Below are 57,671 nucleotides of genomic sequence, written 5' to 3'. Positions count from 1 at the left end.
TTCCAGGTGAAGGAGGCGCTGGACGCCTTCTCGGACCTGGGGCTGGCGACCGCGTTCACCGAGGTCGACGTGCGCAGCCAGATGACGGCGGGCGTGCAGGCGGGCGACTCCAACGAGATCAACCCGCGCCTGCAGGCGTCGGCCGGCAACTACAGCGTGCTGATGCAGGCGTGCCTGGCCAACCGGCACTGCCTGTCGTACACGGTGTGGGGATTCACGGACAAGCACTCGTGGGTGCCGACCTGGTTCACCAACCCGCCGGAGGGGCTGGCCACCCTCTATGACGAGAGCTACCAGCCCAAGCGGGCGTACAACTCGATCAAGGCTGATCTGATCTTCTCGGGGCCGCCGTACGTGCAGCCGCGGATTCAGCAGAATCCGAGGAGATAGGTCCTACTGACGCGGGGCCGCGGCACCGATCCACCCGGTGTCGCGGCTTCGTTCCGTTCGGGGTGGATTTTCCTGGGCAGTAATCCGCTTATGAAGAGGATATTTCAGCTTTTCGTGACGCGATGGCTGTCCAAGACGCCGTTCGGGCTGGTCATACTCGGCGTGGCCTGGTGGGTCATGCGGAAACGGCGCGGCGATCAGACTCCCGACCAGGCTCCCGGGCGGCGGCCGAAGGAGGTACGGCGGCGGCCTGTGTCCCGGCGTTAAAGCTCTGTCAGGGCCTCGATGAGGGTGTCGTGGACGGGGATGTAGTCGGTCAGGCCGACCAGTTCCATCACCTTCCTGGGGGACGGGCGGGGGGAGCAGACGGCGACGGTGCCCTGGTTCGCGCGGGCGTGGTTGTAGGCGTCCAGCAGGACCCGGATGCCCGCGCTGTCCATGAAGGTCATGCCGGCCAGGTCGAACAGCAGGTGCGCGGAGACCCGCTGGGCGTGTTTCACCTGCTCCTGGAGGTGGTCGATCGTGGTGGTGTCCACGTCGCCGAGCACGGTGATCACCACGTACGGGTCGTGCCGGTCGGTGCGGACCTGCAGGCTTGGCATCAGCGCCCCTTCGCCGTCGTAGGACAACAATCCCCGCTGGAAGCACTCAGACGGAACCCGCCGTGTCCCGAAATGTCTGGCGGTAGCTGAGCGGGGCGACGCCGACGGCCGCGTGCAGGTGCTGGCGGAGCGAGACGGCGGTGCCGAAGCCGGCGTGCCTGGCCACCTCGTCGACCGGGAGGTCGGTCGTCTCCAGCAGGTGGCGGGCGTGCTCGACCCGCTGCCGGGTGAGCCAGCGGGCGGGGCTGAGGCCGGTCTCCTCGCGGAACCTGCGGGTGAAGGTCCGCACGCTCATCTGGGCGTGACCGGCCAGCGCGGCCAGGTCGAGCGGTTCGTGCAGGCGGGCGAGCGTCCAGGCCCGGGTGGCGGCGGTGGACAGGCCGCTGGTGTCGGGCAGCGGGTGTTCGATGAACTGGGCCTGGCCGCCCTCCCGGAAGGGCGGGGTCACGCAGCTCCTGGCCGTCTGGTTGGCGATCCTGCTGCCGTGGTCCTGGCGGATCACGTGCAGGCACAGGTCGATGCCGGAGGCGCTGCCCGCCGAGGTGAGGATGTCGCCCTCGTCGATGAACAGGACGTCGGCGTCGAGCCGTACCTGCGGGAAGAAGGCCCGGAAGCGGTCGGTGTGGCGCCAGTGGGTGGTGGCGGAGCGGCCGTCGAGCAGGCCGGCGGCGGCCAGCACGAACGCTCCGGTGCAGATCGACATGACCCGGGCGTAGCGGGCCGCGCGCCGGAGCGCCGTGGCCACCTCGGCGGTGATGACGCCCTGCTCCCAGGCGGAGCCGCCGTGGATGCCGGGGACGACGACCGTGTCCGCGGTGTCCATGACCGACAAATCGTAATCCGGGAGGATCTGGTAGCCGGCCCGGCAGGAGACGGGCAGGCCGTCGGGGGTGCAGGTCACCACCTCGTAGAGGCGCTGCCCGCCGGAGACGGCCGACCAGAACACCTGCCCCGGAATCCCCAGGTCCAGCGGGGCGACGTCGTCCATCGCCAGCACGACCACCCGATGCGGCTTGAACCCCATGGCCGGATTCTTTCACATATTGGCTATCAGGCCACTCGTCAGGCGATATTTCATGACGACATCATGGGCGCCATGACGATTACCGGCAAAGATGATGAAACGGTCGCTGGGCCGACAAAGCGTGCGTTGCGCGTGCATCGGGCCTGGATCGTGGCCGCGGTCGCCCTGGTGGCGATCATCGGCGCGGCCGGCTTCCGCGCCACGCCGGGCGTCTTCATCACCCCGCTGGAACGCGAGTTCGGCTGGTCCCGCGCCACGATCGGCTTCGCCGTCTCGATCAACCTGATGTTCTTCGGCTTGACCGCCCCCTTCGCCGCCGCCCTGATGGACCGGTTCGGCATGCGCCGGGTGGTCACCGTGGCGCTCGCTCTGGTCGCCCTCGGCAGCGGCGTCACCGTCTTCATGACGCAGAGCTGGCAGCTGGTGCTCTGCTGGGGCGTCCTGGTCGGCCTCGGCACCGGCTCGATGGCGCTGGTCTTCGCGGCCACCCTGGCCGACCGCTGGTTCGTCCGCCACCGCGGCCTGGTCATCGGCGTGCTCACCGCCGGCGGCGCGACCGGCCAGCTCATCTTCCTGCCGGTGCTGGCCCTGCTGGTGGAGTCCTCCGGCTGGCGGGCCGCCGCGCTGACCGTCACCGCCTCCGCGCTCGCCGTGGTGCCGCTCATCTGGTTCCTGCTCCGCGACCGCCCCCAGGACCTCGGGCTCCGGCCGTACGGCGCGACCGAGGACGTTCCGGTGGCGGTCCAGTCCGGCGGCGCGGCCGCCCGCGCGGTCCGGGTGCTCAGGGACGCGGCGAAGACGCGCCCGTTCTGGTATCTGGCGGGTGGTTTCGCGATCTGCGGCGCCAGCACGAACGGCCTGGTCGGCACCCACTTCATCCCGGCCGCCCACGATCACGGCATGGCCGAGACGACCGCCGCCGGGCTGCTGGCCGTGGTCGGGATCTTCGACATCGTCGGGACGATCCTGTCCGGCTGGCTCAGCGACCGGATGGATCCGCGCGTCCTGCTCGGCGTCTACTACGCGCTGCGCGGCGCGTCCCTGCTGGTCCTGCCGCAGCTGTTCGCGGCCACCACCGAGCCGAGCATGCTGATCTTCATCATCTTCTACGGCCTGGACTGGGTGGCCACCGTGCCGCCGACGGCCGCGCTCTGCCGCCGCATCTACGGCGCGGACGGCGGCGTGGTCTTCGGCTGGGTCTTCGCCTCCCACCAGATCGGCGCCGCCTTCGCGGCCACCCTGGCCGGCCTGACCCGCGACCACCTCGGCCACTACGACCTGGCCTGGTACGGCGCGGGCGCCCTCTGCGCGGTCGCCGCGATCATGTCCTTGCTGATCACCCGGACCCGTACGGCATCCTTGACCACGTGACCCAACGAGTGCTGCCCCTGGTGGTACGGATCGAGCGTGCCACCCCGCCGGAACGTGCCGACGCGCTGGAAGCCGCCGCCCGCGCCGTCCTGACCCTCCTCGACGACCAGGGCGAATGGGCCGAAGCGATCGCCGAGTGGGAGCAGATCGGCATCCGCAAGGTGGTCCGCCGGGCCAGGGGCGCGGAGTGGCAGCGGGTGCTGGAGCTGCCGGGCCTGACGGCGACGGCGGGGACGGCCGAGGTGCGGGTGCACCCGCCGATCCCGCTGGACGCCTGGCCGAAGGAACTGTCCCGGTTGCAGGTGTCCGGAACCGATCTGGCGGACCACCACCCGCCCGAACCCGCCGGGGATCTGGTGCTGTGGGTGAATCCCGGCCTGGAGATGTCAGCGGGCAAGGCGATGGCGCAGGTCGGGCACGCCGCCCAGCTCGCCTGGTGGGGGACGGGTCCGGAGGAACGGGCGATCTGGCGTGCCGCGAATTTCGCGGTGGACGTGCGGACGGCGTCGCCGGGGATCTGGCGGGCGCTCCTGGAGAGCGGGCTGCCCGCCGTCAGGGACGCGGGGTTCACCGAGATCGAGCCGGGCTCGGTCACCGCGATCGCGGACACGCCGTGGCTCCGGCAGGGCGGCTTCCGGCCGGACGGCTGGGGACCGTTGCGGCACCCCTAGACGATGTCCGCTAGACGATGTCCGCGTATACGCCGTCGAGGGTCAGTCTGCTCGGCGAAGGGCTGTCGTAGACGACCAGCAGGCGGCCGTCGGGGAGCAGCGCGAGCCCTTCCGGGCGGTCCGCGCCGGGGACCACGGGCAGTTCCTTGACCAGTGACGGCGGGTTCTCGAAGTCGCCGTTGGGACGCCAGCGCAGCACCCGGAAAGCGCCGTCCAGGGTCATCGTCGGCCCGGCCAGGATGAGCAGTTCGGCGCCGACCGGGCAGAGATCCCGGATGCCGAGCCCGTCCAGGTCGACGAAATGGGTTCGGTAGCCGTCCTTCAGGCGGAGCCGCTCCGGGTCGTGGGGGTGCGTCTCCGGTTCGATCTCCAGGACGACCGCCCAGCCGCGCAGGACGGGGCCGCGCAGGCCGACCAGGACGCGGGAGCCGATGACCGCGATGCCTTCGATGTCGAATCCGTTGTCCTTGCCCGGGAGGTGGAGGAACGGGCTGAGATGCGGATCGCCGGCGAGCATGTCGGCGAGATTCCGGCCGGGGCCGGAGAAGATTGCGGCGGTTCTGCGGCCGTCTTTGCGGACCGGGACCGGGAGGCCGTCGCGTTCGACGAGCGGCAGCCGTACCAGGATGAAGCGGTTCTCCTCGCGGAGCACCGACGCCAGCCGCCTGCGGGCCTTTTCGCCGGTCTGGCCAGGTTTGACGCGTTTGCGTTTGAGGCTGTGCGAGCCGACCGCCCACAGCCAGCCGTTGGCGCGGCCCAGGCCCTCGATGTCGGCTTCGTCGTCCGGGCCTGCCGGTAAGTCAACGAATTCGGACAGCCGAAAAGAATGGTGATCCTGGTAGGAGCCGTCCCGCCAGGTGAGGCGTTCGATGGTCGCGGTCTCGTCTCCGGCCACCCAGAGGCAGCGGCCGTCCTGGCGAACGGCGGACAGATCGTGATGGACACCAGTACCGGGGGTGAACCGGAGTTCGACGTGCACGCCACCATTATCCGACCAATTATCGGGTACGGACCTGTTCCCGAAGTGTGATGGTGATCGCACCCGAAAATACCCGGAGTTCGCGTACGCTCCCGTTCGTGTCACCTGGGGACTATGGGACTAAGGCGGTTCCGACGTACGTCGCGGCTGAGGCCGAGACCACTCCGTTACCGAAGATAACGATCCCGGAGCTTCCACCGCCGCCAGCATCGGGCAAGGGCCTTGGTGACCTGCCGATGCGGCTGGTGTACCGGACCGTCGCGGGCGTCGTGGTGGTCGGGCTCGTGGGCATGCTCGTCGCGGCCGTGGTGGCCACCAGGCAGGAGCCTGGCACCCGCCCGGCCCTCGCGGACGCCACGCCGACGCCGACGTTGGCGCCGCCGTCGCCCACCCACTCCTCCAGCGGCGCGGTGGTGGCCTCGGCGCCGCCGTCCCCGACCGCGACCACCGCGCTGACGACGGCCCAGGACGACCCCCGGCTCCCCGAGTTACCGGGCGGCGACCTTGAGCTGGCCGCCCTCGCCGGTCGGTCCGCACCCGTCCGCGGCGCCATCAAGGACACCCGCTCCGGTGTCGCGGTGCCCCGGTTCAGCAAGGAATGGGCCCTCGCCAAGGCGTCCCCATTCGCCTCCCGGCAGATGCTCGGCCGGATCAAGGGCTCGGCCTACCGGGGCATGCTGGTCTCCTGCCCGGTGCCGATCGAGGTCCAGGACACGCTGCGCGACACCGCCTTCCTGGCGGCCCGCTGGACCCTCAACCACCACCCCGCCGGCGCCACCCTGAACTGGACCGCGTCCCAGCCGATCACCGTGGACGACCGGAGCGGCTGGCTGCTCGGCTACCAGGTCAACTACACCATCAAGGGTGAGAAGCGCCGCTCGATGGCCGCGCTCGCGCTGCTGGACGTGCCGGAGAGCAAGCCCGCGCTGGTGTTCATCACCGTGCCGGACGCGCAGAAGAAGCGCTGGCGCGACATAAACACGGTGATGTCCAGGATCAAGGTGCTTTAGACCGCTCTCAGCTGGGGAGATATAGCGCCATCTGGATATCGGGGGGTCTCCAATGGCGAATCTGATCGCTATCGCGTACGACGACGTCTCCACGGCGATGGAAGTCCGGGACAAGGTGAACCAGCTGCAGAAGGAGCGGCTGATCATGGTCCAGGACATGGCCGTGGTGGAACGCACCATGAACGGCAAGATCAAAATGAAGCAGATGGTGGGCACCACCGGCGCGGAGATGGCCGGGGGCGCCCTCTGGGGCGGCCTGATCGGGCTCATCTTCTTCATGCCGTTCCTCGGCATGGCCGTCGGCGCGGCCACCGGTGCCGCGGTCGGCGCGATGAGCGACGTGGGCGTCGACGACAAGTTCATGCGGGATCTGGCCGAAGGCCTCAAGCCGGGCGCGGCCGCACTGTTCCTGCTGATCGACAAGAGCACGCCCGACAAGGTCATCCCGCAGCTCGCGCCATACGGCGGGCGGATCATGCACACCTCGCTCAACCAGGAGCAGGAGGACCAGCTCAAGCACGCCGTGGCCGCGGCTCGCGGCTGAGCCCGGGGACGGGCGGGGGGAGACCCGGTGGCCGACCAGCCGCAGGAGCGCAGGGAACCGGACAAGCCCGCGGGCGAGGACGAGCCCAAGCCCTGGCGCGCCGAGGGTCTCCCCCCGGACAAACCACGCGGACCGCGAATCAACTGGTTCCGGTTCGCGCTGACGTTGCTGATCACGTACGCGCTGTTCTTCGTGGTCTCCTCGCTCTTCGACACAGAACAGGCGGAGACGATCTCCTACACCCAGTTCACCAAGCAGGTCGAGGCGGGCAACGTCAAGGACATCTACGCGACCGGCTACTCGATCCAGGGGACTCTGAAGGCGGCGGCCAAGGACCCCGACGACCATGGCAGGGCGTTCACGAAGTTCGCCACGGAGATGCCGGTCTTCGCGAACAAGGAGCAGATCTTCCAGCAGCTGACCAGCCAGAACGTGACCGTGAAGGCGGAGCCGCTCGCCGACGGGCGCGGGACGTTCTGGAACCTGGTGCTGTCCCTGCTGCCGGTGCTGCTGCTGGCCGGCGTGTGGGTCTGGCTGCTGCGCCGGGGCACCTCCATGATGGGCGGCGGCGGCCTCGGCGCGCTGGGGAGATCCCGGGCCGCCCGGCCGATCGAGAGCGACAAGGTCAGGGTCACCTTCGCGGACGTGGCCGGGATCGACGAGGTCGAGAACGAACTCGTCGAGATCGTCGACTACCTCAAGGAGCCCTCCAAGTACCGCAGACTCGGCGCGAAGCTTCCCAAAGGGGTGCTGCTGACCGGGCTGCCGGGGACCGGCAAGACGCTGCTGGCGCGGGCCGTCGCGGGCGAGGCGAGCGTGCCGTTCTTCTCGGCCAGCGCCTCCGAGTTCATCGAGATGATCGTCGGCGTCGGCGCGTCCCGGGTCCGCGAGCTGTTCGAGGAGGCCCGCAAGGTCGCGCCGTCCATCGTGTTCATCGACGAGATCGACGCCATCGGGCGGACCAGGGGCGCGGGCACGCTCGGCGGCCACGACGAGCGAGAGCAGACTCTCAACCAGATCCTGACCGAGATGGACGGCTTCACGGCCGGGGAGGGCGTCATCGTCATCGGGGCGACGAACCGGCCGGAGATCCTCGACCCCGCGCTGCTGCGTCCCGGGCGGTTCGACCGGAACATCGTGGTCTCGCCGCCGGACGCGGCGGGCCGCACCGAGATCCTCAAAGTGCACACCCGGGGCGTCCCGCTCGGCACGGACGTCGACCTGACCAGGCTCGCCAAAAGCACCCCCGGCATGACCGGCGCCGACCTGGCCAACCTGGTCAACGAGGCGGCCCTGCTGGCCGCCAAGCGCGGCAACGTCAAGGTCCACTCCGCCGACCTCGCCGACGCGCTGGAGAAACTCCAGCTGGGTACGGCTCGCGCGATCGTGATGCCCGAAGACGAACGTATCCGCACCGCCTACCACGAGGGCGGCCACGCCCTGCTGGGCATGCTCCAGCCCGGCGCAGACCCGGTCCGTAAGATCTCGATCATCCCCAGGGGCCGCGCGCTCGGCGTCACCCTGTCCACCCCGGACAACGACCGGTACGCCTATGACGAGAACTACCTGCGCGGCCGGATCGTCGGCGCGCTCGGCGGGATGGCGGCGGAGCAGGTCGTCTTCGGCCTGGTCACCACCGGCGCCGAGAACGACCTGGAGCAGGTCACCGCGATCGCCCGGGGCATGGTCGGCCGGTGGGGCATGTCGCCCAAGATCGGGCCGCTGAACGTGCTTCCCCTGGACGACCAGCCGCAGGCCGCTTCGGCGACGCTGGCGGAGGTGGACGAGGAGGCCCGCCGGATCGTGGAGGAATGCTACGAGACCGCCCAGCAGGTGATTCGCGACAACCGGGACAAGCTCGACAGCATCGTGACCGCTCTGCTGGAGAAGGAGACCCTGGACGAGACCGAGGCGTACCAGGCCGCCGGGATCCCGCCGCGGATCGACATCCAGCGCGGCCGGTAGCTCATCGGGGCTGGTCGCGACGGCTGTGCGCGTGGCTTGTTCATCCCGGATCGCGCCACAGGCGGTGGGTGGCGGCCACGGCGGCCGCCAGGCCGGTCGCGGTGAGCGCGCCGCCTTCGCCGACGAACCAGGCGGAGCCCTCGGTCGGGGTCGTCATCGCGCCCGCGCCGAAGTGGAGCGCGGCGTTGAGTGCGGCGTGCAGGACGAGCACCGGCCAGATGCTGCCGGTCGTCAGGCGCAGCCAGACCAGCGGGAAGGCGAACGCCACCGACCGCACGGCGAAGCATGCGATCGCGTAGGGGATCGGGACGTCCTGGTCGATCGCGCCGGGGATGAACAGCATCAGCGGGACGTGGAACAGCGCCCAGCAGAGGCCGACGATCAGGGCGGTGGCGTCGGTGCTCCTGGTCTGGGCCAGCCGGGTGGTCAGGAAGGAACTCCAGCCGAGCTGTTCGCCGAGGGCCAGGATCAGGTACGGGACGATGCCGGGGAGCAGGCCGAGGGCGATCCCCAGCGCGGGATGCAAGCCGGTGGAATCGGTCACGTTTCCGGGCGCGAAGCGGGCCAGGCCGGTGAGCCAGGCGGAGCCGTACCCGAGGGTGATGCCGAGCACGGGGACGAGCCAGGCGATTCCGAGCATGCGCCACGGCACTCGGCGGAAACCCCAGTCGAAGCCGCGCAGGCCGTGCCCGCCGGCGAGCCAGGCGGCCAGACCGGCCAGCATGGGGGCGAACGCCTGGCTGTAGACGGCCAGTTGGGCGCCGATCGGCGCCTCGCCGATGCGGTTGAGGTTGAGGCCCTGGGATACGGCGTACGCCTGGGCGGGCAGCACCAGCGCGGCCAGCGCGACGCCGAACACGGTCAGCTGTCTGCGCACCACGGAACTGGCGGTAAGGGTGGAATTCATGCCCGAAGTCCACCGGCCGGAGAGTCCCGACCACCTGATCGCCGGGTCCCGCTTGAGTCCTTCTTCGCCGGGTCCCGGATGGGTCGGGACTCTGGGCCCATTCGCTTACCTCACGAAATATCTGATGATGTCCTAATGCGTAGTACCGCGTCTCGGTGGCCGTGGGCGATCCCCGTCCTGTGCGCGCTCGGGATTGTCGGGGGCGTCCTGTTGACTGTGAGCGTGCCGACGGCTGACCCTACTTATCTCGACGCGGTCGTCGGCTTGACGTATCCGCTGATCGGGGCCCTGATCCTGGCTCGGCTGCCGCGCCATCCGGTGGGCTGGCTGGTTCTGCCTCGGCGGGGTGGGGGTCGCCCTCCAGGCGCTCGCCGGAGGCTACGCGGCCTACGGCGACGGGCACGGCTGGCCGGGTTCCGGCCCGGCCGCCTGGTCGACGAACTGGGTGTTCTTCCTCGGGTTCGGGCCGCTCCTGTTGCTGCCGCTGCTGCTGCCGGACGGACGCCTGCCGTCGCCCCGCTGGCGGCCGGTCCTGTGGGTGCTGATCGCCGCGATGGCGGTGCTGCAACTTCTGATCATGTTCCGGGACCGCGTCTGGGTCTGGGGCCACGAGGAGCCCAACCCCGTCGGCTTCCTTCCCACATCCCAGGCGGCGATCGCCTTTGGCGTGATGATCGTCGCGCTGGGCGTGGCCGGAGTCGCCGCGCTCGCGGTCCGGCTCAGGCACACCAGCCCCTACGGCGAGCAGCGAAGACAGCTGGTCCCGGTGTTCTTCGCCGCCGCGGTGGCCGCGCTCTGGTGGCCGATTCCGTGCTGCCGCAGCACCCGCCGATCGGGGTGTGGCTGATGGGATTCGCGCTGCCGCTGTTACCCGCCGCGACCGCGCTCTCGATCTTCCGCTACCGCCTGTTCGACCTGGAGATCCTGATCCGCAGGACGGTGGTGTACGTCGTGGTCACCGGCGTGCTGCTGGCGGTCTACCTGGCCGTGGTGGGCACCGCGCACGAACCGTTCCGCCTCGGCGGGGAGCCCTTGATCGGCACCGCGCAGCCCCGACCTGGGCATCCTCGTGCTCACCATGAGCGAGGACGACGCGTCCGTCTTCGCCGCCCTGCGGGCGGGCGCACGCGGCTACGCGCTCAAGGGCACCGGCGGCACGGACTTCATCGCCGCCGTCCGCGCCGTGGCCAGAGGCGAGGCCGTGTACGGCGCGGCCGTCGCCCGCCGGATCCGCCGCTTTCTGGCCACCGGCCCCGGCAGCGGCCCGTTCCCCGAGCTCACCCAGCGGGAACGCGAGATCCTCGACCTGCTCGCCTCCGGCAAGTCCAACGCCGACATCGCCAGGATCCTGTTCCTCAGCCTGAAGACCGTGAAGAACCACCTCACCAACGTGTTCGCCAAACTCCAGGCCGCCGACCGCGCCCAGGCCGTCGTCCGGGCGCGACAAGCCGGACTCGGAGAGTGATTTGGTGCTTTTTGGGCGTTATGTGTAATTGGTCGGGGGAAGGGCCCTGCGGAGACCGACGTCAATACGGGGGGTAACCGTGAGTCAGTCGATGCAGGACGACCTGTTCGCGAAGCTGGGGCCGCAGGGTATCCAGCAGATCGCGGGCCTGATCGGAACCGATACCGAATCCGCCAAGGGGGCGGTCCAGGCCTCGCTCGGCACCATCATGGGCGGCATGGCCCATCAGGCCGAGAACATGGAGGGCGCGCAGTCCCTGCGTTCGGCCGTGGACCAGCACACCGACAGTGACCCCTTCACCAACGTCACCGGCCTGGCCGACGACAACGACGGCCGGAAGATCCTCAGCCACGTTCTGGGCGACCAGGGCACCGACCGGGCGGCCCAGGGCATCTCACAGTTCATGGGGATCAACTCCAGGACCGTCTCGAAGGTGCTGACCATGGTCGCGCCGATGGTGATGGCCATGCTGGCCAAGCGGCTGCGCCAGGGCATGGAGCCGGAGACCATGTCCAAGGACCTGGACCGGGAACGGCAGGACATGGGCAGCGGCCTCGGCGACCTGCTGGGCGGTCTGCTCGGCGCCATCTTCGGCGACCAGGACGAGGAACGGCGCCAGCCCGACCGGTCCGAGTCTGGCGCGATCCCCATGCCGGGCGCGCCCAGGCAGCCCCGGCCGCAGCCGCCGCCGCGCCGCTCGTCCAACCCCGACTGGTGAGCAGTCGCTGACCCGGCCCGTACGGGTGCGGGCCGGGTCAGCGCTCGGCCAGCACGATGACGGAGTCGTGGGAACCGAGAGCGATCGATTGTGATTTATCGGGATTCAGGGTGACACCGAAGTGGGGTGGCTGATTGACGCCCGACGCCAGGCGGTAGCCGATCGCGGTCTCGCCCCGGCGGCGGGCGGATTCGATCACGGTGGCGAAGCCGACGGGGACGCCGGGCCGGACGTAGTCGGCCGCCGGTCTGGGGTAGATCTCCGAACCCCGGGAGTCGAAGAGGTAGCCGAACACGTCCGCCAGATGCTGGTTCTCGGCCAGCTGGGCGAGGAGCAGGCCGATCACCGTGTCGCTGATGACGATGTCGTCCGCCTCGGTCACCTCGGCCAGGGCGCGGTTGCTCTCGTCGTGCATCTCGCTGACGATCGAGTAGCGCTCGCCGAGGGCGGTCTGCATGTCGCGGAGCTGGAGCAGGGTCATCAGGGTGCGGGTGTCGGCGTGGTGGGTGGCGTACCGGTCGTCGGACAGGACGATGACGTGCTGGTAGAGGCCGATGCTGAGGGACTCCAGCGCGTACCGGTCGGTGGTGTCGCAGTCCTTGGTGTTCACGGTGAGATGGCGGAGACCGGCCAGGCCGCTGCCCGCGTCCGGGTGGTCGGCGGCGATGTCCAGGACCGAGCCGGATGCCACGTAGCCGTCCAGGTAGCGCACGACCTCGCGGGCGCGGCTGTTCCAGCCCAGCACCAGGGTGCGCTCCGGTTCGGAGCCGGTGCGTTCGGCGGTCGTGATGGCGGACGCGTCCACCTTGGCGGCGCCGGCGGCCAGGCGGATCATCGAGTCGTCCTGGGCGATGACGATGATCTCGTCGGCCGTACCGATCCGGGTGTCCATCGGGGGGTTGAGGGTGACGTTTCCGTTCGTGCGCAGGCCGATGACGGTGGCGCCCTTGAAGGCGGGCAGGCTCTCGCCGTACGTGTGACCGGCCAGTGAGGGGTCGGCGCGCAGGTAGATCTCGCCGTCGTCGAAGTTGAGCAGGTCCATGCAGACGACCGACATGCCCGACTGCCGGGACGACTGCACGATCAGGCGCGCGGCCGTGTCGTCGGAGTCGACCAGGTGGACCTTGGGGCCGCCCGCCAGCCTGGCCGCCGCCATGTTGCCGGAATCCGCGATCGCGGCGACCGTCGGCGGGTGCGCGCCCGGCCGCCTGGCCAGCGCGAGCAGAGTCTTGATGACGTGCGCGTCGGGATCCTCGCCCTGGGGTGAGAGCACGACCACCGAACTGGCGTCATCCAGGTTCATCAGCGCCAGATCGACCGGTTCGGTCGGCCGACCGGTCCGGCACACCAGCCGCGTCCTGCCGGTGTCGCCGAGCCTCAGCCGGATCTCGTCCTCCATGCTGAGCTTGTCGCGGTCCGCGAGAATCGCGATGATCGATCCGCGTTCGCTGGCGTGGGCCTTCACCAGTTCGCCGACGATGGTGAAGATCTGGTCCGACCAGCCGAGAATCACGGTGTGCCCGGTCTCGATGATCCTCGACCTGCCCTTGCGCAGGTCCTCGATCTTCTCCTTCAGCCCCGCCGACAGCAGGCTGACCAGGAGGCTCACGATGAAGATCCCGCCGAGCGAGGCGACCAGCATCAACCCCAGATAGGGCACGGTCCCGCCGTCACTGGCGATCTTCCCCGGGCTGAGGGTACGCATGAGCGCCGTCCACATGGCCCCCGGCAGGCCGTCCTCGACCTCCGCCGGCGTCAGCCACAGCGCGAACGCGCTCACCACCAGGATCAACACCGCCGACACCAGCGCCAGCCAGCCGATCAGGGCGGCCGTGCCTTTGGACATGGTGTTGTCGAACCAGTACCGAGCCCGCTCCCGAAGCGTCGCCCTCGCCACCCGACCCCCTCAAAGATCACTCAACAACCGCCCAAGCTACCTGCCACTCCACCGCTTCCCACCCACAACCACCGAAATATCCCTATAAGCGCCACCGGCTTCCCGCCGGGCTTCTGAGAGCTCCTGGCAGCTGCCGTTATCCCGCCTTCGTCGGGCCTGAGTTCCTGGCGGCACGATCTAAGCTTGGCTGTCGTGACTGAGATCGTGCTGGCTTCTGCTTCTCCGGCTCGGCTGGGTGTGCTGCGTGATGCGGGACTCGACCCGAAGGTGATCGTCAGCGGTGTGGACGAGGACGCGATCACCGCGGCCACCCCCGCCGACCTCTGTCTGGCCCTCGCCCAGGCGAAAGCCAAAGTCGTCGCTGACGATCTGGCCGGAGACACTCTCGTCATCGGCTGCGACTCGGTTCTGGAATTCGATGGCGTCGCGTACGGAAAACCGGACACGGCGGAAGAGGCGATCGCGCGCTGGAACGCCGTGCGGGGTGAAACCGGGCACCTGCTGACCGGCCATTGCGTGATTCACACGACCACTGGTCGTACCGTCTCAGCCGTGGGGTCGACGGAAGTTCGTTTCGGCACTCCGACCGACGCCGAAATCGCCGCCTACGTCGCCAGTGGCGAGCCCCTGAAAGTGGCCGGCGCCTTCACCCTCGACGGCCTTGGCGGCTGGTTCATCGACGGCATATCCGGCGACCACGGCAACGTCCTCGGTATCTCCCTCCCCTTGCTCCGCCGCCTTTTCACGGACCTGGGTTTCCCCGTCACCGCTTTCTGGCAGTCCCCGACTTCCTGAACGAGGAGGGCCGGGATCAGCCGGTCGGGTTGGGTTGGAACGTGACGTCGCGGTAGGAGAACGGACGCGCTAGCCTGCCGGGCATGAGTGGCTTAGGGCAACCGGTTCGGCGCGGTGTAGGCGGGTTCGCAGACGGGGTGGGCTTCTTCTTCAAGGGGCTCGGCTGGGTCGGCCGGCGACCCGGCTGGTGGTTGTTCGGCCTGATCCCGGGCCTGATCGCCTTCGTTCTGTACGTCGTTGCGCTGATCTGGCTCGCCACGAACGCCAGCGATGTCGCGGAGTGGATGACCCCGTTCGCGGACGACTGGGGCTGGGAAGGCCTGTTCCGTACCCTGATCGGGATCCTGATCTTCGTCGTCGGTCTGGCGCTCTCCGTCATCACTTTCACCGCCGTCACGCTCGCCATCGGCGAACCCTTCTACGAGAAACTGTCGGAGAAGGTCGAAGCGGACTTCGGCCCGGTGCCCGGCGGCGACCAGCCGTTCTGGAGCTCCCTGCTCCGCTCGATCCGCGACAGCATCATGACGCTCTTCTACGTGCTGCTGTTCACGATCCCCCTCTTCATTCTCGGCTTCATCCCCGTGATCGGGCAGACCATCGTCCCCGTTCTCGGCGCACTCGTCTCCGGCTTCTTCCTGACCGTCGAACTCACCGCTCTCGCCATGGAGCGCCGCGGCCTCAACAGGAAAGCCCGCTTCGCCATCCTCCGCAACAACAAAGGCTCCGCCCTCGGCTTCGGCGTCGCCATCTTCCTCACCTTCCTCATCCCCTTCGTCGCCGTTGTCGCCATGCCCGGCGCAGTGGCAGGCGCCACCCTCATGGTCCGCAACGGCCTGACTCCACCCCCTCCGGCCTACCGATAGGGGCTCCCTCACGCTGAGAACCTGCTGAATCCCCCTCCTACGCTGGGCCCGCAGGCGGAAGAATCAGGCGGAGTCCCAGCTGAGTCCCCTCCTCCGGCCTATCGATAGGCCCTGGGCAGGCAGCCACCAGCTGGTGCCGGACGCCCTGCGCGCCATGTTCCCGTCCCTGGCGATGAGGATGCGCTGACCGGCCTCTTGATAGCTGACGGCCCCCTGCCGCCAGCAGTCGGCTCAGTCGTGAGGGTCCAGGAAGGTTTCGATTCGCCGTTGCAGCTCCTGTAGTCGGCTAATCGCTTCGGCCAATTGCCGCGACCATTGTTCGGCCTGTTCCGGCGATGCCTCTTTTTCGAAGCCTTCGGTGTTGCCGATCAGGGCGGGGTGATCGCTGAGTGCGGCCACGAAATCGTCCAGGCGTCGGGTTGGCCCGGGATCGGGTTCCGTGCTCTGGAGCTGGGGTGATTGTGCCTCTGCCGCGAGGGAGGGATGCGCCGCTGCCTCTGCGGTGGCCTCCTTCGGCGGATGGGAGGTCAAAGCGGGGTGAGTCGGCGGAGGCGAGGGTGAGCGTGATCCCGGGATGCGGATGATCTCCGGACGGGCGGGAGGTGGGGTGGGGTCGCGGAGGCCGCTGCGTTGCCCCAGGCGGCTGGAGTCGTGCGGCTTTGTGGGGTTGGGGATGGTGGTCGGGGAACTGGAGATGGTGGGCGGTGGGGCGGAAGCCGGGGGGACGGCGGGGCGGTGGTCCTGCTGGCGCGGGATGTGCGTGATGGCCAGCGAGTCCATGACGTGCGCGGCGTCGATCTGCCGGTTGACGTGATTCTTGGTGAAGCCCCATCGTTCGCGGCAGTAGTCCTCGAAGCGGACGTGAGTGGCGCGGTGAAGCCGTCCCGCGCGGATCCGGGACAGCGCATGACCGACGTCGACGAACGTGGTGAGCCCACGTTCGATAGCGGTCTCGGCTTCGGCGAGCGCGAGCTTCTCTTCCCCGCTCAGATCGTCCGGCTCCGCCTGTACGGGCGGCTGGGCCGGCCCATCGGCGCGAAGCTTGAGGATCTGGCCGTGGCAGGGACCATGAGTACACCAGCAGGCCAGAGCCTTGCCCCGCAGCTCACCCAGCCGGGCGATCAGGACAGGCCGCGCATCGAGATGAGCCTCATAACGACGTAGCTGTTCACCCCGGAGCACATCATCCTTCTCATGGGGATTACCCCATACGCTCCGGGAGTCGATCCGCACATAGAGGCCCTGCGACTTGGCCCAGGCGATAAGCCGCGGATGCCCTCGCCGCTGATTCATGCTCACCAGGACGGTCTCACCGCCAAGAAGGGCGACGAGCCTCGATCGCTCATGATCGGACCAATCCTCGACGGATGGGGGAGCCACGGATCTCCTGTCGCGCATGCCCATAAACAGTGCTCTGCCCAGTAACCGCACTCGCGCCAACGCGCGGGCCCCTTTGCCGCATCCTGATCTTCGCTCTCCGCGAACACGCCCCAACAGATCCGAACAAGTTACGCAAATCCCATCACGCTGGTCTCGAAACGGATCATGCGAAGACGACCACCAAGATCGCCCGGGGTTGATCCGTCAGCCACCTCGCTCAGTGAAGCCAATGGACCGAGCGAGTCGCTGGGCTTATCCGGCGCCGTTCACACTGGCGTGGTCCTAGCCGCGATGCCACCAAGGTGGAGCAGCGGCTTTGAGGCGTGCATTGTGCACAGGGCTGCTCGGTAGTTCTCGACCCCGGATGGCCGTTACCTGCGGAAACTTGAATCACAAATGCACAATTGGAACAGGTTCAGGTTGGCTGTCCACAGAATTGGGTTCGGCGGCTGGGGGTGGGGTGAGGGGAGGGAGAGTGCGGGCATGAATTCAGCCAACCCGAGGCTCCGGCTGTCGTCGCCGACCGACATCCTGGCCGCTGTGCCCTTTCTGATCGGCTTCCATCCTGAGCTCAGCCTGGTCGTGATCGGGTTCGTCGGGTCGGCCGTGCGGGTCAGCACGCGCTGGGATCTCCCGGCCGAGCCAGGCGGACTCGACGGGCTCATTCCGCTGCTCAGACGTGAACAGGTCACCGTGGTGATTCTGATCGGCTACGGTCCCGGACCTTTGGTGACCGCCGGCGTGGACCAGGCGACCCGGCTACTGCGCGCCGAGGGCATCGAGATCACCGAATCGCTTCGCGCCTCGGAAGGCCGGTACTGGTCGTATGTGTGCCAGCGGGTGGCCTGCTGCCCACCCGAAGGAGTGGCCTACGACCCGAAAGCGAGCCCGCTGGCCGCGGAGGCGGTGGTGCACGGCCTGGTGGCGCTCCCGAGCCGCCGAAGCCTGGAGCGATCAGTCGCGCCGTGCCAAGGGCTGTCCCGGGCGTCGATGAACCGGGCCACCGACCGCGCCCTCGCCGCCACCCGAACCGCTCTGACCAAGGGAAGACCCGCGGACCTCGTCGCCGACGGAATAGCCCGCGTCCGAACCGCCATCGACACCTACATCGCCGGCGCCCGCCTCACCGACGACGAGGCCGCCCGCCTCGGCCTGGACCTGGCGATCATCCGCGTCCGCGACGAAGCCTGGACACTCATCGACGACCACGCCGCCCACCTCGCCCTCTGGCGTGATCTCACCCAGCGCCTCACCCCACGCCACGTCGCCCCGGCGGCCTCACTGCTGGCGGCCACCGCCTGGCGAAGCGGAGACTGCGCCCTGGCCACACTCGCCCTGGACCGGGCACTCGCGGCCGACCCCCGCTACACGATGGCAGCCCTTCTCTCCCGCGCCATCCGCAACCTGCTCCCCCCGAACGTCCTCCGCGAACGCATGCCAACCCCAGAAGACCTCGACCGAGAAATGGGCACCCCAACGAGAAAGTGGCTCACCCCCCTCCTAACCCTCCTGGACGAGCCATCTGCCCTGGCGAGCTAGCACCTGGTCCGCCTGCGGAGCGCAGCTGTTGGCCGCGAGCCGCGCCCCTCCGGCAGCGCACCTTCGACAGCACGGTCTCCTGGCCGACTTCCCAACGGCATAAGCGAGCCACCTGGCTACTCGCCACCATCGGAGTGGCCTGTACCCCGGAGAGCAAAGGTGAACTGGCCGGTCAGGCTCGTGCAGGTGACGGCGGCCTGTGGGTTGGCGGTGGCGGTGGTGTCGTTGTAGAGCGCAATCGCCGAGTTCGGCGAGTCACTCGGCCCCGGGAAGGTTCGTGGACACCGTCTTAGCCATGGCCGCCGTCGGTCCCGGCGCCGTCAGCGTTTACTCCAACGCCTACACCCTGTTCCAACTGCCCTACGCCGTCATCGCGGTCACCGTCATCACCGCGGTCCTGCCCAGGATGAGCCGGTCAGCGGCTGACCGCGACCTCGCCCAAGTCACCGCCAACCTATCCCAGAGCCTGTGGCTGTCGTCGGTTCGCGCGGCTCGGCGAGATGGCTGGAATCACGGCCGTCGGCAAGCTGCGAGGGCGCCTTCCCGGCTGCCGGGATGATGATCCTCACGACCTTGGGACGCCCGGGCTATCTACGGGCGGTTGGGCTTTGGTGAGGCTGCTTGAGTTGGGTGGAACGGGTGTGGGGCTATTGCGTGAGCTGGGTGGTGCGGCTGCTGCGGTGAGTTGGGTGGCGCGGGTGGTGAGGTAGTCGCGTTCGGGGATGTTGGTGCTGTGGTTGGCGGCTGTGCGGTAGTCCTCGATGGCGCCGGGGAGGTCTCCGGCCATTTCGCGGAGGTGGGCGCGGGCGTTGTGGAAGCGGTGGTTTCCGGTGAGGCGGCCGTCGGTGGCGAGGGTTTTGAGGAGGGCGAGGCCGGATTCAGGGCCATGGGCCATGGCGGTGGCGACGGCTCGGTTGAGGGTGACCATGGGGTTGTCGGACATGCGTTCCAGTAGGCCGTACAGGGCCGTGATCTGGGGCCAGTCGGTCTGGTCGGCGGTGGGGGCCTCGTCGTGGAGGGCGGCGATGGCGGCTTGGAGTTGGTAGGGGCCGATCGAGCCTTTGGCGAGGGTGGCGGTGATGAGGGCGACGCCTTCGGTGATGGCTTGGGTGCCCCATTTGCTGCGGTCCTGGTCGGCCAGGGGGATGGGGATGCCGTGGGGGCCGGTGCGGGCGGGGCGGCGGGCGTCGGTGAGGAGCATCAGGGCGAGTAGGCCGGATATTTCGCATTCGTCGGGGAGGAGGGCGTGGACCATCCGGGTGAGGCGGATCGCTTCGCGGGAGAGTTCGACGCGTTGCAGGTCAGGGCCGGTGCTGGTGGCGTAGCCCTCGTTGAAGGTGAGGTAGAGCACGTGGAGAACGGCGGCGAGGCGGCGCGTGCGCTCGTGGGGGGCGGGCATGCCGAAGGGGACGCCGGAGGCCTTGATGCGCTGCTTGGCCCGGCTGATCCGCTGGGCCATCGTCGCCTCGGGGACCAGGAACGCCTTGGCGATCTGCGCCGTGGTCAGGCCGCCCACCGAGCGCAGCGTGAGGGCGATCGCGGAGGCGGGGGTCAGCGCGGGGTGGCAGCAGAGGAACAGCATGCTCAGGGTGTCGTCTTCGTCCGAGGCGTACGCGTCGTCTGCCGCGGGTGCGGCCCGCTCCTCGGGGGGTGTCCGGGCGGCGACCAGTTCTTCGCGGCGACGGCGGGCCTGTTCGTTGCGGACCTGTTCGGTCATCCGGCGGAAGGCGACCTGGATCAGCCAGCCCCGCGGGTTGTCCGGCAAGCCCTCCTCCGGCCACTGGGCCGCGGCGTTCAGCAGGGCTTCCTGGACGGCGTCCTCAGCCGTGCCGAAGTCGCCGGCGCGACGGGTGAGCACGCCGACGACCTGCGGCGCGAGTTCGCGCAGCAGGTCGTCGACGGTCGGCTCGTCCAGCGTCTACACCTCCTCGGAAGGGCCGGCCATGAGCTGGCGCACCTCGAGCGGCATGTTCAGCGGCTTGCCGCCCGGTCCGGGCGCGGCCGAAATGTACGCGGCCAGCTCGTACGCCCGCTCAGCGGTCTCGCAGTCCACGATCCAGTAGCCGACCAGGAACTCCTTCGTCTCAGGGTAGGGACCGTCGGTGACGACGGGCGCGCCGCCGTCACCCGACCGCACGGTCCTGGCCTGGTCGGGCGTCGCCAGTCCCTGCGCGTCCACGAGTTCCCCGGAGGCGGTGAACTTCTCTTCGATGCTGTGCATGAACTCGATGTGGGCGGTGAAGTCCTCCGGCGCCCAGGTGCCGATCGGTGGGAATTCGGCCAGCTGTCCGAACTGCATGAGCAGCATGTACTTCATTTCGGCTCCCTCGGTACGCACGCCCCGGCGGGCGCTTCACGAGTAGGTAGAAGCACGCCCCCGACTTCTCTACATCCCGCCGGGCATCCGAGGCAAAATCTTTGGGCCGCGGAAGTTGAGGTGGTTACACAGCCGCAGCGACAGCCGATGGCGCGTAAGCCCATGGGAGAACCCCGGGTGTGCCGACCCGCCGGTCCAGGGGGCCGGTTCATGGAGCCAGTTTCATGGAGCCAGTTTCATGGAGCCTGTTCCCGGAGCCGGTCCAGGGAACCGGTTTCATGAAGCCGGGTCCACGGAGCCACTCCAAGGAGCCGATTCACGGAACCAGTCTCATGAAGCGGGTTCGCGGAACCTGTTCACGGAGCCAGCCCAGAGCCAGCTCACGGAACCCGTCTCATGGAGCTGGTTCACGGAGCCTTTCACCGAGCCGAGCCGAGCCGGAGCCGGTTCACGGAGCCGGTTCAGGGGGCGCGGGGGTGAGGCTGTGACGGGGTCAGTCGGCTTCGGCCTGGCGGCGGCGGTCGTTGTAGGCGCGCATGCGGGCCGGGTAGCCGGTGAGTTGCACGTCGTACACCGGGAGGGCTAAGTCGCGGGCTACCTTCTTGATGACCGCGGGGGCGCCGACTCGGCGGCGGGTCCATTCGCCGTCGTGCGCGATGGCGACGGCGGTGGTGTCGGTGGCGAAGGTTTCTGGCTCGACGTAGAACTCGACGCCCCTTCGGGTCTTCGCGAACTCGATCAGGGCCTCGATGTCCTGATCGGTCGCCTCGCGGTCGAATTTTGCGACCTTGGGGCCGCGATTGCGCCTAAGGCCGTAGCGGTCACGCCATCTCATACCCCTTATATACCGGGCCGGAGGCCAGATCGGTGACAATGAGGGCGCTCCCGGGGTTCGGTGGGGGACATCCCCGATGTACCGAAGCCTTGCGGCAGTCGAATATGAGTGAGCGAGAGTGCCGCGTCACCTGCGTGGCGAGGCAGACTCGTAAGTAAGCAGTGGCCGCGCGTTCTCGCCCGGCCGCTCGTCTCGACGGAAGGTAAGGCATTGATGCCGGCGGCAGCTACACCACCGTGGCCGGGCCGCGCGCCCGCGCCGCATCCCCAGCTCCGGGTGACGAACGATGATCGAGACAACGTGGTCGAGCACGTCAAGGCCGCGTACGCGGAGGGGCGTCTCGACAAGGACGAGATGGACGAGCGCCTGCACCTCGCCATGACGGCCAGGACCCACGCCGACCTCATGCCGATCATGACCGACCTGTACGGCTCCCACCCCCCGCACATCCCGCCACCCCCGGCGATGCCCCCCTTCCAGCTGACGCCGCAGCCCCTGGCACGCGACTCGGCGGACCGCGTCGTGGCCTCGGCCGCCCACCTGATCAGCCTCACCGGCCTGTTCGTCGTCGGCCCACTGATCATGCTCCTCACGGCGGGCAAAACCTCCCCGTACGTCCGCAAGCACGCGATCGAATCCCTGAACTTCCATCTGACCGTTCTCGGGGCGACCATCCTGCTCCCGATCACGGTCATCGGGGTCATCCTGATCCCGCTGATCTGGGTCGCCGGCATCGTTCTCTCCATCGTCGGCGGCATCTCCGCCCTGGCCGAGGGCGAGTTCCGCTACCCCTGGACGCTCCGGCTGATCAAGTAGCCACCACCGCCCACCCCCCCAGGCGGTGGTGGCCGCAGGGCTCAGACCCCGAGTTCGCCGCGGACCAGGACGACCGTGCCCCGTTCCGGCAGATACTCGCGCTCCAATATCAGGATTTTTCCGATGATCGACGGCTGGCCGTACACCGCCATGCAGCGTTCCGATTCCTTGGGCAGGCAGTAGAGCCGGACCCGGCGGAGCGCGGTGTCCAGGTCGGGGACTACCTTCTGCGCGCCCACCACCCAGATGGCCCGGCGAGCGCCGCCCGCGTACGAGGAGAGCTGGCTGCCGCTGGCGGACGCGCACACCATGACGCCGTCCTCGGTGACGGCGTGGACGCTGCCGACCACCACGTCGGGCGCGGCGCCCAGTTTGATGCTCGCGTCGGCGTCGTCCAGGGTCGCGAGCTGGGCGCGTACCGACCGGAATCTGCCTGATTCCTCGATGACCTTGTTGATCCCGGCGTTCTCCAGGGTGGCGCTGGCTGCTGTGAACACGTCCTTGCCGGTGGGGAGGAGCGTGGTCACGAGTTCCCTGGCGTCGTCTGGGCTGTCCACGACATGGACGGAATATCCGCGTTCCCGGAGTCCGGCCGCCGCGCGCTCCAGACGCTCGTCCGTCGCGGGGGCAGTGAAGACGTCGTCCAGGGGCGAGAGTCCGGCGAGTGCCGATTGGTTACCTTTCGTCATGAACCCCATCATCGGTAACCATGGCCTAACGTGGGAGATCGCACTATTTCCTGCGTCAGTTACCTAAAGGGAAGTGCCCGTGGTCGAGTACGATGAGCGCCACTGCATGATTCGCGATGTTCTGGACAGAGTCGGGGACAAGTGGACACTGCACGTCATCTTTCACCTGGCCGACGGCCGGAAGCGCTTCATGGAACTGCAGCGGCAGATCCCGGCCATCAGTCAGCGCATGCTCACGGTGACCCTGCGCGGCCTGGAAGAGGACGGCCTGGTCGAACGCACGATCTATCCCGTCGTGCCGCCGCGCGTGGACTATGAACTCACGCCGATGGGCCAGACCCTGCTGGACACAGTCCGCGGGCTGATGGCCTGGACGATCGAGCACTTGGACGACATCGAATCGGCCCGCGCGGCGTATGCGGCCAGGGAGAACTCGCTCAAACGCCTGGCCGGGGTGGATTGATCCGCGTCAGTACCCGGTCGATCTGATCGAGCCGCGTGAGTCGCTTGGGCTGGGTGTCCACGTCGGTGCTCGGACGATCTGGACCGAACCGCGTCAGTTTGCGTGGCTTGGGTGGACTGAGCCGCGTCAGCGGCCGAGGATCTGGTAGCGGACGTACATCTCGCCGGCGCTCAGGTTGCCGATGGCGTCGAAGGCGGCTCGGGACAGGTCCAGGCAGCGGCCGTTCACGAACGGGCCCCGGTCGTTGATTCGCACTACGACCGAAGCGCCGTTGGCCGGGTTGATGACCCTGACCCTGCTGTGCATCGGGAGCGTTCGGTGGGCGGCGGTCAGCGCGTTCGGGTTGAAGCGCTCGCCGCTCGCGGTGGCCTGATCCTCGTCGTAGTACGACGCCCCGCAACTTCCCGACGCGATCACGCGCGCCCGCGGCGTCCTCGTCGGCGGAGCCGGCCTGGCCACCCGCTTCGGCCGCGCGCTCGCCTCCGTGCCCGGCGTGGAAGTCGATGCGGCGCCCGATGCGGCGCCCAGCGTCGTGCCCGGCGTGGGAGTCGGTGCGGCGCCCGATGCGGTGCCCAGCGTCGTGCCCGGCGTGGGAGTCGGTGCGGTGCTCGGCGTGGGGGTCGGTTCGGGAGCCGGCGTACCCGGAGATCTGGACACCGCGTCGGCGGCCGGTTCGGCCCGTCCGCCCGGCGCCTCCGGCGTCGGTACGGCATGCGCCGACGTGGCGACAGGTGTATTCCGGGCCATCATGGACGCGTCCAGTTCGGTCGTCCTGGTCAGGGCCCACGCGGTCGCGGCGACCGCGGTCACGCTGCCGGTGGCGATCACGGTGACGGCGATCCGGCGCACGGCGGAGCCCTTGCGGGAGGTCTTCGGGGCGGAATGCTGACCCAAGGGAAACCACGGTCCTTGATCGGGGGGTAGGAACCAGGACGCCGGGAAACACTTAATCCCGCACAATCCGGGCATCAAGTAGCATCGCGCAACACATGCGACAAATCCCCCACAAGGGTATTTGTGTGACCCATATCACAACCCGAGCGCGCCCCGAAACCGGAGCCTAGGGCGTCGATCATGAAATGAGCGGTCGAATATAACGAATCCGCATAGGTCATCAACCAAATCACCAGCCGCAATCAGGGCAGAAGCGCCCGAACCATGGCGATCGTGTCGGCTTCCTCGGCCCGCTTGTCCGGCCGATACCGGAGCACTCGCGCGAACCGCAACGCCATCCCACCCGGATACCGGGTCGACCGCTGCACGCCATCGAAGGCGATCTCCACCACCATCATCGGCTTGACGGTGACCGTCCACCCATCGGTGGGCCCATCCGCCAGCCGCAGGAACTGCTCGGTCTGCCAGGCGAGCAGCTCATCGGTCAACCCCTTGAAGGTCTTCCCGAGCATCACATAATCGCCCGTCTCCGGATCAAGCGCCCCAAGATGCAGATTGGACAGCTTCCCCTCCCGCCGCCCATGCCCCCACTCGACCGCCAGCACCACCAGATCCAGCGTGTGCCGAGGCTTCACCTTGATCCACCCCGCACCCCGCCGTCCCGCCGCATAAGCCGTCTGCGGCGCTTTCACGACCACCCCCTCATGCCCCCGCCGCACCGCGTCCGCGAAAAACGCCTCACCGTCCTCCGCGTCCCCGGTCACCAGCCTCGGCGTGATCAATTCATCCGGCACGGCTCCCGCCAGCGCCGCATGCCTCTCCGCATCCGGCAGATCCAGCAGATCCACCCCATCTACCCGCAGCGCGTCGAAGAAGAACACGCTCAACGGCACCTCACGCGGCCCGACCTTCGTCGCCACCCTGGCCGCGGTCACCTGGAACGGCTCCGGCCACCCGTCCGCCCGGAGCGCGATCACCTCGCCGTCCAGCACCAGATCCGTACGTTCCAGCCCGAGCATGGCCTGCACCAGCTCGGGCACCTGCGCGGTGATGTCCTCCAAGGTCCGGGTGAACACCCCGACCACGTCGCCCGACCGGTGCGCCTGCACTCGGATCCCGTCGAGCTTCCACTCCACGGCCGCCGGCCCGCCGATCTTCTCCAGCGCCGCCGTCACGGTGGGCGCGCTCTGCGCCAGCATCGGCGCGACCGGACGCCCCACCTCAAGATGGAAGTCGCGCAACGCGTCCACCCCACCGGCCAGCGCGGCGGCCCCCACCGCGGGAAGCCAGCCACGCAGCATCAGCGCCCGCCGGACCTCCGCCGACGGCACCTCGGCCGCCTTGGCGATGGCTTCGATCATCACCCCGTCGAGGGCTCCCTGCCGCAGCTCGCCGGTCAGCAGCCGCCCGAGAAAGGCCTGCTCCTGCCGCGTCGCGGCGCCGAACAACTCGGCGACCAGCTGCTTGCGCGCCGCCTGCGAACCCTGCCCCGACTGCGCCTTGATCCGTTCGAGCAGCGCGTCGATCTGCGTCAGCGTGGCGGTCGCCGCCAGCCTCGGCTCCGGCAGCTCCTGCAGGGAGCGCCAGCCCACGCCGATCTGCCGCTGCGGCAGCTCCCCCGACAGGTACGCGATGGCGATCTCGGCCTCGTCCGCCCCCACCCTGCCCAGCAATTCGGCCAGGTGCCTGATCTTGGCAAGCCGGGCCGAGTCGGCGGCCACGGCGGCAGAGGTCCGAGCAAGATCGATCAGCAACACACGGTAATCCTGCCCTAGTCAGCTGTAATGCCGCCAGAGCGACCACGCCGACACCACGACGACGCCGACCAGAGCGGCCACGCCGAATCCCGGGCATGGCGCAGCCCCCGGCACCGGACCGGGGGCTGGCGATGGTCAGCTGGATCAGTGGTCAGGCGGTCAGTTGACGCCGATCAGGTCGACCACGAAGATCAAAGTCTCGCCGGGCTTGATGGCCCGGCCGGCGCCGCGGTTGCCGTACCCGAGGTGCGGCGGGATGGTGAGGCGGCGGCGTCCGCCGACCTTCATGCCGGCGACGCCCTTGTCCCAGCCCGCGATGACCTGGCCACCGCCGAGCGGGAACTGGAAGGTCTGGCCGCGGTTCCACGACGCGTCGAACTCCTCGCCGCTCGAGAACGCGACGCCGACATAATGCACACTCACGGTCTGCCCGGGCTTGGCCTCGGCGCCGCTGCCCTCGACCAGGTCGACGATCTCCAGGTCGGACGGCGGGTTGCCCTCAGGGAAGTCGATCTCGGGCTTTTCGAGTGCCACAGTGGGTCTCCTTGTTCAAGCGCGCCCCTCGGTTGCCAGGCGAAGCCGCCCGCGCCCGGCAGAGGTGGCGCGCCCCCATGCCGGCGGCCGGCCGCGTGCCGACCGACCAGCCGACTCTACCGGGCCACCCCGACCCGCCGTCGGCTTCCCCCCAGCATGTACGGCGACGCGTTCCTCGCCGTTATCCGGCGCCGTTCACGTCCGCACCACATCCCGCCGACCCGGCGCCAAAGAGGATCCGTGCCACGTTTCGCCGGACCAGTTCCAATGGGGTCCGGGGGTGGGTTAGCGGGAGCGGGTTCGGTTGGGGTCGTCCGTCACGAGGTCGTCTATGAGCGGGCGGGCGTGTTCGGTGGTGTCGCCGTCGTTGGTGGCGGGGGGCGGCGGCGGGGTGGCGGGGCCGGCGGTGGGCGGGCGGTCGACGACGACGGTGTCGGCGGGGGAGAGGCCGCCCTGGAGGAGGGTCTGGGCCTGTTCGATGGTGGTCGTGGAGACGAGGACGTCGTAGCGGCCGGCGACGATCATGCTGCGGGAGGTGAAGTCGCGGGTGCCGCCCTGGAAGGCGTGCGAGGTGGCGCCGAAGGCCGCGCCGGCGATGGCGCCCCACAGGATGGACCAGAGCACCAGGGCGATGAACGAGGTGGTCGTGGTGGTGAACAGGCCGAGGAAGAGGCCGACGATCAGGCCGAACATGGCGCCGCTCCAGGTGCCCTTGAGGGCGGCGCGGGCGGTGGTCATGCGGCCGGTGACGTTCTCTTCGAGGCGGAGGTCGCTGCCGACGATGGCGACGTGCTCCACCGGGAACCCGGCGTCGGACAGGGTGTCCACGATGCCCTGGGCGGCGGTGTAGTTGGTGTAGCTGACGAGCAGGCGGCGGTCGGCCGTCAGGTCGGAGTCCTCGGTGGTCCGGGTCTGATACATGGTCGCCTCTGCGTTTCGGCGGGGAATGGACCCTCCCACTACCCGCCGACGCGCGTTAGTCACCAACTCTGGTGCAGCGGCATGCCTTCGGTGTATCCGGACGAGCTCTGCACGCCGACGACGGCCCGCTGATGGAATTCGGCCAGGCTGGCGGCCCCGGCGTAGGTGCACGAGGAGCGCAGCCCGGCCACGATCTCGTCGATCTGGTCCTCCACTGACGGGCGGACCGGATCCAGGTACATCCGGGAGGTCGAGATGCCCTCCTCGAACAGGGCCTTGCGGGCCCGCTCGAACGGGGTGTCCTCGGCCGTACGGAGACGAACGGCACGAGCGGAGGCCATTCCGTAATTTTCCTTGTATTTCCGGCCGTCGGCGGAGGTGCGGGTGTCACCAGGGGATTCGTACGTCCCCGCGAACCACGATCCGATCATGACGTTGGACGCGCCGGCCGCGAGGGCGAGGGCGACATCACGCGGATGCCGTACCCCACCATCGGCCCAGATATGGCGATTCAGCCGGCGGGCTTCGGCGGCGCATTCGAGCACGGCCGAGAACTGCGGACGCCCGACGCCCGTCATCATCCTGGTCGTGCACATCGCGCCGGGCCCGACCCCGACCTTGACGATGTCGGCCCCGGCCTCGACCAGATCCCGCACCCCGCCCGCCGTCACCACGTTGCCCGCCACGATCGGCACGTCCGGCGACAGCGCCCGCACCGCCACCAGCGCGGAGAGCATCTTCTCCTGATGCCCGTGCGCGGTGTCCACCACGAGCACGTCGGCCCCGGCGTCGAGCAGCTCCTTCGCCCGCGCCGCCACGTCCCCGTTGATCCCGACCGCCGCCGCCACCCGGAGCCGCCCGCGCCCGTCCAGCGCCGGCTGATAGAGCGTCGCCCGCAACGCCCCCGTACGGGTGAGAATGCCGACCAGCCGCCCCTCCCCGTCCACCACCGGCGCGAGCCGATGCCGCCCTTCGTGCAACGCGTCGAAGGCCGCCTGCGGATCGACCCCCCGGGGCAGCGTCTGCGGGGAACTTGTCATGACCTGGGACAGCTGGGTGAACATGTCCACCCCCTGGCAGTCCGCCTCGGTGACCACCCCGATCGGCCGGTTGTCCCAGTCGACCACGATGACGGCCCCGTGCGCCCGTTTGGGGAGCAGGTTGAGCGCGTCGCCGACGGTGTCGTGCGGCGTGAGGGTGATGGGAGTGTCGTGGACGAGGTCGCGGCCCTTCACCCACTCGATCACGTTCGCGACCACGTCGATGGGGATGTCCTGCGGTATCACGGTGAGCCCGCCGCGCCGGGCTATGGTCTCCGCCATCCGGCGGCCGGCCACGGCGGTCATGTTGGCCACGACGACCGGGATGGTGGTGCCGGTCCCGTCGTGGGAGGACAGGTCCACGGTAAGTCTCGACCCGATGTCCGACCTGGACGGGACCATGAACACGTCGCTGTAGGTCAGGTCATACGGAGGGGTGATGTCGTTGAGAAATCGCACGTTATGAACATTCCCTGCCTTCCAGCACGGTATGTAAGGATGACGCCGATCAGTTCAGTCAAAGGGGGACGATCTGTGATCATTGTTGACCGGCCCGAGCTACTCGTCGTCGGCCACGTCGTGCGTACCACGAACGCGGCCGAGACGGACCCGGCGCGCGCGCAGCTGCCGGGGCTCTGGGCCCGCGCGGGCTCGCCTGGCGCGTTCGCGCACGTGCCGGGACGCTCGGACGAGAACCTGTACGCCGTGCTCACCGACTACGAGAGCGACCACAACGGCGCCTACACCCAGATCGTCGGCGTCGCCGTGCACACCGCCGCCCGCCTCCCCGAGGGAATGGTCGCGATCCGGGTGCCCGGTGTGCCCTGCATGCACCTGGAGGTACGCGGCCCGCTCCCGCAGACCCTGCTGGACGCCTGGCAGTACCTGTGGAAGCACACCGAGTCCGGCGCGACCCCGGCCCGCGCCTTCACCACCGACCTGGAGGTCCACCACCCGGGCGGCGCGGATCTCTACATCGCGGTCCGGCCCTCCTACGAGCCGCCGTCGTCGTAAGTCCACAGCGGCTCAGGGATCTCGAAGCCGACCGGGTCACCCCACCGGTTGCGATAGCTCACCTCGTGCACGGGACGCCGCGGCGCGACCCCCCAGCGACCCGTCGGATAGCCGAATGTCACGGTGCACGCCATCTCCCAGCCCTTTCCTTCCGGCACACCCAGGATTCGCATCGCCTCCGCCCCGTGGAACAGTCCGAGCACGGTGGTGAGCGCGCTGCCCACCCCGAACGCCCGCGCGGCCAGTTGCGCGCTCCACACGGACGGGAAGATCGACCCGCCGGACGGGTCGTTCCGGGTGAAAGCGAACAGCATCAGCGGATAAGCCTCGAAATTGTCGGCGAGATGCTTCGCCGACTTAAGGACGCTCTGCGCCTGCGCGTCGCCTTTCTCCCGCATCGGCTTGTAATGGGTCTCGAACAACACCCCGAGCGCCGCCCGGTACAACGGCCCGAGCTCCGCCTTCACCGCCGGATCATCCAGTAGCAGGAATCGCCAGTTCTGCGTGTTACCCCCGCTCGGGCCGCGCACGGCCGCGTCCAGGATGCGTTCCTGAACGTCGCCCGGGATGGGATCCGGTTTGACGCGGCGCATCGCCCGGGTGGTGTAGAGGGCTTCGAAGACGTCCATCAGGCGAGCACTCCCTGGTCACGGAGGGATTTGGCGGTTTCATCGTCCAGCCCCCACGAGGTGAGGTCGTCCAGCCTCGTAGCGGGGGCCAGGTCACTGTGGCCCGCACCGAGCAGCCGCGGCGCGGGCGCGGGCTGAGTGACGCCGCCGACTTCGACGAACGTCCCCCTGGCCCGGTTATGCGGATGATCGGGAGCCTCGGCCAGCTCCAGCACCGGCGAGACGCACGCGTCCGAACCCTCGAACACCGCCTCCCACGCCGCCCGCGTCTTGGACCGGAACTCGGCGGTCAGCCGCGCCCGGATGGCCGGCCAGTTCCCCCGGTCGTCCCGGTCCGGCAGGTCGGTCAGGCCCATCCGGCCGAGCATCTCGGCCCAGAACTGCGGCTCCAGCGGGCCCACCGCGAGGTACTTCCCGTCAGCCGTCTCGTACGTGTCGTAGATCGGCGCACCCGTGTCCAGCAGGTTCGTCCCGCGCGCCCCCCAGAAGCCGCTCTGGGACGCCTGGTAGAACATCGCGAACAGCAGCGCCGCGCCGTCCACCATGGCCGCGTCGATCACCCGCCCCCGCCCGGTACCGCCGCGTTCGAGGAGCGCGAGCAGCACCCCGTACGCCAGCATGAGCCCGCCGCCCGCGAAATCGCCGAGAACGTTGATCGGCGGGGTGGGCTTCTCCCCGGCCCGGCCCAGCGCCGACAGCGCGCCCGAGATCGCGATGTAGTCGATGTCGTGGCCGGCCCTGGCGGCGAGCGGCCCGTCCTGCCCCCAGCCGGTCATCCGCCCGTAGATCAGCCGCTCGTTCACCGCGAGCAGGTCGTCGGGACCGATGCCGAGCCGCTCCGCGACGCCGGGCCGGAACACCTCGATGACCACGTCCGCGCTCGCGGCCAGGCGCTTGAAGGCCGCGACCCCTTCGGCGGACTTCAGGTCCAGGCCGATGGAGCGTTTCCCCCGGTCCATCACGTCCCGGCGCGGCGCGTCGGTGACCGCCTTGACCCGGTCGACCCTGAGCACCTCCGCGCCGTGGTCGGCCAGCATCATGCCGGCGAACGGCCCGGGGGCCAGCCCGGCCAGCTCCAGCACCCGTATCCCGGCCAACGGTCCGCTCATCTCGGCTCCCTCGCTCACGGCAGTACCTAGAACAATATTCGGAACCGGCTCGCGCGGCACCGCCCGGGGGTGGGCGGTATGGGAGAATTACCGCCTTCTTAGGTGCGGGCGAGGGGGCACGATGGAGGGGGAGCGGCTGGTCGCCCGGCGCTACCAGCTCAAGCGCAAGCTCGGGCAGGGCGCGATGGGCGTGGTGTGGGAGGGGCACGACACGCTGCTGGACCGGCCGGTCGCGGTCAAGGAGGTCCTGCTGCCGCGCAACCTGCCGCCGGACGAGCTGGAACGCCAGCTGCTCCGGACCGGGCGGGAGGCGCGGACCGCCGCGCGGCTCAGCCACCGCAGCATCGTGTCGATCTACGACGTGGCGGAGGAGGACGGCCGCCCCTGGATCGTGATGGAGCTGGTCAACGCGCCCTCGCTGGACCAGCTGGTCCGCGAGCGGGGCTCGCTGCCGGTGCGCGAGGTCGCCTCGATCGGGCGGCAGATCCTGTCCGCGCTGGACGCCGCGCACACGGCCGGGATCCTGCACCGGGACGTGAAACCGGCCAACATCCTGGTGACTTCGGACGGGCGGGCGGTGCTCACCGACTTCGGGATCGCCACTACCTCCAGTGAGACGTCGCTGCCCGACGCGGGGTCGCTGACCGGGTCGCCGCCGTTCATCGCGCCGGAGCGGGCCGAGCAGGGCGGGTTCGGGCCGCCGTCCGATCTGTGGTCGCTTGGGGCCACTCTGTATGCGGCCCTGCTGGGCAAGTCGCCTTTCGACCGGGGCAGCACGATGGCCACGCTGGCGGCTGTGCTCACCGAGGAGCCTGACTTCGGGCGCATCCACCCCGCCCTGCACCCGGTCCTGACCGCGCTGCTCAAGCGGGATCCCGCGGAAAGAGCCACCGCTGCCGCCGCGGAGCGAATGCTCGCTCAGGTGGAGGGCGTGCAGTCGCGCGAGCGGACATCGAGACGGCGGGGCCGTACCTGGCTGATCGCGGTAGCGGCCATCGCGGCGGTCGCGCTGAGCGGCACGGCCGCTTGGTCAATGATGTCCCTCAACGCACCGCCGCCGATCCCTTCGGCGACGCCGTCGCCGAGCCCGTCCCCGACCCCCACCCCGTCGCCCGTCCGCGTCTCCGCCTTCAAGCGCTACGTCTCCCCGGCCGGCTGGACGATCGGCTACCCGCGCACCTGGACCGGCTCCCGCGCCGAGGCGTTCACCGAATGGCTCAGCCGCGACGGCGGCAGCCATCTCGGCGTGGAGGAGGCCGTCCCGCACACCGGCCAGCGCGAGATGGTCGCCGAGATCGAGGCCACCCGCGCCGCCCCCGGCTACCGCCGCCTCCGCCTGGACCGGATCTCCTGGTCGTACGGCAACGCCATCGAATGGGAAGCCATCTTCACCGCCGCCGACACCGGCAGCCGCCCCTGGCTCACCTCCGGCGTCGAATACCGGGAGCTCACCCGCCTCCTCACGGTGGGCGGCAAGGCGTACATCCTGACCTGGACGGCCGAGGCGTCCCGCTGGGCCGCGCAGAGCACCCCCATGACGAAGGTCATGGACAGCTTCCGTCCTAGGGTGGCGTCATGAAGCCCTGGCAGGTGCTCGCCCTTCCGCCGCTGCCCGAAGCCGCCGTCCGCAGTCTGCTCGGCGGCCTGGACGAGCGGGTGGAACTCGCCGTCCCCGCCCGGCGGGACCGGGCCGCGCTGCTGGACGCGCTCCCGGACGCCGAGATCGTGGTCGGCGACTGGAGTTCGGCGCTCGTCCTGGACGCGGAGGCCGTCCGGCACGCGCCGAAGCTCGCCTTCGCCCAGCAGCCCGGCGTCGGCGTGAACGGCCACGACCTGGACGCGCTGGCCGCCGCCGGGATCCCGCTCGCCAACACCGCGGCGGCCAACACGCTCGCCGCCGCCGAATGGTGTGTGGCCGCCGCGTTCGCGCTGGTCCGCCGGCTGGTCCAGGGCGACGCGGCGGTCCGCGCCGGGGACTGGCCGCAGCTGGCCCTGCGGCCGGGCGAACTGTCGGCCTGCCGGGTCGGCGTGGTCGGCTACGGGGCGATCGGCGCGATCTGCGCCCGCCTGTTCAGCGGCCTGGGCAGCCAGGTCTCCTACTGGTCCCGCACCCCCAAGCCCGGCGCCCACGGCGTCTACCGCGACCTGAACGAGCTGATCGCGACCAGCGAAGTGCTGGTGCTCGTGCTCCCGCTCACCGACGAGACCCGCGGCCTGCTGGACGCCGACCGGCTGGCCCGGATGCCGCCGGGCGCGTTCCTGGTCAACGCCTCCAGAGGCGGCATCGTGGACGAGCGGGCGCTGCTGGCCGCGCTCGCCTCTGGGCACCTGGCCGGGGCCGCGCTCGACGTCTACGCCACCGAGCCGCTCCCGCTCGACGACCCACTCCGAGCCGACGACCGGATCCTGCTCTCCCCGCATGTCGCCGGAGTCACCGGGCAGGCCGCTGTGCGAGTGATCCAAGCCGTGCTGGACAATGTCAACGCGGCCCTGGACGGCCGCCCGGTGGCCGATGTGGTCAACGGCGCAGATCCGGTTATCCGCCGCAGGAATTGAGGATTCTCGCACGTGGGAGTGGGGAACAACCATCAACGCATGCCCATTGAACCGGCAGTTTTCTCGGGTTTAACGTGTCGAGTCTGGTCTGCGGTGATTTCGGGGGATAGCGTTCCTCTAGAGACGATCTCTACAATCCTGGGGGTGGTGTCATGCCCGAGCGCACGACCAGTATGACCACCCATCGGAGAGCGGTGGAGCAGATCCGCGACTCCTACGCCGCGATCCCCGACGACGCGTCCCCGCGGCTGGCCAAGGCCACCACGAACCTGTTCAGGTTCCGCGAGCCCGCCAAGGTCGCCAAGCTCTCCGCGCGTGACCTGGACAAGGTCATCCACGTCGACCCCGAGACCCGCACCGCCGAGGTCCAGGGCATGACGACGTACGAGAACCTGGTGGACGCGACGCTGCCGTTCGGGCTGATGCCGTTCGTCGTGCCGCAGCTGAAGACGATCACGCTGGGCGGCGCGGTGACCGGGCTCGGCATCGAGTCGACCTCCTTCAAGGATGGCCTGCCGCACGAGTCGGTGGAGGAGCTGGAAATCCTCACCGGCGACGGCCGGATCGTGGTCGCCCGCGCCGACAACGAGTTCAGCGACCTGTTCCACGCCTTCCCCAACTCCTACGGCACGCTCGGCTACGCGCTCCGCATCAAGATCAAGCTGGCCCCCGTCCAGCCGTATGTGCGGCTCACCCACGTCCGGTTCACCGACGCCGACAAGTGCATGCTGGCCATGCAGGAGATCTGCGACACCCGGCAGCACGACGGCGAGCCGATCGACTTCATCGACGGCACCTTCTTCGGGCCTGACGAGATGTACATCACGCTGGGCCGGTTCGCCGAGCGCGCGCCGTACGCGTCGGACTACACCGGCATGCGGATCTACTACCAGTCGATGCGGAACCGGACCCGCGACTGGCTCACCATCCGTGACTACCTGTGGCGCTGGGACACCGACTGGTTCTGGTGCTCGCGCGCCTTCGGCGTGCAGCAGCCCCTGGTGCGGTCCATCACCCCGCGCCGCTGGCTGCGCTCCGACGTCTACCGGAAACTGGTCGGCCTCGACCAGCGGTACGGCATCACCGCCAGAATCGACCGCTGGCGCGACAACCCGATGCACGAATCGGTCATCCAGGACGTGGAGGTCCCGGTCGAGCGGGGCGCCGAGTTCCTGGAGTTCTTCCACGGCCAAGTAGGCATGACGCCGCTCTGGATGTGCCCGCTGAAGGCCTCCAGAGAGTGGAGCCTCTACCCGCTGGAAGCAGGGCGGCTGTACGTCAACTTCGGTTTCTGGGGCATGGTGGCGCTGCCGCGCGGGCGGCAGGACGGCTACTACAACCGGCTGATCGAAGGCGCCGTGCACGAACTGGAGGGCCACAAGTCCCTCTATTCCACGTCCTTCTATGCTCGAGAGGAGTTCTGGCACTTCTACAACGGAGACGCCTACTGGCCGGTCAAGCGCGCTTACGACCCCGGTGGACGTCTGCTCGACCTGTATGAGAAATGTGTACGGGGAAGGTGATGACGCATGAATCTCGCCGAGATCTTTGAACGGGTTGTCGGATCTGGGGCCGGCATCGAGTTCGTCGCTTACGACGGCAGTAAGGCCGGTCCATCCGGGGCTGACATCCGCCTTGAGGTGAAATCACCGATGGCGGTGGCCTATCTGGCCCAGGCGCCGGGCGAACTCGGGATGGCCCGAGCCTATATCTCCGGCCATCTGGACGTGCACGGCGACATGTACGAGCTGCTCGACCGGATGTGGTCACTGACGATCAACGACATCCCGCTCGCCGAGAAGCTGGCCGCCGTCCGGTCGCTCGGCGTGAAGCCGCTGCTGACCCGGGTTCCGCTCCCAGCCCAGGAGGTCCGCCGCTCGGCGATGGCCCGGCTCGGCAGCCGGCACGCCAAGCAGCGCGACGCCGAGGCGATCCACCACCACTACGACGTATCCAACCGCTTCTACGAGTGGGTGCTCGGCCCGTCGATGGCCTACACCTGCGCGACCTACCCCACCCCCGACGCCACCCTCGAAGAGGCCCAGCACACCAAGTTCGACCTGGTCGCCAAGAAGCTCGACCTCAAGCCCGGCATGCGCCTGCTGGACGTCGGCTGCGGCTGGGGCAGCATGGTCCGGCACGCCGCCCGTGAGTACGGCGTGAAGGCCCTGGGCGTCACCCTCAGCCGCCAGCAGGCGGAATGGGCCCAGAAGGCCATCGCGGAGGAGGGCCTCGGCGACCTGGCCGAGGTGCGCTACCTGGACTACCGTGACGTCGCCGAGTCTGACTTCGACGTGATCAGTTCCATCGGCCTCACCGAGCACATCGGCCGGGACCAGCTGGCCTCCTACTTCAGTTTCCTCTACGACAAGCTCAAGCCCGGCGGGCGCCTGCTGAACCACTGCATCACCCGCCCCACCGGCAAGGAGCGGACCATCAACAAGGGCGGTTTCATCAACCGCTACGTCTTCCCAGACGGCGAGCTCGAATCGGTCGGCACCCTCATCCGCGAGATGGAGGACACCGGCTTCGAGATCCGTCACGAGGAGAACCTGCGCGAGCACTACGCGCAGACCCTCCAGCACTGGTGCGCCAACCTCGACGACCACTGGGACGAAGCCGTCCGCGAGGTCGGCCAGGGCACCGCCCGGGTCTGGCGCCTGTACATGGCCGGCTGCGTGGTCGGCTTCGAACGCAACAAGATCCAGCTCCACCAGGTGCTGGGCGTGCGCCTGGACGAAGCGGGCGCGGCGCACGTGCCCCTCCGTCCCTCGCTCGACTGGCCCTGATCTACCTGTTTCGGTACGGCTCCCGCGTGGCCTCACGCGGGAGCCGCCTCATGGCGTCACCGTCGCGCCCGAGTTGTCGCGGCACAGGCCAACCAGGTCGCATCTCTCGCAGGTGTCGCACCACGATGACTTTCTGGGAAGCCGGTTCTCCCGGAGCGCGTCCCCAGCATTTTGGATCTTGCCGCGGATGCCAAGCAGCAACTCCTCGTTGACGACCTCGCGCTGGCTGGCGGCACTGTCGTCCAGGTTGAGCACTTCGACGAGGTCCGCATTGGAGCCGGTCAGCTCCCGATACCCGGCTGCGTATACGTGCAGTTGGTCGCGGTTGATGTCCTCGGTCTGAGCGCGCTGTGTGGACTTGAAATCGACGATCGACGTCTCGTTCGTGTCAAGGCGCTTGATCAAGTCGATCCGGCCGTCCACCGTGACGCCGGCGGCGACATGGACCCGGATCGGCTGTTCCGAGTGGAGAGTGTTGAGCAGCCCGGCTCCGTTCTCCCGCAGATAGCGGTGTATCGCCGCGCGTGCGGAGTTACGGAGCTGGCGGGTCAGCTCGTCCCCCGCGAACGGAACGTTGAGGTGCCGGTCGACCAGTTCGTCAACATCGGACAGATCTACCAGGTCGCGATCGATGGCCCTTTTGTGGATCTCAGCCAGCGCGTCGTGGAGCGACTTGCCGTACCCGAGCTCTTCGTGGATCGGATGGTCGAAGCCGTACAGGAAACGCAGCTTGAACTGGTAGGGGCACTCGAAGAGATACTTCAGCTCGCTGAAGGACATCGTGACTTCGGGTATCTCATGCCGGGCCCGCGGTTCCAGGCGCTCTTCGGGCAGCGATGCCTCTGCGGTCAGCACGTACGGGTTACGCGTGACGAAAGAAAAGAAGTCCGACGACCTGCGAGATCTCGCCTTCTCTCCGGGGGAGAAGGTCACGGCCAGGTACTTCTGGGCACGGGTGACCGCGACATAGAAGAGCCGTCTTTCGTCGGCCTCGGTCCCCCGGTACCGGTCCGAGTCGCTGACCGCTTCCTCCGGAATTACATGGAAGGCGTTGAGGCCGCCCTGTCGGCTCGCGGGGAAACGGTTCCTGCGCATGGCGGGCACGAATACGGCGGGCCACTGCATGCCCTTGGCCTGATGTACGGTCGAGATGATCACCGCGTCGGGGGTCGCGTAGCCGACGTCGGCGTCGCTTTCTGCGTAGTAGTCGGGAGCCTGGTATGTCAGGAACTTCAGGAACCGCTCATACAGATCGCGGAAGTTGCTCTTGTAGTTGATCTGTTCGAACGCTGTGATGACCTTGCTGAACTTGCCGAGGTTGTAGAAAGCGAGTTCGCCCCGAGTGCGGTCACCCGGAACCCTCTCCTCTCGCACTCTGACCTCGGTTAAGAAGTCCACGTAGATCTGCTGCAAGGTGAACGTGATCCGCCGGTACCGCCTGCGGTCAAGTGTCCTAGCCCGGTCGAGAACCTTCATTCCGGCATCCAGGTCCGCGTCGGTCAGCCCAAGCCCCGCGCTCAGCCATGCGTCTCGCACGTCCTGCGCGGTCACCGGCTGCGGGTTTCGCTCGGCCGACTGGCCGATGAGGTACTCGTAGAGCTTTACGCACGCCTGCACTTCGGGTGCCTCGAACAGCCGGGTCAGGCCTTTGATCACATACGGCACGTCACGCCGCTTGAACTCCTCGACCAGCGGTCCGGCGTCATTGCTCACGCTGCGGAACAGCACGGCGAAGTCCGACCAGGACAAACCCCGAGGATCGCGGTCGGGGGCGTCGTGAAACGGGACGCCCCGCATATGCGTGATGCGATCGCAGATCCAACGCGCCTCGGCTGCGGCGTCCTCAAAAGACAGGGCCAATAGGTCACCCCGGTCGTACTTCTGGTGGCCAGCCGCGACCATCTTCTTCGGTAGCCGTTGGCCGGCGTTCAGCTCGGCGATGGACTGGCCGAGAGATACGACGCCGACGCTGGAGCGGAAGTTCTCGTCCAAGGTGACGGTCTGGACGCCGTTGTAGCGGTCGGCGAAGCCGAGGATCCCGGATACCGCGCTGCCTCGCCACTGGTAGATGGTTTGGTCGTCGTCGCCCACTACGCACAGGTTCGCACCCCAGCGGGTCAGGCCACGGATCAGTTTCTCCTGGATCGGGTTGATGTCCTGGTACTCATCGACCACGAGATAGCGGATGTTGTCTCTGACGTGCCGGACCAGTTTGCCCGCGATGGGGTCGGCCGGGTCCTCGTCAAGCAGGTCGACGATGGTCTTGAGCTGGTCGGTGAAGTCGAAGTAGTTGTGGCCGAAGAGCAGCCTGCGATAGTCAGCCAGATTCTCGATGAGATCCTCGGGCAGCAGGTCCTTGTCGACGTCGTCCTCGCGGAGAATGTTCATGACCTGCATGTAGAGCCGGGAGTCCTTGTAGCGTTGCAACGCCTTAGGACTGCCCTGGACCCGTGCGTACGTCCTGGTCAGCCCGCTCTTGCTGCTGTTGCGATCGATGAAGAGCCGGGTCTGGACCTCATCCAGGACACTGAACTTGAAGGTCTCCGGAACATGCTGCTGGAGCGTGTCGAGGGCATAGCCGTGCATGGTGCCGATGAACATCTCGGCGAGGCCGGGCAACTCGCCGATCTCCTTCGCCACGAGCGTGTTGGCCCGCTCCTGGAGCTCGGCCGCCGCCTTGTTGGTAAAGGTGAACGCGACGATGTTGCGTGGATGCACGCCGGGCTTCCGAAGGATCTCCGTGATCCGCTGGGAGATGACCTGGGTCTTGCCCGATCCCGCGCAGGCGACGATCAAAAGCGGGTCATCGACAGTGGCGATCGCGCTCCGCTGCGCATCCGTGTAGTCCATGCCCACGATGATGGCAAGCGGGGCCGACATTTTGTGAATTAGCACGTACGTTCGGTGACGTGGATCAGTCATCTCGAGATCGAACGTTACGGACAGAGAAGGTCAGAGCATGGTGGGTACGTCCAGCTTCTCCCATACGCGATCATGACACGGGCGACCCGTCCAGGGACACCGGACAGCCGGTGGGAGGCAAGGCCGCAGGACGCCGGTAGGTACACATTCCACCCAGCCGAGTCCTTTCGGCAGCGCCACAGCCCGGTCGACGGTGTGATCACAGACCGCCGTGCCGCTCTTCGGGTCCATACACACCGGCGTCGGGTAGTGGATTGGGTTCTGCCCGGAAAGATCTGCCCGGCCAGGTCGGCGGCGATCCGCTGATCGTGCAGGCGGGAATGCCCCGGCGCTATCGGGGCTGGTGAAGCTGGCGCGGCCGGGTACGGTGTGGATCAGGCCTCGGTCGGTCAGCTCCCGCCGGGCGGGTAGCGTCGAAGATGTCAAACTCCGGCCGCAGCGCGCCCGCGGGCAAACCGTTCCCAGGGGGCGCGGGCCGCCGACGCTGTGTGAGTACTCGTGCGCCCAGCGTCACACGTCGTAGACCTGGAGCACCTCGTCGCCGTAGTGGTTGATCACCTTGATCGCGATCTTCCCGGTGCTCGGCGGCGCGAACGGCTGAGAGCGGGTCGTGTAGAGCTGCTCCCAGGCCGCCTCGTCGATGTCAGCCCTGAGAGCCTTCTTGAGTCGTTCGTACGGCCGCTGCCCACCCGTGAAATAGCAGCGCCGGACGAAGAAGGACTCCCCGTCGTAGTCGGTGTCGATCATCCACAACGCGATGTCGTTCGGCCCGCTTGACCGGATTGTTCCTCTGGTCGGGTCATAGACATCCACACCGCGAACCTCCGCGACGACGCCCTCGTCTGTGCGCTCGATCGCGATGTCCGGCTCGCCGAAGACCATGAACAGGTTGGCGGTGTCGGTTTTTTTGAGCACGTCCGCCATTACCAGGTCGGAGTTCATCCTGACCAGCAACACCGGGAGCTTGCCGAGCTTGCGCTCCTCCTGAACCTGTGCGAAATCATCGGCTGTGGGTTTGAACTCCTCGGTTGTCTTGATCGCCTGCGGGTCGAACGCGAAGGCGCAGACGATAAGCAGGTCGAAGCCGACACCTTTGAGCGCCTCGCGAGCAGCACGGCGGATCCAGTCGGGGTCCACTGTGCCGTACTGCGGACCGATGCTGACCGCGATCCGCTGCGGGGCAGCGTCGTCCTCGGTCTTCTGGTCGCCTTCAGCGTTGATCAGCTCTCCGGCGTACGGAACCAGGGACTCGAAGTCCAGCCGCTCGCCCTTACGACCATTCTGGACACCCGCTTTCTCGAGGTTGTCGAGGATCGACAGCTCGAAGCTGGAGGCGTCCATTTCGGTGGCAGCCCGCTCGGTCCCGGTCTGTACGTGCGGCGTGACCGTCTTGTGTGGAGCAAGAGACTCCACCGTGAAAGGACCAGCCACCCGGACCTTCTTGGTGTCCTCGTAGGGCTGGTCGTACAGGACTTCCTGCTCAGAGTGGCGCCTGATAGCGGCGTCGATCGCGTCCCGGGACATATCATCCGTGATATCCGGGTTACGGGCGATCGAGCTAAGCATGATGTGCGGGACGCGCTTGTAGACGAACCCCTTGCGAATGTCGCCTTTGTACGGGCCAGGAAGGGGCTTGCCAGTCAGTTTGAGCTCTTGGTCCTGGCCCGCCTTGGAGTCAGCCAGCAGGTACATGGGGAGCTTGGCACCCATGACCCGATGCCGGGCAAGCGCGAGTGACACGCGTGAGGTGTCGATGGTGATCCATCGCCGTCCCCACTCCTCGGCGACGTAGGCGGTCGTCCCGGATCCGCAAGTGGGGTCGAGCACTAGATCACCCGGATCAGTTGCCATCAGCATGCACCGTTGAACCAGGGCAGTGGCTGTTTGTACTACGTAGATCTTTGGGTCGCTCCGACTTTGAATGCCACCGATATCGGTCCAGACATTAGAAAGCGGATACGCCGGGAAATCGTCATGGAAGCGAACGTATGCCAGTGTGTTCTTTGTTGCTTGAACGCGGCCAGCCATCATGAGGCGTTCCATGCCGACCTCGTTGGTCTTCCATCGGGTCTGCATCGTAGGCGTGAAATTCCGACCGCCCAGTTCGACCGGGAACCAAGACGCGGCACCTTCGCCTTTCATTCGACCAACACTCTGACTAGTCAGGTTGTCGAGGCGAAATACTCGCCCGGAGAGTCCCTGCTTCTCTGCTTCCGAAATACTCATCCGCTGGCCATCGGCCAGCTGAACTTGGTCATACTTGTCAGACCCGGAACCGCCGAGTTCGCGCATCTGAAATAGTCGGCGATATTTTACAGCCCTTACATCCTTTGCATACCAGACAATATAGTCGGCGGCGCTGGGGATGAAGTTATTTGTCTGACCGGATGTCTTGACGCAGGTAATCATGCTTACGAAGCTCTCGGTGCCGAACACTTCGTCTAGAAGCGCGCGGACCAAGTGCACGTTCTCGTCACCGATTTGCACGAAGACACTGCCGGACTCAGTGAGTAGGTCCCGAGCCACGACCAGTCGATCGCGCAGGTAGCTGAGGTAGGAGTGGATGCCCAACTCCCACGTGTCACGAAAGGCCTTGATCTGCTCGACCTCTCGCGTAATATCCGTGGCCTTGCCATCGGTGACGTCACGCTTCCCAACGAACGGCTGGAAGTTCGAGCCGAACTTGATGCCGTACGGTGGGTCGATGTAGATCATCTGGACCTTGCCGCGAAGGTTCTCCTTCTCCGCGAGTGAGGCCATGACCTGGAGCGAGTCGCCGAGGATCATCCGGTTGGACCAGTTGGCCTGGTGCTGGTAGTACTCGACCGCTTCGAAGCCCTCCAGGCCGTCGAAGTCGTCGAAGAGGGTCAGTTCGGGCTCATCCTCGGGACGTTCGGCGGTCCGGCGCAGACTTTCGATCAGGACGCGTGGGTCGATCTTCTCTTGGATGTAGATCGGCGGCGCGTTGACCACCAGGTCGTCGGAGTCCTGATCGTCCTTGCCCCTCCAGACGAGCTGCGGATCCAGTTCAGGGTTACGGGGATACCGAAGCTGAACGATGCTGGCGGCCTCCTCGTCGAGCAGGTCGTGTGAGTCGGCGGTGGGAATGTTGATCCGCTTGTCGTCGTGCTTGAACGACCCCACGACGGTAGGACCCGAGGTCTTCTTCGGCGGCATCCCACTACTTCCCTTCGCTGGCAAAGATCGTTGAAGTCGTGTCGTCATCCCACGCAGGCCCAGCCTCGGCGCTGAGGCCTCGTCCTTCGTACAGCGCCTTGATCGCGTCGTGCAGATCCACCCCGAACGTGTCCGGGTTCTTGAGTTCGCAGTAGCTCCAGCGGCCGAAGCCCCCGTGGTTGTTGACCGCCGGAACCCAGCGGTCGCGCGTGATGACCGCCTTCTCGTGCGTGGAGTCTGCGGGCTTGAAGCTGCCTGACACCTCCACGATCAGCGTGCGTGGCTCGTCATCGTCCGGTCCAAGTGGCGCCAGCCGTACCAGGAAGTCAGGGATGTACTGTCTGGTCTGGCCATTGATCGCGTAAGGGATGCGGAATTCGAGATGGTCGTTCTTGACGTAGGCGGCGACCCGCGGGTCGTGCTCCAGCAGCCGAGAGACCTTTTCTTCCCAGCTGTTACCGTCCAGTCCGTCCAGCACCACGTAGTTGACATGGCATTTGCTTTCTTCCGTCCGGTACACCGGCTTCGTGGTGAAGAAGTCGACCTCCTTGGTGGAGCCGATGTGGTCGAACTGCCGGAAGATCGGCAGAGAGCGAGGCTGACGGGTACCCTTGACCGTGAAGATCGCATCCTTGATCCGGCGAGCGGCCATGTCCGCGTTCTGGGCGATCAACAGCAGGCCGACGAAGCTCTGCGGCCCATAGCTGACATTCTCGGCCAGCCACTGCTTGGTGATACGCAGAATCTGCGGGAAGAGCCACGGCCGACGGTCATCGGGGTCAGTGAGGTAGCTCTCCATCACCCGCTTGGCAAGCTCAAAGGCGACCTCTTGCTCGCGAGATTCGGCGAGTCCTTCCAGCACGTGCTCGGTAGTAATTCCTGCTACCCCTGATACATGCGTCTCGGTCGGGATCATGTCTGTAGACAGATGCAGTCTGCTGTCCTCGTCGAATGCCGCGTGCAGTTCCTCGTCCGGCAACTCCATCCGGTAGCCCACCAGGCGCGGAAAGACGATCTCCGTGACTTCCCTGCCGGGCACGGCGTGAACCCGGCGCGTCACCCGCAGTTTCGGATCGACGACCTTCCCAGCGGTCGGCATGAAGTGAAACGGCACGCCGTACACGTCCGCGTACTCGGGAGTGAAAAAGCCGTTCTCGTCGGTCGCGTAGGACCGGCGCCGCAGGCCTCGGCCGACGACCTGCTCGCACAGCAGTTGGGTGCCGAACGCTCGTACGCCCAGGATATGACTGACGGTGTTGGCGTCCCAGCCCTCGGTGAGCATGGAGACGCTGACCACACAACGGACGTGTTCGCCCAGCTTGCCCTTCTTGCCGACGGTGTTCATCACCTCACGCAGGATTTCGGTGTCGTCCACGTCGTCGGTTGAGCGGCCGGGGAAGCGCCGGGCGTGCTCCTGCTTGAACTCCTCGATCTCGTGGCCGAGCGTCTTGCGGAACTCAGGCGAGAGCTCGCCCTTCTCGAACTGCTGGGAGTCCACAAGGATGGTTGGTGGCCGGTGCAGCCACCGGTCGTTGTCGTCGATGTTCGAGAAGAGCGGCAGCTTGCCCTTGACGGGAACGATGGTCTCGTCCTCAAGCTGCCGGTCCCAACCGCCGATCCAGTCGAAGACCATCTTCGAGACGGTGGTGTTGTTGCAGACCACGATGAACACGGGCGGCGGATCGCCCTCGCGGGCGGCCTCCGACCCCTCCCACACGGCATACGCCTTCCGGTAGGAGTCGTAGAGGCTGCGGAGCGCCCCCTCCAGTGCGGGCGGCAGGTATTCAGAGTCGACCGTGGAGTCCTTGCGCCCCTTCTTGGGAAGCTGGTCACGAATGTTCTGCCAGAGCTGCAAGTAGGTGACGTCGGCCGAGGCGCGGTTGTCGTCAACCGGCACCCGGGGGATTTTCACGATGCCGGACTCGATGGCGTCGATCAGCGAGAAATCACTGACCACCCACGGGAAGAGAGTGCCCTCCTTGTACCCGGAGCCGGCGAGGAAGAACGGGGTGGCCGACAGGTCGTAGACGGCCTTGATGCCCAGGTGCTTCCGGACCGCTTGAAGCCCCTTGAACCAGACGCGAGCTTCTTCGAGCGCGTCCTCGGCTTCTCTCTTCTCCTCGCGCGTGAACTCGACCTCGGCTCCGGTTTCGGGGTCATCGACACGGTCGCGGTAGCAGTGGTGCGCTTCGTCGTTGAGGACGATGATCTCGGACTTGCTGGTGCCCAGTTCGCGGCAGACACGGGCGACCATCTGACCGGTCGTCTCCAGGAATGGACTGGGCACGCCGGACCTGCCGGCCAGTAATTCCTTGGTGGTCTTGGCCACGCCCTGGCCCATTCTGGTCTCACGGCGCTGGAAGGCGTGGTAGTTCGTGATCGCGATCTTCGCTTGGGCGAGCGAACCGTACAGCTCCGCGGGAACGAGGTCTCGCATGCGGTAGTAGTTGTCGTCGTCCTCGGGCAACAGGACACGGAGGCGGTCGCGGATGGTCAGGCCGGGTGCGACGAGCAGGAAGCGCTTGGCGAAGCGCCTATCCTTCGGGCCGACTACCTTGTTCAGCGTCTGCCAAGCGATAAGCATCGCCATGACGACCGTCTTGCCGGAGCCGGTGGCCATCTTGAGTGCGATCCGGCTCAGGCCCGCGTTGTATTCGCTGTTCAGCTTGCCGAGCTCGCTGTGGATGAAGGAGTCGCCCTCCTTGTGCACAGCCTCGGCCAGGTAGATCGCGGTTTCGGCGGCCTCACGCTGACAGAAGAGGATCTTGTTGTCCCGGTCGGGATCGCTCCAATACTCCAGTAGCCGCCGCGTGGTGGGTGTGACGTTGGGGTAGCGCGATCCTCGCCACCGATCGACGCGGCGGCGGATCGCGTTGACGAACTGGTTCTCCTCGATCTGGTCGCCATCCAGGCCCAGCTCCAGGAAGTCCAGTTCGGTTTGAGCACCCCGTTTGCGGGACTTCGGCACCGGGATGAAGAACGAGCTTTGGCGCCTTCCCTCGACGAGGTCGCCGGGAACGCCCTGTTTGTCGAACTCGAAGTGCTTGCTGGGAGGCAGGTACGGCGAGTTGATGATCGGGTTCTCGATGACACGATCCACCACTGCTGCCGCCTCCGCACTGAGTCCCTTAGATCGGTAAGCCTACTGACAGGAGCTGGTAAAACGCCACGTCGCAGAGGCATGTGATCAGGATTGGGCGATTACTCCGGGTTTATACTGCATTTGGGATTTGAGGCTGTCTCTGGAAACTGTTACGAACCCGCTGCCGGCAACGCCGGTATCGTGACCCCTCGCCACGGGCATGGATAGGGTGCGACAGCACTCCCGGAACACGAAGGTGAGTCCCGGTAGCGGGACTCGCGCGAAGGAAGGTCATGACTGCGTCAGCGGACCACGTCAAGGCCCTCCTCCGAGCCCATGCGGAGGGTGACGAAGAGGCGTTCTACAGCGTTGCCTTGCAGTTGGCCGCCAAGTCCGCGCGCCAAGGGCACACCCGGCTGGCGAGTGAACTCCGCGAACTCATCGACTCGGCGCACGCCCAACCTATTCGCCGTCACGAGCCCACACCTGTAGTGCAGCCCCGTGGCGAGCTGGCAGACCTGGTCACCGCGAGCTACCCAGAGGTCCGCCTCAGCGATATGACGCTGGCGAGGACCCTTCGACATGAGCTTCAACGTGTGCTGCATGAGCAGCGTCAGCGGGAGCGGCTCGAGAACCACGGCTTCGCGCCGATCTGCCGATTGCTGCTCGTCGGACTGCCCGGAACCGGCAAGAGTATGAGCGCCGCGATGCTCGCCAAAGAACTGAGTCTTCCACTGTTCACCGTCCGCCTGGATGGACTGATCAGCAAATTTATGGGACAAACCGCTGCAAAGCTCCGGCTGGTGTTCGACGCTGCGGCGAAAAGTCGAGCAGTGTACCTATTTGACGAATTTGACGCCATTGGCGCGGAACGTCGTGTTGAGGGAGATGTTGGCGAAGCTCGCCGCATTCTCAATAGTTTCCTGCTTTTCCTGGACGAAGCCCGGCCGGAGAGCCTCGTGGTGGCAGCCACGAACCACCCCGGGATCCTCGACAACGCGCTTTTCCGCAGGTTCGACGCAGTTATTACCTATGATATACCGAGTGCGGATGAAGCCATTGAAGTCCTGCGTCGGAGGCTCGTGTCAATGAACACCAAGGGAGTGAACTGGGAAGAACTCGCCGATCGCGTTGGCGGGTTGAGCCACGCCGAGCTCGTCCGAGCCGGGGAGGCCGCAGCCAAGGCCGCGATTCTCGGGGGAGAGGTCCCGCTGTCCACGAGTGCGCTAACCGCAGCCCTCGATTCCCGCCGCGCGACGCGGCATGGGTGAGCCCACGCCACCTGGGCGACGTCATCTGCCGCACCTGATTGTCCCGGGTAGCGGTATCGACGCCGGGTACAAAGGGCGCCAGGCCCGGGGTGGCGGTGGCCTTAGGGAGATTCTCGATAAGGTTGGGCACTCAGCCAAGCTGACCGCGGACCTCGAACATTCCGATGATGCCGCTCGCGCAGCGCTAGCCGAGCTTCCAGAGAACCTGCGAGGCGACGGGTTTGTTGTCACCGTCACCTGCTGGTCACCGGGCCACCACCTCGCCCTGGAGCGACTGGACGCGCGGGGAGCCAAACTGCTGTCGGTACAGCCGGAGACCGAGGAACAGCCAGAGCGCGCACTTGTATGGATGCCCTTCCCGGCTGTCGCAGACTTCCTCCGGCTGTTTGAGCAGTTCGCTACCGAACACACAAGCAGTGGAAAGCCGAAGAACGCTGCGCTGGTGGCCAACATTGAGGAACTCCGCCTGTCGATGCTCCAAGAGCTCTGGCAGGAGAATGAGCCTTTCCCTGACCCGTCGGAGACCCGCTGGTGGGAGATCTGGTTAGTAAAGCTCAACAAGGGTCACGAGCCCGTGAGCGAGTTGCGCCAGGTAGCCGAGGAGTTCCGATGGCCGATTGCCGACGCCGCGCTTGCTTTCCCTTACCGCGATGTGACTCTGATCCGCGCGAGCGCCGAGGAACTCGGAATTCTGCTGACCACCAACGCGATCCCAGGGGAATTGCGAAATCCCAGCTCCACAGAAGAATTTTTCACTGTCGACCGCCAGTTTCAAGTGGATCTCGTACAGGACCTTGAGGACCGCATCGCCGTCGCTGACCCGCAGGCACCAGCGGTCTGTGTACTGGACTGCGGAGTCCTCGCCAGCCACCCTCTGCTGCAAGCGTCCTTTGACGGCACGCACACCGTAATTCCAGGCACAACCTCGGCCCCGGTCCAAGGTGCCACACATGGGACTGAGATGGCCGGGCTCGCGCTGCTGGGGGACCTCGACCAGCACCTCGTGAGCTCGCATCCGGTGCGCCTTGAGCACCGTCTCGAATCGGTCAAGATCCTCCGGGGGCAGCACGACGACCAGAACGACCCCAGGCTGTACGGCAAGGTCATAGCGGACGCCACTTCCCGGGTGGAGATAGAGCAGATTCGGCCGCGGGTTTACTCCATGGCTGTGACCTCCGGCGATGTAAAAGGGTCTGACGGGCGGCCGACCTCGTGGTCATCGGCCATCGACGCGCTCGCGATCGGTACCGAGATCGCGCCCAGCGCTACGGGGATCACCCTGCTGGGCATGCCTGATCCATCGGCTTCGCGGTTGTTCTTCATCAGTGCTGGCAACGTCACCAACGTGGATTGGCACGCTGACCATCTCGCGGTCAGCGACTCGCGGCAGATCCGGGACCCTGCCCAAGCTTGGAACGCGCTCGCGGTGGGTGCCTATACAGATCGGGCGGACCCGCCCGTCGCCCCGATGTTCGCTGGATACCGGGTCATGGCACCCGAGGGCGAGCTGTCCCCCTTCAGCCGCACGTCAGTGCCGTGGGGGAAAGGGCGCCCGATCAAGCCTGACATAGTGATGGAAGGCGGCAATCTTCTCATTTCGCCTTCCGGAACATTCGATCAACATGATGCCGTCCAGGTCGCCACCACAAGCGGATATCCCGGCCGGCTTGTCACCACCGCGAACGCAACGAGCGCCGCAACTTCTCAGGCCGCTCGTCTGGGTGCGCTGGTCCTCAGCCGCTACCCGACCCTCTCACCCGAAGCGGTCCGGGGATTGCTTGTGCACTCGGCAGAGTGGACGCCGACGATGCGCGCACACTTTCCCAGCCCAAGAGCTCAATCGGCCAAGCCGAGACGGCATGCCCTGTTGAAGCGCTACGGATGGGGGGTACCAACAGAGAGACGAGTGCTGACAAGCGCGGCGAGCAACGTCACGCTGATCATCCAGGATGAGTTTCAACCATTCGCATTGTCGGGTTCCGGCATCAGCATGCGCGCCATGCGGCTTCATGAGCTTCCCTGGCCATCGGACCAACTCCAAGGGCTTATGCATGAACAGGTTCGGATGCGGGTGACGCTGTCGTACTTCATTGAGCCGAATCCTTCGAATCGGGGCTGGCAGGGTAGGTATGCGTACCCCTCGCACGGGCTCCGGTTCGATGTCATCCGCCCTACGGAGAGCCGTGCGGACTTCCAGCGACGACTGAGTAACGAGGCCGAGGGTGAGGAGCGGGGGGTCCGGCCCAGCTCAACCGTAGACGACCGTTGGGAGTTCGGGACTCAGCGCCGGAGTTCGGGATCACTTCACGCCGACATCTGGACGGGGGACGGAGCTGCACTTGCGCGCTGCGGCGTGATCGCTGTTTACCCGGTCGGCGGTTGGTGGAAGCAGAACAACCGCCGCGACCGGGTAGACCTTCCTGTGCGATATGCGTTGCTGATCTCCCTGCTGGCTTATTCCCCCACGGATATATACACACCAATCGCCATTAAGATCGGCGTGCCGGTGGCGATCGAAATCTGACCGCTAACCGAGTCGGACTTGTAGGAGCCGGTCTGCTTGGCCGTTGGTGGTGCCGAGCCACAGCGCGTCGGCGTCCGGCACCTTCTCGACCGCCCGCAGCCGGCCGTGCACGCCCTGGAAGTAGGCGGACGCCTCGCCCGCCTCGGTGCCGTTCAGGGGGATGCGCCACAGCCGTTGGCCGCGCATCGCGGCCAGGTAGATCGTGTCCCCGACGATGGCCATGCCGCTGGGCGAGGCCGTGTCGGGGGTCCAGGTCTTCTTCGGGTTGGTCATGCCCTCGGTCTCGCAGGCGCCCTCGCAGGTCGGCCAGCCGTAGTTCTTGCCCGCCTCGATCAGGTTGAGCTCGTCCGCGGCGTTGTTGCCGAGTTCGCTGGCCCAGAGCCGGCCGGCCGAGTCCCAGGCCAGGCCCTGCGGGTTGCGGTGGCCGAGCGAGTAGACGGGAGTGCCGGACGGGTTGCCGGGGGCGGCGGCGCCGTCCCGGGTGACGCGCAGGATCTTGCCGTTGAGTGAGGCCGGGTCCTGGGCCAGGGTGGGCTGCTGAGCGTCGCCGGTGGTGACGTACAGGAAGCCGTCCGGGCCGAATCTGATCCGGCCGCCGTTGTGGAAGCGGTTCTTGCGGATGCCGGTCAGGACCGTGCGGTAGTCGGCCAGGGCGGTGCCGTCGAAGCTCATCCGGGCCACCCGGTTGCCTTCGGCGGCCGTGTGCATGACGTAGACGTCGCGGTCGGTGCCGCCGTTCCAGGCCGGCGGGATGGCGATGCCCATCAGGCCGCCCTCGCCGTCGGTGGTGACGGTCTCGGGGACGGCGCCGACCTCGGTGCGCTGACCCTCCGCCGTGACCTTGTAGATCTTGAAGTCGTCCCGCTGGGTGACCAGCGCCCAGTCCCCGGTCGGCGACCAGGCGACGTCCCACGGGATGGTCCAGCCTTCGGACAGCGTCGCCGCCTCCTGCGGCACGCCCGGCTTGGCCGCGCAGGCCGCCGTGGTGAACTCCTGGGTGCCGCTCGGCTCGGAGGTGTTCCCGGCCGCGTCCTCGGCGACCAGGTGCACGGTGTACGGCGTCGCGCAGGTCAGCCCGGAGACGGTGGCGCCGGTGGCGTCACCGGGGACGGTGGCCAGGACGTTCTCCTCGGCGTCCCTGACCAGGTAGGCCGTGGGCTCGCCGGTGGAGGCCTGCCAGGTCAGGTCGACCGTGGTGGCCGTGACGTTGGCCTGGGCCAGCGCGGCGGGCGCGCTCGGAGGCTCGGTGTCCTCGGCCTCGGTGGTGGCGCACTCGACCGACGGGCTGCTGTCGGAGACGTTCCCGGCCGCGTCGCGGGCGAGGATGGTGAGCTGGTAGGTGGTGGCCGGGGTGAGCCCGACGATGAGCACCGGGGGAGCGGTCGCCTGGGCGATCATCGTGCCGCCGTCGAAGATGTCGTAACCGGTGACTTCCACGTTGTCGGTGGAGACCGGCCAGTCCATCGAGAGCTCGGTGGGGCCGAAGTCCCCGCAGACCGGCTGACCGGGCGCGGTCGGAATTTCGGTGTCCTCACCGGGCGGCGGGCACTCACCCGGCGGAACCGGGGTCTCAGCCGGAGGCGTCTCTGACGGCGGGGTTTCAACTGGAGGGGTCTCAGCCGGAGGCGTTTCTGCCGGAGGCGTCTCCGCGGGCGGGGTTTCGGCCGGGGGAGTCTCCGCAGGAGGAGTCTCGGCTGGGGGCGAGCTCAGGAGCGAGGGGGACTCGGACTCCACTGGCGGCGTTTCGCCGGGCGGGGTCTCCGCCGGTGGGGTCACGGTCGGGCATTCCGTCGGAGGAGGAGTCTCCGAAGGCGGCGGCGTCTCCGAGGGCGGTGTTTCGGAAGGCGGTGTTTCGGAAGGCGGCGTTTCCGAGGGCGGCGTTTCCGAGGGTGGGGGTGTCTCGCTGGGAGGCGGGGTTTCCGTGGGAGGCGTCGTGAGGCTGCGGACTTCCAGGTAGTCCAGGTGCGGGTTGCCGCGCCGCGACGCCGAGGTGATCCGGATGGTGTTGGCGCCCGGGTTCAAGGTCGTCCGGAAGGACACCGTCCGCCAGAACCGCCACCAGCGGGTTCCGGGGAAACGCTGGTCCTCGGCGATGGTCTGGCCGTTGACCGCGATGTCCGCGCGGCCGGACCGCCCGCTCGTGTTCGCGTACCGGATCAGGATCTTCGCCGGGCCGGCCGTCTCGGCCGTGACCGACCACTCGACGTAACTCCCGGTCTGGTTGGACCCGTTGACGTAGCCTTCGCCGGTGTAGCCGCGGCGGGCCTTCTCCACCCGGCCCTGGACGATCGTGGCGGATTCCGCTTCGTATTTGGTGCCTCGCTGGAACGGCGTCGTCGCTGCGCTGGCGTTCGCAGCCGGTGCGGCGGGGATCGCTAAGAGCCCCGCTAAGAGCAGTAACGCACCGGTGATCGCATGGCCTCGCATGGCGTTTCTCCCCGGAAACTTTCGATGGCGGGCGGACCGTACCCGCGCCCCCCTACCCGCTAAGTTTCCGGGGAATCACACCGAGAAATTACGGCTACCGCAGCTCGCGCTTGAGGATCTTGCCGGTGGCGGTCATCGGCAGGCTGTCGCGGAACTCCACGATGCGCGGGTATTTGTAGCCCGCCATCATCTCCTTGGACCACGCGACCAGCTCGGCTTCGGTGACCGTGACGCCCGCCGCGGGGATGACGAACGCCTTGACCTCCTCGCCGTGCGAGTCGTGCGGGACGCCGATGACGGCGACCAGCGAGACCGCCTCATGGGTCATCAGGACCTCCTCGACCTCCCGGGGGTACACGTTGAAACCACCCCGGATGATCATGTCCTTGGCCCGGTCGACGATGAAGTAGTAACCGTCCTCGTCCCGCCGGGCGATGTCACCGGTACGGAACCAGCCGTCGCGCATGACCTCCCTGGTGGCTTCCGGACGGTTGTAATAGCCCTTCATGATGTTGTGGCCGCGGATCGCGATCTCGCCGACGTCGTCCACGCCGCGCCACTCGTTGTCGATCAGCTTCATCTCGACGCCCCAGACCGGCGTGCCGATCGAGCCGGCCTTGGCCACCTTGCCGAGCTGGTTGAAGGAGGCGACGGGCGAGGTCTCCGACAGGCCGTACCCCTCCATGATGGGCACGCCGAAGGTCTTCTCGAAGTCCTTGAGCACTTCGACGGGGAGCGCGGAGCCGCCCGCGACGGCGGTGGCGAGCGAGGCGGGGACCTCGGCGCCGGCGGTGTGCACGGTGGTGAGCAGCGCCCAGTACATGGTGGGCACGCCCGCGAACAGGGTGACCTGCTCCCGGTTCATCAGGCGCAGCGCGTCGGCGGGCTCGAACCGGGGCATCAGCACCAGGGTCGCGCGGCGGCGGAAGCCCGCGTTCATGACCACGGTCTGGCCGAAGGAGTGGAACAGCGGCAGCGTCGCCAGGTAGACGTCCTGCGGCTGGCGCGGGTACATCTCATCGCTGATCATGGCGTTGATCAGCATGTTCTGGTGGCTCAGCTCGGCGCCCTTGGGCTGCCCGGTGGTGCCGCTGGTGTAGAGGATCACCGCGGTGTCCTCCGGCGAGGTCTGCACGGTCTCGAACTCGCTCGCCATGCCGTCGAGCGCGGCCCAGAGCGTCTCGCCGTACGGCGACTCGGTCGCGAGGGGGACGGCGGGCAGCACGAAGAAGTGCTCGGCCGCGGAGTCGTCGAACCCGGCCCGGCCACGCTCGCCGAGCGGCAGTTCGGGGGTCCCCTCGAAGCAGAACAGCGCCTTGGCGTCGGAGTCGGCCAGGTGGTAGGCGATCTCGCGGGACTGTAAGAGCACGTTCAGCGGCACCACCGTCGCCCCGGACTTCAGGATCCCGAAGTAGACGAACGGGAAGTACGGCAGGTTCGGGCAGGCGATGGCGACCTTGTCGCCCCGGCCGATGCCCCGCGACACCAGCAGGTTCGCCACCTGGTTGGCCACGGAGTCGACGAACGAGTACGGCAGACGGAGGTCGCCGAAGACCACGGCGGCACGGTCCGGGGTCTCCCGGGCGCTGTCCTCCAGCACGATGGACAGATTGAGCATGTCCATATAGTTCCACCGCTACATACCAACCGGTAGGTAACACTAGGTTGCGAACTGGACGCATTCCCGGAACCGGAGTAAGCACGGAGTTATGGATTTCGACTACGTGATCGTCGGGGCGGGTTCGGCGGGCTGTGTGCTCGCCGCCCGGCTGAGCGAGGACCCGAACGTCAAGGTCGCGCTGATCGAGGCCGGCGGGAGTGACCGCAAGCTGGAGGTCCGCATGCCCGCGGGCTTCGCCAAGCTGTTCAAGACGCCCTGCGACTGGGACTACACCACCACGAAGCAGAGCGAACTCTCCGGCCGCGAGCTGTACTGGCCGCGCGGCCGCATGCTCGGTGGCTCGTCGTCGATGAACGCGCAGATGTGGGTGCGCGGCACCGCCCGCGACTACGACCAGTGGGGCCTGCCCGGCTGGAGCTACGACGAGGTCCTGCCGTACTTCCAGCGCGCCGAGGGACGGGCCGGCTCCAACGAGGGCGGCCTGTACGGCACCGACGGCCCGATCACCATCTCCGAGCTGCGCAGCCCCAGCGTGATCACCCCCGCCTTCCTGGCCGCCTGCGCGGAGGTCGGCCTGACCCGGCTGGCCGAGCTGAACGGCCGTACCAACGAGGGCTACTGCACCACCCCGGTCACCCAGCTGCGCGGCCACCGGTGCAGCGCCGCCGACGCCTACCTGCGCCCGGCCATGAACCGCGGCAACCTGACCGTGCTGACGGCCGCCCACGTGCACAAGGTGCTGATCGAGGACGGCCGCGCCGTCGGCGTCGAGTACGGCGACGACCTGCGCGTCACCGCCACCCGCGAGGTCATCCTGTCGGCCGGCGCGATCGGCTCGCCGCAGCTGCTGATGCTCTCCGGCGTCGGCGACCCGGACGTGCTGGCCGCCGACCTGATCGACGTGGTCCGCGCGTCGCCGCAGGTCGGCGCCAACCTGATGGACCACCTGGCCACCGGCGTCCTCCTGCACTGCCCCCAGCCGATCACGCTGAGCGGCGCGGAGACCCTGCCGAACCTGCTGAACTTCCTGTTCCGGCGGCGCGGCATGCTGACCACGAACGTGGCCGAGGCGGTCGCCTTCATCCGGACCAGCCCGGACGAGCCGGCCCCCGACATCGAGCTGATCTTCGCGCCCGGCCTGTTCATCGACCACGGCCTGACCCCGCCGTCCGGGCACGGGATCACCGTCGCCGCGATCCTGCTCCAGCCGGAGAGCCGGGGCCGGATCACGATCAGGGACGGCAAGGCGGTCATCGATCCCGCGTACCTGACGGCCGAGGCCGATTTACACCGGTTGGTGGCCGGGTTGAAAGTGGCCAAGCAGATCAGTTCCGCCGCCGCGCTGCGGCCGTTCGCGGGCGGGCCGATGGATCCGTACTGGGGGCCGGAGACCGACGAGGAGCTGGCCCGCTGGGTCAGGGAACGCGCCGAGACCCTCTACCACCCCGTCGGCACCTGCAGGATGGGCGACGACGAGGACTCCGTCGTCGACCCCGAGCTGCGGGTGCGCGGCGTGGCCGGGCTGCGCGTGGTGGACGCGTCGGTGATGCCGACCCTCACCCGCGGCCACATCCACGCCCCCACCATCATGATCGCCGAGAAGGCGGCCGATCTGCTGAAGGCGGCGTCATGGGCGTGACCACCGGCATCGACCTGTCCGCCATCCCGTTCTGGGGCCGCCCCCAGGACGAGCGGACGGCCGCGTTCCGGCGCCTGCGCGAGCTGGACCGGCCGGTCTTCTGCTACGAGAACAAGGTCCCTTTCATCAAGAAGGGCAACGGCTACTACGCGCTGGTACGGCACGCCGACGTCACCGAGGCCAGCCGCAACGCCGCCGTCTTCAGCAGCGAACCCGCCTCCAACAGCATCCCCGACCTGCCCCGCTGGCTGGCCGTCTACTTCGGCTCGATGATCAACATGGACGATCCCCGGCACGCCCGGCTCCGGCGGATCGTCTCGCGCGCCTTCACCCCGCGCATCCTCGCCAAGATGGAGGAGGACCTGCGGCGCGCCGCCGGGGAGATCGTCAGCCGGGCCCCGGACTCCGGCGACTTCGTCAGCGAGATCGCCGCCCGGCTGCCGGTCCAGGTCATCTGCGACATGATGGGCATCCCCGCCGACCAGCACGAAGAGATCCTCCAGCGCACCAACGTCATCCTGGCCAACGCCGACGCCGAGTACTCCGGCATCGCCGTCGACTTCGACGACGCCGCGCTCAACCGGCGGCTGCCGGTGGCGCGCGGCCTGCTCAAGCTGATCGGGGCCGGGCGCGGGCTGAGCCTGCTGGCGCAGCGGCTCGGCCGGGAACGCCGCAGGCACCCGACAGGCGACCTGACCTCGCTGCTGGTCAACGGCGAGGAGCGGCTTACCACGCAGGAGCTGGGATCGTTCTTCATCCTGCTCGTGGTGGCCGGCAGCGAGACCACCAGGAACGCGATCGCGCACGGCCTGAAGCTGCTCACCGACCACCCGGAACAGCGCGAACTGCTGCTCGGCGACTTCGAGACGCACGTGCCCGGCGCCGTGGAGGAAGTCGTCAGGTACTCGACGCCGGTGATCCAGTTCCGCCGTACGCTGACCCGCGACCACACCATGAACGGCCAGGACTACCGGGCGGGCGACAAGGTGCTGCTGTTCTACAACTCGGCCAACCGGGACGAGGCCGTGTTCGCCGACCCGGACGTGTTCGACGTCACCCGCAGCCCGAACCCGCACGTCGGGTTCGGCGGGCCGGGCCCGCACTACTGCCTGGGCGCGCATCTGGCCCGGCGCGAGATCACCGTCATGTTCCGCGAGCTGTTCACCCGGCATCCGCGGATCCGGGCGGTGGGGGAGCCCGACTACCTGCTGTCCAACTTCATCAACGGGGTCAAACACGTCGGCTATACGTGGTAGACGATCTTATTGTCGGCGGGGCCGCCGATTTCCGCCCGATTGTGGCACGATAGACCGAACGTCATTCTGGAGGGGCCGCATGACGACATCGCCGCTTGAGCGTGCGCCGATCACGTCGGCCACCGACATCGACCTGTCCGACTGGGACTTCTGGGCCCGTCCGATGGCTGAGCGCGAGCACGCCTTCCAGCTGCTCCGCGACCTGGACAAACCGGCCTTCTACGCCGAGCCCGAGGTCTCCTTCGCCGCGCCGGGCGTGGGCTACCACGCCCTGGTCCGGCACGCCGACATCCTGGAGGCGAGCCGCAACCCGGAGATCTTCTGCTCCGGCAGCGGCGGCGCGACCAACATCGTGGACATGCCGGCCGAGTTCATCGAGTACTTCGGCTCCATGATCAGCATGGACGACCCCCGGCACGCCCGGCTCAGGCGGATCGTCTCGCGCGCCTTCACGCCCAAGATGATCAAGCAGTTCGAGGCCGACGTGGAGACGGCCGCCGCCCAGATCGTGACCGATCTGCTGGCCGCCGGCCCCGGCTGTGACTTCGTCACCGAAGTGGCCGCCCGGCTGCCCTTGAAGATCATCTGCGACATGATGGGCATCCCCGAGAGCGACTACCGCTACGTCTTCGACCGCTCGAACGTCATCCTCGGCGCGTCCGACCCCGAATACGTCAGCGACCCCGCCGCCATCGCCACCTCCCTGCTCACCGCCGGCATGGAACTCCAGCAGCTGGTCCAGGACCTGGCCGCGCACCGCCTCGGCAAACCCACCGACGACCTCACCTCGTCCCTGGTCAACGCCAACATCGACGGCGAGCAGCTGACCGCGCAGGAACTTGGCTCCTTCTTCATCCTGCTCGTGGTGGCCGGCAACGAGACCACCAGGAACGCCATCTCGTACGGCTTGCGCCTGCTCACCGTCAATCCCGGCCAGAAGGCGCTCTGGCTCGACGACGTGGACGGGCGGGCGCCCGGCGCGGTCGAGGAGATCGTCCGGCTGGCGGCGCCGGTCAACTACATGCGGCGCAAGGTGACCCGGGACCATGTGATGAACGGCAACCTGTACAAGGCGGGCGAGAAGGTCGTCATGTACTACTGGTCGGCCAACCGGGACGATCGGGTGTTCGCCGCTCCGTACCGGTTCGACATCACCCGCAGCCCGAACCCGCACGTCGGGTTCGGCGGGCCAGGGCCGCACTTCTGCCTCGGGGCGCACCTGGCCCGGCGCGAGATCACCGTGATGTTCCGCGAACTGCTGAGCCGGGT

The 57,671-nt window shown here is 67.7% G+C and carries 48 protein-coding genes (2 of these 48 cut by a window edge); 26 read left to right on the top strand and 22 right to left on the bottom strand.

Translation table 11 applies throughout. The features are described from left to right. Window positions 1-390 carry the 3' end of an endo-1,4-beta-xylanase gene (locus tag Acor_RS15705; RefSeq protein ID WP_155337383.1) on the top strand. 804 nt of this gene lie to the left of the window's left edge, so the window shows 390 of its 1,194 coding nt (coding positions 805-1,194); its start codon lies off the left edge, out of view; its stop codon occupies window positions 388-390. A 90-nt stretch (window positions 391-480) separates the two neighbouring features. Continuing rightward, window positions 481-657, top strand: coding sequence for a DUF6203 family protein (locus tag Acor_RS15700; RefSeq protein ID WP_281353229.1), 177 nt, complete (start codon window positions 481-483; stop codon window positions 655-657). On the opposite strand, the gene Acor_RS15695 is transcribed toward Acor_RS15700, so the two are convergent. Together Acor_RS15695 and Acor_RS15690 are read right to left on the bottom strand one after the other, a co-directional pair. Further along, complete coding sequence (locus Acor_RS15695; protein WP_155337381.1) at window positions 654-992, bottom strand: STAS domain-containing protein; 339 nt, start codon at window positions 990-992, stop codon at window positions 654-656. The two genes, Acor_RS15700 and Acor_RS15695, sit on opposite strands and share 4 nt — an antisense overlap. Window positions 993-1,038: 46 nt before the next feature. Continuing rightward, the gene (locus Acor_RS15690) at window positions 1,039-2,016 is read right to left on the bottom strand and encodes a GlxA family transcriptional regulator (protein ID WP_155337380.1); all 978 of its coding nucleotides are present in this window, start codon (window positions 2,014-2,016) and stop codon (window positions 1,039-1,041) included. Window positions 2,017-2,142: 126 nt separating this feature from the next. Here Acor_RS15690 and Acor_RS15685 point away from each other — a divergent pair, with 126 nt between their 5' ends. Both Acor_RS15685 and Acor_RS15680 read left to right on the top strand, forming a co-directional pair. Beyond that, on the top strand, window positions 2,143-3,387 hold the full coding sequence (locus Acor_RS15685) for an MFS transporter (protein ID WP_422664809.1): 1,245 nt from the start codon (window positions 2,143-2,145) through the stop codon (window positions 3,385-3,387). Next, entirely contained in the window at window positions 3,384-4,058 is a 675-nt protein-coding gene (locus Acor_RS15680) for an aminoacyl-tRNA hydrolase (protein WP_218034308.1), read from the top strand. Before Acor_RS15685 ends, Acor_RS15680 begins: the two co-directional genes overlap by 4 nt. A gap of 10 nt (window positions 4,059-4,068) precedes the next feature. Here Acor_RS15680 and Acor_RS15675 read toward each other — a convergent pair whose 3' ends face one another. Further along, on the bottom strand, window positions 4,069-5,037 hold the full coding sequence (locus Acor_RS15675; protein WP_155337377.1) for a DUF3616 domain-containing protein: 969 nt from the start codon (window positions 5,035-5,037) through the stop codon (window positions 4,069-4,071). A gap of 236 nt (window positions 5,038-5,273) precedes the next feature. Here Acor_RS15675 and Acor_RS15670 point away from each other — a divergent pair, with 236 nt between their 5' ends. The 3 genes from Acor_RS15670 to ftsH are packed head-to-tail and all read left to right on the top strand — an operon-like array spanning window position 5,274 to window position 8,556. Beyond that, window positions 5,274-6,047 (top strand): hypothetical protein, encoded by a 774-nt coding sequence (locus Acor_RS15670; RefSeq protein ID WP_155337376.1) that lies wholly within the window; start codon window positions 5,274-5,276, stop codon window positions 6,045-6,047. 52 nt (window positions 6,048-6,099) lie between these two features. Further along, the gene (locus Acor_RS15665) at window positions 6,100-6,591 is read left to right on the top strand and encodes a DUF1269 domain-containing protein (RefSeq protein ID WP_155337375.1); all 492 of its coding nucleotides are present in this window, start codon (window positions 6,100-6,102) and stop codon (window positions 6,589-6,591) included. A 27-nt stretch (window positions 6,592-6,618) separates the two neighbouring features. Beyond that, window positions 6,619-8,556 (top strand): ATP-dependent zinc metalloprotease FtsH, encoded by a 1,938-nt coding sequence (gene ftsH / locus Acor_RS15660; protein WP_155337374.1) that lies wholly within the window; start codon window positions 6,619-6,621, stop codon window positions 8,554-8,556. A gap of 40 nt (window positions 8,557-8,596) precedes the next feature. Here ftsH and Acor_RS15655 read toward each other — a convergent pair whose 3' ends face one another. Further along, window positions 8,597-9,463 carry a CPBP family intramembrane glutamic endopeptidase gene (locus tag Acor_RS15655; protein ID WP_155337373.1) on the bottom strand — a complete coding sequence of 289 codons (867 nt, stop codon included), beginning with the start codon at window positions 9,461-9,463 and terminating at the stop codon, window positions 8,597-8,599. A gap of 346 nt (window positions 9,464-9,809) precedes the next feature. On the opposite strand from Acor_RS15655, the gene Acor_RS15650 reads away from it, so the two are divergent. From Acor_RS15650 to Acor_RS15640, 3 genes are all read left to right on the top strand, one after another. Beyond that, window positions 9,810-10,310, top strand: coding sequence for a hypothetical protein (locus Acor_RS15650; protein WP_155337372.1), 501 nt, complete (start codon window positions 9,810-9,812; stop codon window positions 10,308-10,310). Window positions 10,311-10,541: 231 nt separating this feature from the next. Further along, window positions 10,542-10,928: a response regulator transcription factor gene (locus tag Acor_RS43280; RefSeq protein WP_246238673.1), complete on the top strand. Its 387-nt coding sequence runs from the start codon at window positions 10,542-10,544 to the stop codon at window positions 10,926-10,928. 79 nt (window positions 10,929-11,007) lie between these two features. Beyond that, window positions 11,008-11,646: a DUF937 domain-containing protein gene (locus Acor_RS15640; protein WP_155337371.1), complete on the top strand. Its 639-nt coding sequence runs from the start codon at window positions 11,008-11,010 to the stop codon at window positions 11,644-11,646. Between the two features lie 37 nt (window positions 11,647-11,683). On the opposite strand, the gene Acor_RS15635 is transcribed toward Acor_RS15640, so the two are convergent. After that, a complete protein-coding gene (locus Acor_RS15635; RefSeq protein ID WP_155337370.1) occupies window positions 11,684-13,543 on the bottom strand; it encodes a CASTOR/POLLUX-related putative ion channel in 1,860 nt (619 codons plus the stop codon). A 192-nt stretch (window positions 13,544-13,735) separates the two neighbouring features. Here Acor_RS15635 and Acor_RS15630 point away from each other — a divergent pair, with 192 nt between their 5' ends. Both Acor_RS15630 and Acor_RS15625 read left to right on the top strand, forming a co-directional pair. After that, window positions 13,736-14,338: a Maf family protein gene (locus tag Acor_RS15630; RefSeq protein WP_155337369.1), complete on the top strand. Its 603-nt coding sequence runs from the start codon at window positions 13,736-13,738 to the stop codon at window positions 14,336-14,338. A gap of 83 nt (window positions 14,339-14,421) precedes the next feature. Beyond that, window positions 14,422-15,201, top strand: coding sequence for an EI24 domain-containing protein (locus tag Acor_RS15625; RefSeq protein WP_155337368.1), 780 nt, complete (start codon window positions 14,422-14,424; stop codon window positions 15,199-15,201). 231 nt (window positions 15,202-15,432) lie between these two features. Here Acor_RS15625 and Acor_RS15620 read toward each other — a convergent pair whose 3' ends face one another. Continuing rightward, window positions 15,433-16,581: a DUF4326 domain-containing protein gene (locus Acor_RS15620; RefSeq protein ID WP_170316951.1), complete on the bottom strand. Its 1,149-nt coding sequence runs from the start codon at window positions 16,579-16,581 to the stop codon at window positions 15,433-15,435. A 483-nt stretch (window positions 16,582-17,064) separates the two neighbouring features. Between Acor_RS15620 and Acor_RS15615 the strand changes: the two genes are divergently transcribed. Beyond that, the gene (locus tag Acor_RS15615) at window positions 17,065-18,120 is read left to right on the top strand and encodes a DUF4192 domain-containing protein (RefSeq protein WP_155337366.1); all 1,056 of its coding nucleotides are present in this window, start codon (window positions 17,065-17,067) and stop codon (window positions 18,118-18,120) included. A 277-nt stretch (window positions 18,121-18,397) separates the two neighbouring features. Next, entirely contained in the window at window positions 18,398-18,679 is a 282-nt protein-coding gene (locus tag Acor_RS15610) for a lipid II flippase MurJ (RefSeq protein WP_246238672.1), read from the top strand. A gap of 6 nt (window positions 18,680-18,685) precedes the next feature. Here Acor_RS15610 and Acor_RS15605 read toward each other — a convergent pair whose 3' ends face one another. The 3 genes from Acor_RS15605 to Acor_RS15595 all read right to left on the bottom strand — a co-directional run bounded on the left by Acor_RS15605 (window position 18,686) and on the right by Acor_RS15595 (window position 21,272). After that, window positions 18,686-20,035 (bottom strand): RNA polymerase sigma factor, encoded by a 1,350-nt coding sequence (locus Acor_RS15605; RefSeq protein WP_155337365.1) that lies wholly within the window; start codon window positions 20,033-20,035, stop codon window positions 18,686-18,688. 3 nt (window positions 20,036-20,038) lie between these two features. Next, window positions 20,039-20,437: a YciI family protein gene (locus Acor_RS15600; RefSeq protein WP_155337364.1), complete on the bottom strand. Its 399-nt coding sequence runs from the start codon at window positions 20,435-20,437 to the stop codon at window positions 20,039-20,041. Window positions 20,438-20,930: 493 nt separating this feature from the next. After that, a complete protein-coding gene (locus Acor_RS15595; protein ID WP_155337363.1) occupies window positions 20,931-21,272 on the bottom strand; it encodes a hypothetical protein in 342 nt (113 codons plus the stop codon). A 276-nt stretch (window positions 21,273-21,548) separates the two neighbouring features. On the opposite strand from Acor_RS15595, the gene Acor_RS15590 reads away from it, so the two are divergent. After that, the gene (locus tag Acor_RS15590) at window positions 21,549-22,088 is read left to right on the top strand and encodes a DUF1707 and DUF4870 domain-containing protein (protein ID WP_246238670.1); all 540 of its coding nucleotides are present in this window, start codon (window positions 21,549-21,551) and stop codon (window positions 22,086-22,088) included. Window positions 22,089-22,129: 41 nt separating this feature from the next. Here the strand turns inward: Acor_RS15590 and Acor_RS15585 are convergent, their stop codons facing one another. After that, the gene (locus Acor_RS15585; protein WP_155337361.1) at window positions 22,130-22,777 is read right to left on the bottom strand and encodes an LUD domain-containing protein; all 648 of its coding nucleotides are present in this window, start codon (window positions 22,775-22,777) and stop codon (window positions 22,130-22,132) included. 106 nt (window positions 22,778-22,883) lie between these two features. On the opposite strand from Acor_RS15585, the gene Acor_RS15580 reads away from it, so the two are divergent. Then, window positions 22,884-23,240 carry a winged helix-turn-helix transcriptional regulator gene (locus Acor_RS15580; RefSeq protein WP_155337360.1) on the top strand — a complete coding sequence of 119 codons (357 nt, stop codon included), beginning with the start codon at window positions 22,884-22,886 and terminating at the stop codon, window positions 23,238-23,240. A gap of 126 nt (window positions 23,241-23,366) precedes the next feature. On the opposite strand, the gene Acor_RS45440 is transcribed toward Acor_RS15580, so the two are convergent. From Acor_RS45440 to Acor_RS15555, 5 genes are all read right to left on the bottom strand, one after another. Continuing rightward, complete coding sequence (locus tag Acor_RS45440) at window positions 23,367-24,134, bottom strand: septal ring lytic transglycosylase RlpA family protein (RefSeq protein WP_281353227.1); 768 nt, start codon at window positions 24,132-24,134, stop codon at window positions 23,367-23,369. A 242-nt stretch (window positions 24,135-24,376) separates the two neighbouring features. Continuing rightward, window positions 24,377-25,891 carry an ATP-dependent DNA ligase gene (locus tag Acor_RS15570; protein WP_155337359.1) on the bottom strand — a complete coding sequence of 505 codons (1,515 nt, stop codon included), beginning with the start codon at window positions 25,889-25,891 and terminating at the stop codon, window positions 24,377-24,379. Window positions 25,892-26,050: 159 nt separating this feature from the next. Beyond that, window positions 26,051-26,425: an FKBP-type peptidyl-prolyl cis-trans isomerase gene (locus tag Acor_RS15565; protein WP_155337358.1), complete on the bottom strand. Its 375-nt coding sequence runs from the start codon at window positions 26,423-26,425 to the stop codon at window positions 26,051-26,053. A gap of 285 nt (window positions 26,426-26,710) precedes the next feature. Next, window positions 26,711-27,346 (bottom strand): YflT domain-containing protein, encoded by a 636-nt coding sequence (locus Acor_RS15560; RefSeq protein ID WP_174876149.1) that lies wholly within the window; start codon window positions 27,344-27,346, stop codon window positions 26,711-26,713. A gap of 59 nt (window positions 27,347-27,405) precedes the next feature. Beyond that, window positions 27,406-28,845 (bottom strand): GuaB1 family IMP dehydrogenase-related protein, encoded by a 1,440-nt coding sequence (locus Acor_RS15555; RefSeq protein WP_155337357.1) that lies wholly within the window; start codon window positions 28,843-28,845, stop codon window positions 27,406-27,408. A gap of 75 nt (window positions 28,846-28,920) precedes the next feature. Between Acor_RS15555 and Acor_RS15550 the strand changes: the two genes are divergently transcribed. Next, window positions 28,921-29,400: a GyrI-like domain-containing protein gene (locus tag Acor_RS15550; protein ID WP_155337356.1), complete on the top strand. Its 480-nt coding sequence runs from the start codon at window positions 28,921-28,923 to the stop codon at window positions 29,398-29,400. On the opposite strand, the gene Acor_RS15545 is transcribed toward Acor_RS15550, so the two are convergent. Together Acor_RS15545 and Acor_RS15540 are read right to left on the bottom strand one after the other, a co-directional pair. Next, a complete protein-coding gene (locus tag Acor_RS15545; RefSeq protein WP_155337355.1) occupies window positions 29,379-30,029 on the bottom strand; it encodes a nitroreductase family protein in 651 nt (216 codons plus the stop codon). The two genes, Acor_RS15550 and Acor_RS15545, sit on opposite strands and share 22 nt — an antisense overlap. After that, window positions 30,029-31,138, bottom strand: a complete 1,110-nt coding sequence (locus tag Acor_RS15540) for a CaiB/BaiF CoA transferase family protein (protein ID WP_155337354.1) — start codon at window positions 31,136-31,138, stop codon at window positions 30,029-30,031. Before Acor_RS15540 ends, Acor_RS15545 begins: the two co-directional genes overlap by 1 nt. A 121-nt stretch (window positions 31,139-31,259) precedes the next feature. On the opposite strand from Acor_RS15540, the gene Acor_RS15535 reads away from it, so the two are divergent. From Acor_RS15535 to Acor_RS15520, 4 genes are all read left to right on the top strand, one after another. Then, window positions 31,260-32,717, top strand: coding sequence for a serine/threonine-protein kinase (locus Acor_RS15535; RefSeq protein WP_170316950.1), 1,458 nt, complete (start codon window positions 31,260-31,262; stop codon window positions 32,715-32,717). Then, window positions 32,714-33,694: an NAD(P)-dependent oxidoreductase gene (locus Acor_RS15530; protein WP_155337352.1), complete on the top strand. Its 981-nt coding sequence runs from the start codon at window positions 32,714-32,716 to the stop codon at window positions 33,692-33,694. Before Acor_RS15535 ends, Acor_RS15530 begins: the two co-directional genes overlap by 4 nt. A 152-nt stretch (window positions 33,695-33,846) precedes the next feature. Continuing rightward, the gene (locus Acor_RS15525) at window positions 33,847-35,217 is read left to right on the top strand and encodes an FAD-binding oxidoreductase (protein WP_246238669.1); all 1,371 of its coding nucleotides are present in this window, start codon (window positions 33,847-33,849) and stop codon (window positions 35,215-35,217) included. Between the two features lie 6 nt (window positions 35,218-35,223). Further along, a complete protein-coding gene (locus Acor_RS15520) occupies window positions 35,224-36,483 on the top strand; it encodes a class I SAM-dependent methyltransferase (protein WP_155337351.1) in 1,260 nt (419 codons plus the stop codon). Between the two features lie 48 nt (window positions 36,484-36,531). Here the strand turns inward: Acor_RS15520 and Acor_RS15515 are convergent, their stop codons facing one another. The 3 genes from Acor_RS15515 to Acor_RS15505 all read right to left on the bottom strand — a co-directional run bounded on the left by Acor_RS15515 (window position 36,532) and on the right by Acor_RS15505 (window position 45,685). Beyond that, the gene (locus tag Acor_RS15515; RefSeq protein WP_155337350.1) at window positions 36,532-39,333 is read right to left on the bottom strand and encodes an ATP-dependent helicase; all 2,802 of its coding nucleotides are present in this window, start codon (window positions 39,331-39,333) and stop codon (window positions 36,532-36,534) included. Window positions 39,334-39,915: 582 nt separating this feature from the next. Beyond that, a complete protein-coding gene (locus tag Acor_RS15510; RefSeq protein ID WP_155337349.1) occupies window positions 39,916-42,582 on the bottom strand; it encodes a site-specific DNA-methyltransferase in 2,667 nt (888 codons plus the stop codon). A 4-nt stretch (window positions 42,583-42,586) separates the two neighbouring features. Beyond that, window positions 42,587-45,685 (bottom strand): BPTD_3080 family restriction endonuclease, encoded by a 3,099-nt coding sequence (locus Acor_RS15505; RefSeq protein ID WP_422664808.1) that lies wholly within the window; start codon window positions 45,683-45,685, stop codon window positions 42,587-42,589. Between the two features lie 272 nt (window positions 45,686-45,957). Between Acor_RS15505 and Acor_RS15500 the strand changes: the two genes are divergently transcribed. Both Acor_RS15500 and Acor_RS15495 read left to right on the top strand, forming a co-directional pair. Further along, the gene (locus tag Acor_RS15500; protein WP_155337347.1) at window positions 45,958-46,935 is read left to right on the top strand and encodes an AAA family ATPase; all 978 of its coding nucleotides are present in this window, start codon (window positions 45,958-45,960) and stop codon (window positions 46,933-46,935) included. Beyond that, entirely contained in the window at window positions 46,928-49,459 is a 2,532-nt protein-coding gene (locus Acor_RS15495) for a S8 family peptidase (RefSeq protein ID WP_155337346.1), read from the top strand. Before Acor_RS15500 ends, Acor_RS15495 begins: the two co-directional genes overlap by 8 nt. Window positions 49,460-49,462: 3 nt before the next feature. Here Acor_RS15495 and Acor_RS15490 read toward each other — a convergent pair whose 3' ends face one another. Together Acor_RS15490 and Acor_RS15485 are read right to left on the bottom strand one after the other, a co-directional pair. Further along, window positions 49,463-51,886 (bottom strand): PQQ-dependent sugar dehydrogenase, encoded by a 2,424-nt coding sequence (locus Acor_RS15490; protein ID WP_155337345.1) that lies wholly within the window; start codon window positions 51,884-51,886, stop codon window positions 49,463-49,465. A 94-nt stretch (window positions 51,887-51,980) separates the two neighbouring features. Continuing rightward, complete coding sequence (locus Acor_RS15485) at window positions 51,981-53,504, bottom strand: long-chain-fatty-acid--CoA ligase (RefSeq protein WP_155337344.1); 1,524 nt, start codon at window positions 53,502-53,504, stop codon at window positions 51,981-51,983. 91 nt (window positions 53,505-53,595) lie between these two features. Here Acor_RS15485 and Acor_RS15480 point away from each other — a divergent pair, with 91 nt between their 5' ends. From Acor_RS15480 to Acor_RS15470, 3 genes are all read left to right on the top strand, one after another. Next, window positions 53,596-55,146 carry a GMC family oxidoreductase gene (locus tag Acor_RS15480; protein ID WP_155337343.1) on the top strand — a complete coding sequence of 517 codons (1,551 nt, stop codon included), beginning with the start codon at window positions 53,596-53,598 and terminating at the stop codon, window positions 55,144-55,146. Next, window positions 55,137-56,402: a cytochrome P450 gene (locus Acor_RS15475; protein ID WP_155337342.1), complete on the top strand. Its 1,266-nt coding sequence runs from the start codon at window positions 55,137-55,139 to the stop codon at window positions 56,400-56,402. The genes Acor_RS15480 and Acor_RS15475 overlap by 10 nt, the downstream gene beginning before the upstream one ends. 79 nt (window positions 56,403-56,481) lie before the next feature. After that, on the top strand, window positions 56,482-57,671 hold the 5' portion of the coding sequence (locus Acor_RS15470; RefSeq protein ID WP_155337341.1) for a cytochrome P450. Its footprint extends 82 nt past the window's final position; 1,190 of the gene's 1,272 nt are visible here — the first part of the coding sequence; the start codon lies at window positions 56,482-56,484; the stop codon falls past the right edge of the window.

Origin of the sequence: Acrocarpospora corrugata (assembly GCF_009687845.1) — a bacterium.
Taxonomy (GTDB): Bacteria; Actinomycetota; Actinomycetes; order Streptosporangiales; family Streptosporangiaceae; genus Acrocarpospora; species Acrocarpospora corrugata.
Note: the sequence above shows the minus strand (reverse complement) of the source record. Positions and strands in the feature narration are given on the sequence as shown.

Bases quoted from the DNA above. Each gene is read 5' to 3' on its own strand.
- Acor_RS15490 (WP_155337345.1), bottom strand. From the start codon at position 51,886: ATGCGAGGCCATGCGATCACCGGTGCGTTACTGCTCTTAGCGGGGCTC.
- Acor_RS15500 (WP_155337347.1), top strand. From the start codon at position 45,958: ATGACTGCGTCAGCGGACCACGTCAAGGCCCTCCTCCGAGCCCATGCG.
- Acor_RS15560 (WP_174876149.1), bottom strand. From the start codon at position 27,346: ATGTATCAGACCCGGACCACCGAGGACTCCGACCTGACGGCCGACCGC.
- Acor_RS15585 (WP_155337361.1), bottom strand. From the start codon at position 22,777: ATGACGAAAGGTAACCAATCGGCACTCGCCGGACTCTCGCCCCTGGAC.
- Acor_RS15690 (WP_155337380.1), bottom strand. From the start codon at position 2,016: ATGGGGTTCAAGCCGCATCGGGTGGTCGTGCTGGCGATGGACGACGTC.
- Acor_RS15525 (WP_246238669.1), top strand. From the start codon at position 33,847: ATGCCCGAGCGCACGACCAGTATGACCACCCATCGGAGAGCGGTGGAG.
- Acor_RS15495 (WP_155337346.1), top strand. From the start codon at position 46,928: ATGGGTGAGCCCACGCCACCTGGGCGACGTCATCTGCCGCACCTGATT.
- Acor_RS15485 (WP_155337344.1), bottom strand. From the start codon at position 53,504: ATGCTCAATCTGTCCATCGTGCTGGAGGACAGCGCCCGGGAGACCCCG.
- Acor_RS15475 (WP_155337342.1), top strand. From the start codon at position 55,137: ATGGGCGTGACCACCGGCATCGACCTGTCCGCCATCCCGTTCTGGGGC.
- Acor_RS15530 (WP_155337352.1), top strand. From the start codon at position 32,714: ATGAAGCCCTGGCAGGTGCTCGCCCTTCCGCCGCTGCCCGAAGCCGCC.
- Acor_RS15665 (WP_155337375.1), top strand. From the start codon at position 6,100: ATGGCGAATCTGATCGCTATCGCGTACGACGACGTCTCCACGGCGATG.
- Acor_RS43280 (WP_246238673.1), top strand. From the start codon at position 10,542: ATGAGCGAGGACGACGCGTCCGTCTTCGCCGCCCTGCGGGCGGGCGCA.
- Acor_RS15670 (WP_155337376.1), top strand. From the start codon at position 5,274: ATGCGGCTGGTGTACCGGACCGTCGCGGGCGTCGTGGTGGTCGGGCTC.
- Acor_RS15595 (WP_155337363.1), bottom strand. From the start codon at position 21,272: ATGAGATGGCGTGACCGCTACGGCCTTAGGCGCAATCGCGGCCCCAAG.
- Acor_RS15700 (WP_281353229.1), top strand. From the start codon at position 481: ATGAAGAGGATATTTCAGCTTTTCGTGACGCGATGGCTGTCCAAGACG.
- Acor_RS15510 (WP_155337349.1), bottom strand. From the start codon at position 42,582: ATGCCGCCGAAGAAGACCTCGGGTCCTACCGTCGTGGGGTCGTTCAAG.
- Acor_RS15545 (WP_155337355.1), bottom strand. From the start codon at position 30,029: ATGGACGTCTTCGAAGCCCTCTACACCACCCGGGCGATGCGCCGCGTC.
- Acor_RS15540 (WP_155337354.1), bottom strand. From the start codon at position 31,138: ATGAGCGGACCGTTGGCCGGGATACGGGTGCTGGAGCTGGCCGGGCTG.
- Acor_RS15600 (WP_155337364.1), bottom strand. From the start codon at position 20,437: ATGAAGTACATGCTGCTCATGCAGTTCGGACAGCTGGCCGAATTCCCA.
- Acor_RS15695 (WP_155337381.1), bottom strand. From the start codon at position 992: ATGCCAAGCCTGCAGGTCCGCACCGACCGGCACGACCCGTACGTGGTG.
- Acor_RS15535 (WP_170316950.1), top strand. From the start codon at position 31,260: ATGGAGGGGGAGCGGCTGGTCGCCCGGCGCTACCAGCTCAAGCGCAAG.
- Acor_RS15580 (WP_155337360.1), top strand. From the start codon at position 22,884: ATGATTCGCGATGTTCTGGACAGAGTCGGGGACAAGTGGACACTGCAC.
- Acor_RS15480 (WP_155337343.1), top strand. From the start codon at position 53,596: ATGGATTTCGACTACGTGATCGTCGGGGCGGGTTCGGCGGGCTGTGTG.
- Acor_RS15625 (WP_155337368.1), top strand. From the start codon at position 14,422: ATGAGTGGCTTAGGGCAACCGGTTCGGCGCGGTGTAGGCGGGTTCGCA.
- Acor_RS15615 (WP_155337366.1), top strand. From the start codon at position 17,065: ATGAATTCAGCCAACCCGAGGCTCCGGCTGTCGTCGCCGACCGACATC.
- Acor_RS15520 (WP_155337351.1), top strand. From the start codon at position 35,224: ATGAATCTCGCCGAGATCTTTGAACGGGTTGTCGGATCTGGGGCCGGC.
- Acor_RS15515 (WP_155337350.1), bottom strand. From the start codon at position 39,333: ATGGACTACACGGATGCGCAGCGGAGCGCGATCGCCACTGTCGATGAC.
- Acor_RS15655 (WP_155337373.1), bottom strand. From the start codon at position 9,463: ATGAATTCCACCCTTACCGCCAGTTCCGTGGTGCGCAGACAGCTGACC.